Below are 56,621 nucleotides of genomic sequence, written 5' to 3' on the forward strand. Positions count from 1 at the left end.
TGCTGCCTCGGCAACATCCTTTGCACGCTCCTCATAGTCACGCTTGAAGGCCGTGGCGCTGTCCGGCTGCTCCGACGTCAGCGGCTTCAGGGCCGTCACAGTCGCACCCGAGCTGATCGAGCGCACGTTGGAGGCCTGGGCCGAGCCGGCGGGGGCGGTGCGGCCTGCCGTGTTGCCCGCAGGAGCGTTGGTGGCCGGGGTGGTTGTGGCGCCAGAGACGATCTTCAGCGGCGAGGCGCCACGGACGAGACCGCGCGAGTACGGGCTTGCCTTGCCCTCGTTGATCCCCTTGCCGAGTGCCGTGTTGGAGAAGTCCGACAGGTCGACATGGGCGAGGTCGTGGCGGCCGAGATAGGACACCGCCAGCTCGCGGAACACGTAGTCGAGGATCGACGTCGCGTTCTTGATCGCGTCGTTGCCGATGACCATACCGGCCGGCTCGAACTTGGTGAAGGTGAAGGCCTCCACATACTCCTCGAGCGGCACGCCGTACTGCAGGCCAAGCGAGATCGCGATGGCGAAGTTGTTCATCATCGCACGGAAAGCAGCGCCTTCCTTGTGCATGTCGATGAAGATCTCGCCGAGGCGTCCATCGTCGAACTCACCCGTACGCAGGTACACCTTGTGACCGCCGATGACGGCTTTCTGGGTGTAGCCCTTGCGGCGGTTCGGCAGCTTCTCGCGCAGCGACCGCACCTCGCGCTCGACGATCTTCTCGACGATCTTTTCGGTGACCTGGATCGCCTTGGCGGCGGCCGGCGCGGCTGCGATCTGCTCGACCGCCTCTTCCGCTTCCTCCTCGTCGTCGGAGATCAGCGAGGCGTTGAGCGGCTGCGACAGCTTGGAGCCGTCACGGTAGAGCGCGTTCGCCTTGAGACCGAGCTTCCACGACAGCATGTAGGCGTTCTTGCAGTCCTCGACGGTTGCCTCGTTCGGCATGTTGATCGTCTTGGAGATCGCGCCCGAGATGAACGGCTGTGCCGCCGCCATCATGCGGATGTGGCTCTCGACGGAGAGGTAGCGCTTGCCGATCTTGCCGCACGGGTTCGCGCAGTCGAACACCGGCAGGTGTTCTTCCTTCAGGTGTGGGGCGCCCTCGAGCGTCATGGCGCCGCAGACGTGGATGTTGGCGGCCTCGATGTCCTTCTTCGAGAAGCCGAGCGCCGGCAGGATCTCGAACGAGAAGTCGTTGAGCTGCTCGTCGGTGAAGCCGAAGGTCTGCTTCAGCCAGTCAGCGCCGAGCGTCCACTGGTTGAAGACGAACTTGATGTCGAAGGCGGAACCGAGCGCGGCGTTGATCGCCTCGATCTTCTCGCCGGTGAAGCCCTTGGCCTTCAGCGTCGACGGGTTGATGCCGGGCGCCTGGTTGATGTTGCCGTGGCCAACCGCGTAGGCCTCGATCTCGGCGATCTGGCTCTCGGTATAGCCGAGCGTACGCAGGGCTTCCGGAACGGCGCGGTTGATGATCTTGAAGTAGCCGCCGCCAGCCAGCTTCTTGAACTTCACCAGCGCGAAGTCAGGCTCGATGCCGGTGGTGTCGCAGTCCATGACCAGGCCGATCGTGCCGGTCGGCGCAATGACGGTAGCCTGCGCGTTGCGGTAGCCGTACTCGGCGCCGAGGTCGAGCGCGCGATCCCAGGCAGCGCGGGCGCGCTGGACGAGTTCCTTCTGCCAGACATGCTCTTCCTCGAGCGGCACCGGGGTGACCGCCAGGTTCTCGTAGCCTTCCGTTTCGCCATAGGCGGCGCGGCGGTGGTTGCGGATCACGCGCAGCATGTGCGGCGCATTCGCGGTGTACTCGGGGAAGGCGCCGAGTTCGGCGGCCATCTCGGCCGAGGTCGCATAAGCGACGCCGGTCATGATCGCGGTCAGCACGGCGCAGAGCGCGCGGCCCTCGTCGGAGTCATACGGAATGCCGGAGGTCATCAGCAGGCCGCCGATATTGGCGAAGCCGAGGCCGAGCGTGCGGTATTCGTAAGACAGCTTGGCGATCTTCCACGACGGGAACTGTGCCATCATCACCGAGATCTCGAGGACGATGGTCCACAGGCGCACGGTGTGCTCATAGGCGTCGACGTCGATCGAGCCGTCGCTGTTGCGATAGGTCAGCAGGTTGATCGAGGCGAGGTTGCACGCCGTGTCGTCGAGGAACATGTATTCCGAGCACGGGTTCGACGCGCGGATCGGGCCGGCAGCCGGGCAGGTGTGCCAGTCGTTCATCGTCGTGTTGAAGTGCAGGCCCGGATCAGCCGACGCCCAAGCGGCGTAGCCGATCTTCTCCCACAGGTCGCGTGCCTTGAGCGTCTTCAGCACCTTGCCGTCCTTGCGGGCGGTCAGGTTCCAGTCGCCGTCCTGCTCGACTGCGCGCAGGAAGTCGTCCTTGACCGACACGGAGTTGTTCGAGTTCTGGCCGGAGACGGTCAGGTACGCCTCGGAATCCCAGTCGGTGTCGTAGGTCTTGAACTCGATCGAGGTGTAGCCCTGCTTGGCGAACTGGATGACGCGCTTGATGTAGTTTTCCGGCACCGCGTTCTTCTTGGCGGCGCGGATTTCGCGCTTCAGGACCGGGTTCTTGGCCGGGTCGTAGCAGTCGTCGTTGTCGCCTTCGCAGTTGACGCAGGCCTTCATGATGGCCGTCAGGAGCTGCTTGACGATCTTCGAGCCGGTGACGAGCGCAGCAACCTTCTGCTCCTCGGTCACCTTCCAGTCGATGTAGGCCTCGATGTCCGGGTGGTCGATGTCGACCACGACCATCTTGGCGGCGCGGCGGGTGGTGCCGCCCGACTTGATCGCGCCGGCGGCGCGGTCACCGATCTTGAGGAAGCTCATCAGGCCCGACGACTTGCCGCCGCCCGACAGGCGCTCGCCTTCGCCGCGCAGCTGCGAGAAGTTGGAGCCGGTGCCCGAGCCGTACTTGAACAGGCGTGCCTCGCGCACCCACAGGTCCATGATGCCGCCCTCGTTGACGAGGTCGTCGGCAACCGACTGTATGAAGCAGGCGTGCGGCTGCGGATGCTCGTAGGCCGAGGTCGACTTGGTCAGTTTTCCGGTGAACGGGTCGACGTAATAGTGGCCCTGGCCGGGGCCGTCGATGCCGTAGGCCCAGTGCAGGCCGGTGTTGAACCACTGCGGCGAGTTCGGTGCGACACGCTGGGTCGCGAGCATGTACGCGAGCTCGTCACGGAAGGCGAGGGCGTCTTCTTCGGAGTCGAAGTAGCGGCCCTTCCAGCCCCAGTAGGTCCAGGTGCCAGCGAGACGGTCGAAGACCTGCCGCGCATCGGTCTCCGAGCCATAACGCTTGTCCTCGGGAAGCTCGGCGAGCGCCTCCTCATCGGCCACCGAACGCCAGAGGAACGAAGGGACGTCGTTCTCCTCGACCTTCTTCAGCCGTGCCGGGACGCCGGCCTTGCGGAAATACTTCTGCGCGAGAATGTCAGCCGCGACCTGGCTGAACTGCGCGGGAACGTCGATATCGGCCAGGCGGAACACGATGGAACCGTCGGGATTCTTGATTTCGCTGGTCGCCTTGCGGAACTCGATATCCGCGTATGCCGACTGGCCTGCCTTGGTGAAGCGACGTTCGATGCGCATCTTTTTAGTCCCTATGGTCCCTAAATGTAGTGCCCGGAGATCGCTCGCGCATCTGCGCTGAGCGACTCTCCTGACACCGGTCCGCCGTCTGCCGTCGCCTTGTGGCGGCGGCTCTCTCCTGCCGCAGCGGTTCGAAAAAGATCGGGAAGCCCAAACATGCCGGCTCCCAACGATTTTTCCGCCTGCGGCGGGTCCTGAATCTTACTCGTTTCCGCTACTAGCTCACCGCAGCCGGTGACCCATCGAACACATTATCTAGTGTTATCTTGGGGCGCAAATGCTAAATGTACGGTTAACAGCCAATTTACACACCACTTCGTGTACCCCCGGCCGCAGGGCATGGACGCACGAAAGCGCGCCCGGAGATTGAGTCCCCACGACGTTGCCAGCATCTGCAAGACACAGACAGATCGGAAAAATACGGCCAGTGAAAGTACGCGCCGGCCACGTCCGCGAACGGGACGCGCCGACCATAAAAGGCGACTCGAACACCCTCGTCAAGCAGTCGTTTGGAGCACGTTGTGCGCCCCAATATGTTGTGCAGCGGCGTGTGGATAACGGGGAGAAGAGGGGATCTGGCGTTGCCACTTAGGGGGGCCGCTGGGCCGGCCCCGATGGCTCTGAATTCCCGGTGGAAAAGGTACTTTTCGCACCGATTTCCGGAGCTATCTGCCTTTACGGCAGCATATTAAGGGAGACGAACACCAGCGCGGCGAGTGCGGCCGCAGCCGGAACGGTGGTCACCCAGGCGGTTGCGATGGTCGTCACATGCGCTCGGCGGACCAGCTTGCGGCGGGCAATTTCCTCGCGCGACATCGGCGGTCCCTTCTCCTCGAGATCGTAGGCATCCTCGGTGGCGTCATTGCCGTTTTCGCCATTCGCCGCTGCACGCTCGGCGCGGGCACGTGCCACCTTGCGCTCGAGATAGGCGCGGCGGCGGCCGGAATGAGCGGTGTACCACTCCCGGAAGAAGCCGACCCCGAACACGGCGCCGATTGCGATGTGCGTCGAGCTCACCGGCAGGCCAAACCACGACGCCACGATAACCGTGACTGCAGCCGACAGCGCGACGCAGAAGGCGCGGATCGGATTGAGCTTGGTGATTTGCTGGCCGACCATGCGGATCAGCTTCGGGCCGAACAGGACAAGGCCAACCGAGATGCCGAGGGCGCCGATCACCATCACCCACAGCGGAATAACCACTTCACCGCTCGTCGTTCCATCCTGCGTCGCGTGGACGAGCGCGGCCAGCGGGCCGACGGCGTTGGCGACGTCATTGGCGCCGTGGGCGAAGGAAAGCAGGGCAGCCGACAGGATCAGCGGCATGTTGAACAGCTTGCGCAGCGACTGGTTTCGGTTCTCCATGCCCCGCGACTGGCGGTTCACGCTGATGCGCGAAAAATACCAGGCGACGACGAAGCAGGCGACGCCAACCAGCGTGATCTGCAGTGCCGAAAGATCGATGACGCGCTTCAGGCCCTTAGTCACGAGATAGGCGGCAAACGAGCCCGCCATGATCGCGATCAGGACCGGCACCCAGCGGCGCGCGGCCGTGATCTTGTCGTCCTGATAGATGATCGTCGTCTTGATGAAGAACAGGAATAGGGCGGCAATGATACCGCCGAGGAGCGGGGAGACGACCCAGCTGAGGGCAATGTTTCCGATCATCGCCCAGTTGATGGAGTAGAAGCCCGCCGCGACAATGCCAGCACCAACCACGCCGCCGACCACTGCATGGGTGGTGGAGACGGGCGCGCCGATCCAGGTGGCGAGATTGACCCAGAGCGCGGAAGAAAGGAGGGCCGCCAGCATCAGGCGGATGAACGCGTCGCCGGTCGGCAGGCTGGCGGGCGCGACAATGCCACTGGAAATCGTGGTGACGACGTCGCCGCCCGCAATAAGCGCGCCGGCACTCTCGAACACGGCAGCGATGGCCAACGCGCCGCCCATGGTCAGCGCCTTGGCGCCGACGGCCGGGCCGACATTGTTGGCGACGTCGTTGGCGCCGATGTTGAGCGCCATGTAGCCGCCGATTGCGGCCGCGATGATGACGAGCACCGCGCGCGGCTCACCGATGGCGAAGAAGGAGGCGACGATCGCGGCGAGCGCCAGGAACAGCAGGCCGAGGCCAGGTGCCACCAGCCCGCGTGACAGAAACGACGCCGCTTCCTCGACATGGACGAGCTTGTCCAGATCCTTGTCGAGCGTTTCTTTGCGCGCTTCCGTGGCGTTGACAGTCATCGAGCGTCCTATCGGTTAGCCGCCGCCAGCAACTGTGACAGCGGCCCCTCGCTTAAGAAAGCGGCATTCCGATAGCAAGACGACTTTCTTGTGTCAGATGCTCAGGCTGCAGATTGCCGTGGATTGGCGGCGAAATATTCAATGAGCTCGCTAAGGTCCGGCTCGTCGACGAGCCGGGCCGCGTCCCTCGGCGCAAACCAGCGCCGCTTGCGCTTCTTCCGCTCCGGCCACTTGTCGGCAACCTCGTCGACCTCGAGTGGGAAGACTGAAACCTCGCAGCCCCATTCCATGCCGGAGGGCAGCTTCTTCTGGTAGAGGTAGGTGCCGATCGGGCGCCGGGAGATGCCGCCGGAAACGCCCGCTTCCTCTGCCGCCTCGCGCGCGGCGGCCTCGTAGGGCTCCTCGCGCTTTTCCGGCCAGCCCTTGGGCAGCACCCAGCGGCCGGTGCCGCGGCTGGTGACGAGCAGGATCTCGAAGTCACCTTTTTCCGTCAGCCGCCAGGGAAGGGCAGCGACCTGCACGCGGCGCGGCAGCCCGCCGAAGAGACGCCTGACACGCTCCTTCAGCCATTTGCGCCTGCCACGGGTGAACACCATGATCTCCTCAACCAAACAATTTTGCCGACTTACGAATATTGCCGGCACGGTGCCCGGAAGGGAAGCGCAAAATGTGTGAAATTCAATAAGATCGCGAAGCCCTGCATCAGCGTCAGCAAGCTCGCGCAAGATCTGGGCGGTCAGCGAACCGCGCTGTCTGCAATCGGCTTCTGGTAGGTGAACCCCATGTCCCACGGGAAGTAGATCCAGGTGTCCTGCGACACTTCGGTGACGAAGGTGTCGATGATCGGGCGGCCTTTCGGCTTGGCATAAACCGCGGCGAAGTGCGCCTTCGGCATCATCGCGCGAACGATTGCGGCCGTCTTGCCGGTGTCGGTGAGGTCGTCGACGATCAGCACGCCTGCGCCCTCTTCCTTCATAAGCTCGGCGTTGATTTCCTTCAGCACGCGCAGGTCACCCTGGTCGGTGTAGTCGTGATACGAGGCAACGCAGACTGTCTCGATCAGGCGGATGCCGAGCTCGCGTGCAATCACTGCTGCCGGAACGAGCCCGCCGCGCGTGATGCAGACGATCGCCTTCCACTGCATGTTCAGGCCGGACAGGCGCCACGCCAGAGCGCGGGCGTCACGATGAAACTGATCCCAGGAGACGGGGAAAGCCTTTTCGGGAAGGGACATGAGACTGCACTCCGGTTGGCGCATATGCGTAGGCTGGAATGCAGCCGGAATTAGCCGGAATACTGGTCTCTTGGCAAGATGGGCTCGCCGAACCGCGGCATTACATGCAGCGCCGGCAGAATTACTCTGCGGGCAAGACTGCGAAAACTGGCTGCTATCGGGCCATCAGCGTCGGAACCAGCATCGAGCGCATCATGGTGCGCGTGGTGCCGCCGAAGAACAGCTGCTTCAGCCAGGACTGGCTGTAGGCGCCCATCACCAGCAACTCGGCGCCACTCTCGGCAACGCGGTTCTCGATCGCTGCACCCACCCCGATCTCGCCCGAGGTTGAGGGCGAATAGGTGATCTTCGCACCATGACGGGCAAGCGCGGCGGCAATGTCGACGCCGGCAAGCGCACCGTCTTCATGACAGCTGTCAGACGCGTCTAGGGTTAGGATTTCCGTCTCCTCAGCCTCGCGGATGAAGGGCAAGGCGTCGAACACGGCGCGTGCGGCCTGCTGGGTGCCGTTCCAGGCGATCAGCACCTTCCGGAATGAGGTCTTCGCCGGCATCGCATAAGGCACGAACAGCACCGGGCGGCCGCTCTCGAACAGCAACGCCTCGACATCCGCGTAGGAGCCCGCCTCGGCTTCCGGATTGACCTGCTGAACGATGATGAGGTCGCAGGCGCGCGCGACGATCAGGGAGCCGACGGCGCTGTCACCCGAAACGCTTTCAAGCGCATGCCACTCATGCGAGATCCCTTCCCGCTCTGCGCGGCTCTCGAACAGCTTCTTCAGCTCGTCGCTGTGCTTCTGGTTCGCCTCGGAGTCGAGGGTCATGAAATTGGTGTCCGGGAAGCCCATCGGCGAGACGTAGGGCAGGGGGATCGCCTCCGCATGCACGGCAATGACGTGCGCGGAGAAGCGACTGGCGAGGGGCAGTGCGCAATCTAACACGCGCTCGGCATCCGACTTGTCCTGCAGTACGACGAGAATGGTCTTGTAGCTCATACTGGCCTCCGGCTCCTGCGCTGATCGCGCATCCACTGCAACACTCTGCGCACCCCGAAGGTTTCGCTTTGACCGAGGTCAATGACGGATCATAAACCTGCCGTTGGGGCATTCAAGCCGGAGGAAGGGTAGCTCAGGGCTGCTTCGCCTTCAGCGCGTTCACCATCGCCTGCACATCGCCGGCCGCGGCATCCAGTGCCTCCTGCGTGCGGGCGCGCACCACGAGTTCCGTCCAGAAGCTGCCGTCCAGGAATTTTGGGTACGACCCGATGATCGTGTCGGGATGCGCCTTCTGGATCTCGGCGAGCGGTCCGCCGATGACGCCTTCGCCGAACGGGCAATGGATCATCGCCGACAGCATCTTGGCGCCGGTCTTCAGCGTCGGCACGACATTGTCCAGCATCGCCTGGAAGATCGACGGCACGCCCGCCATCACATGAACGTTGCCGATCCGGAAGCCGGGCGCAATGGAGATCGGGTTATCGATGTGCTCGGCGCCCACCGGCATGCGCGCCATACGCTTGCGTGCCTCGGTGAATTCGAGCCCGCGCTGGGCATAGTGGGCTTCGAGCAGCCTGTAAGCCTTCTCGTCGTATTCGCAAGGGACGCCAAAGGCCTTGGCGATCGAGTCGGCAGTGATGTCGTCATGCGTCGGCCCGATGCCGCCGGTGGTGAACACATAGGTGTATCGCGCCCGTAGCGCATTCACCGCCGCGACGATGTCGTCCTCGTCGTCGGACACTATCCGCACTTCCTTGAGGTCGATGCCGATCGCCGTCATCACGTCAGCGAGGTGTCCGATATTCTTGTCCTTGGTCCGGCCGGAGAGAATCTCATCTCCGATGACGATCATGGCGGCGGTAATGATTTCGGACATGGCGTGCCTCTCGGGAAACTGCGTCGAGCAATATCCCCGCGCGCCGGCCGCAGCAATGGGCCTCGTTCTAGAGCCGGAATGTCCAGAACAGGCAGGCCAGGCACGCCGCGAGGAAGACAACGAAGAACAGCGTGCGCAGCAGCACGTTCCGCCTGAGCTCGTTCATGGCGAGATGGGCGCCGATGATGACCACCGCGAAGATGAACTGCCAGTCGATGAGTACGGAAAGCGCGCCGCGGTTGCCGAAGGCAAAGCGCGCCAGCTGAACACCTATGATGGTCGCAAGCAGCACAAGCGTGGTCGAGAAGACCGGCACGGCGCCATTCGCCATCACAAAGCCAGCCGCGCGCAGCGGCAGCAGCATCATCAGCGCGCCGCAGAGGGCATAGACGGCGGCAAGCGGAATGAAGGTCGCGGCACTTGCAACATTGTCGAGGCGAGCGACCCCGAACTTGCCGAAAGGATAGCCCTTGACTTCGACAGCGATGCTGAGGGCGGCAAGCAAGCCGGTCAGCACCAGAACGAGGGCAAAGGCGGAGAAGGTGCGGTTCATGCGTGGTCCCCGAAGCAGAATCGGACTTCACGCATAAGACAGCGCCGATGCTTAACGAAATCGCACCGGCGCAGGAATGAGAGCTACCTGATCAGGTAGTAGGTCGAGACGAGTCCAAGGACGCATGCGCCAGCCAGCAGCCACCGGAAGGCGCTCGGCTTGTTGTAGATCATCGCGTAGCCCGCCACCCATGCGCAGGTGGAACTGCCAAGCGCGAACAGGACGCCAGTCCTGTGCCCATAGACGAGATTTGCCGCCATCAAGCCGCCGAGCGTGAGCGCACCGAAAACGACGATGATGAAAATGGCGGATTTCTCGAAATCGTCTGTCATATGGGTCTCCTGAATTGGCTTGYKYYACGGATACGAAATCGCCGGTACAATACCGGGCATCCGCGGCGCATTCCACCCGTCGCGCACGACTTTTGGGAACGTGCGACGCAAAGGTCACAGGAGATGTTCTGCCTCAGCGGCGCCACGCGTCCTTGTCGTGATGCCCTTTCTCGCGGCCGCCGCCCGGCAGCGGCTGCTGCGAGGCGGGCTCGGCATTCACGCCATCGGAATGCCGCGTCTTCGCGTCGACATCGTCGGCAGGTTCACTGTTGCCAAAGCCCTCCGGCGGCTTGTTGCCGGCGGCATCCTGGGAAAAGTCCTCGTGGCCGGCATACTGCGTGTCCTCCGGAGCCTTTGCCGCCTGCTCGCGGTTGCGCATTGCAACGGCATCGGAAAGCGAGTTGCGGTCCGGATTTGCGTTGGTCTCGCCGGCAGCATCCGGCTCATGGTCGGGATCATCGATTGCCGGCAGGTATCCTGCCGGACGGGTCTCTTCCGGCCCCTCCCAGCGCGGGGACTGGTCGGTGGTGCCGGGTTGGCCGTCTCTTGGGGAATTGGGGGACATCGTTGCCTCCTGTCTTGGTTTTGTTAAGCTCAACAGGAGGCGAGGCGGATGGTTCCGCCTCGGGGCTTCACGTTCTCACGCCGCTTCGAGCCGGCGCCGCTTGCGGCTTGATTGCTTGCGCACGGCATGGCCCATGGCAGCGCCGATCTCGGCACAGGCAGTGATGCCCTGCACGAACGGCCGGTCGTGCATCAGGAAAGGCAGCGCGCCCAGGCTAACCAGCCCCTCGAGCTCGGGCGGATCGAGCAGGCCGTAATCGTCTCCCACTTCCGGCACCTCGCTGGCGGCACCCAGCAAGATTTCCCGCAGCGTGGGGAAGGGGATGTCTTTGGAGCCAAGACGCTGCTGGCCGCGCGCGTCGATGAACACCGTGAACCGGTATGTCCTGTCTTCGGCTCGGATAACCGTCTGGTCCTCCCGCACGTCCATCTCGTAGTCGCTGCCGATCCCCGCGACCTTCAGCAGCCCTGCGTCGCGTAGCGCCAGCAGACGGCGGATCGATTCCGGCGGCACTGCCGCGTAGTTGTCGACGAACACCCGCTTCAGCCCGCGGTCGAACCGCTGGCGGTCCTCCTCGTCGAGTTCCGGGTAGAGATCCTCGAACTCCTCGTGCATGCGCAGGATAGCGTAGCGCCAGGCTACCGTGACCTTTGCCTCTCGATTCCGCTCGACCTCGATCAGGTTCTATCGCGCCCAGCGGAACGGGTCGCTTTGGAGGCGCGCCGCGAAATAAGCGTCGGCGAAGCTGTCAGCGTCGAGCTCATCCAGACCGATCGATTTCGACCAGTCGGGATCGTCGTGCTCCAGTTCCTCGATGAACAGGGCGTAGGCACGATCGAGCAGCCCCCTGGCCCCGAGTTCTCGTTCAGTGGCTAGCGCGTCGGGCGTGCACACCGCAAGCGGTTCGTAGGGGATCGGGCAGTAGAAATCGGCCTCGGGCAGAACGCCGGAGCGGGAAAGCAGCGTGATCCGGAGCTTCGTTCCCGAGTCCTTTGGTCGGAAGGAAAGCTCGCCGTCGCGATCCTGCAGGAACTGCCCGTGCTGGCACGCGACCGCCATCGCTGCGTCGATCGCACTCAGCGACGTGCCCATGACCCCGACCTCCGCCGCCGGAATGTCCGCATCGATGAGGCCGGACCATGGGCTCGGATAATAGTGGTCGGTTGGGTCGTCATCGATCGGGAACATGTGCCCGGTGGCGAGGATCACACGGTCGAATTTTTCGCACATAGGACCGACCGTTGTTTCCAGCCGCACGTGTCCGGCTTCTGGAACGACGTCCGAGATCTCAGTTCCTTCGTGGATCGAGACGAAATGCCCCCGCGCCTCCGCCTTGCCGACCAGCGACACGAACTGCGCGCGGTAATATTCGCCGAGCAGCATGCGCGGCGTGAACGTCCGCACGTCGAAGGTGTCCGGATCGACACCATAGCTGCGCAGGATGGCCTTTGGCTGGCTCGTCAGCCAGTCATGGTAGGACTGGTTGAGCGGCGGGATTTCAATGCTGGCAATGTTTGCCAGCATGCGCCGATCGGCCGTCTCCGAGGTATAGGGCATGCCGATGCCGGCCCGGTCGCCCTTTTCGAAGATGAAGATCGAAAGCGGCTCGGCGGTCTCGATGAGCTTCTGGAAAGTGTAAAGACCCGTGGGGCCGGAGCCCACGATCGCAACGCGCAGTGTCATACGGTCCCTCAATCAACCGAAAATGCGCGGCAGGAACGTTGAGGAAGATGATCCGGTTCCTGAAGAAGCTGGAGAAGGGGAGGAAATGGCAGAAGGGGTGGGATTCGAACCCACGGAGAGCTCACACCCTCGCCGGTTTTCAAGACCGGTGCCTTAAACCGCTCGGCCACCCTTCCAGCATTGATTTCGTTAGCCTTTTTTGGTTTCGCCTCCGGCTCTTGTGGGGCCTTTGCTACCATATTGCTACCGAATGCTTTTACGCGATCGGCTTTAGCGCGCCTCGGATCGCGGCGTCAACCTGTTCTGCAGCGTCTGCCTGCATTCCCGGCATCACGTGGCTGTAGAGATCCAGCGTGATCCCAATGCTGGAATGACCGAGGCGTTCGCTGGCGATCTTGGGGTGCACTCCCGCAGACAGCATCTGGCTCGCATGGGTGTGCCTGAGGTCGTGAAAGCGGATGCGGGGCAGGGTAGTCTTGCTCAGGAGCCTCACCCACTCATGCGTTAGCGAGCGCGGCTGCAAAGGGCTACCGCCAGCCTCACGCATTCAAGCTCGGCATGGTCGATAACCTGATCGATGAAGAGCACGCCGGAAACCTGATCGAGAAGATCGGCGTGGCCGCAACGGCAGCCCACGTTGGCGAGCGGCTTGGTGCTTATCTCAAGAAGCTTATGGAGGCGGCATGAGCACGTCAGTTGGAGCGGTCCACGTTGATCTTGGGCTCAGTGCCGCTCAGTTCAACAAGGGCCTTAGCGATGCGAAGAAGTCCGCCAGACGGTTTGGCACTGAGCTGAAGTCGGTGTTCGCATCTGCTACCGTCAACTTCGCTAAGGGGCTTCTTGCCGGTGTCGGCGGTGTCGGTGGCGCTGTGGCTGCGCTCAGGCAGGTGGCTGGCAGCGTTGCGGAGATCCGCAACGAGGCGGCTCGTGCGGGCGTCACGACACGCGTATTTCAGGAATGGCAGGCCGTCGCGGTCAAGGCTCGCATTCCGATGGACGCGCTCGCTGACGCCTTCAAAGAGCTGAACATTCGCGGCGATGAGTTTGCGCAGACGGCGAAGGGCTCGGCAGCGGAAGCCTTCGCGCGCCTCGGCCTCACCCCTGCCGAAGTCAAGGAGCGCCTCAAAGATCCCGCCGAGCTGATGCTGCTTATCATCGAACGCACGCGCCAGCTAAAGGATACGGCAGCGGCAACGCGCATCTTTGACGAGCTCTTCGGCGGCACAGGTGCGGAGCGGCTTGTCGCGCTCCTCGGCCAGTCCACGGATGAAATTCGCGCCACGATCAAGGAGGCGCACAACCTTGGTAACGTCCTCGATGATGAGGTGATCAATCGCGCTGCTGAGGTTGATCAGAAGTTCAACGAGATTGTCCACACGGTTGGTCAAAATCTGAGCGGTGCCATCGTTACGGCCTATACGGCACTGCAGGACTTCATCAACACCTTCAACGGCTTTGAGGCCCAGCGGACGATCAAGCTTGACGAGAACCTTGCCGCGCTCGGTCGGGAACGGCTGGAGGTCGAAAGGCAGATCGCGGAGCTGCGGGGACGCGAGCGTTCCCGCCTCGGTGCCGGTGACGGCATCTATGGCACGTCAATCGGAGAGTCTACCATTGGCGAGGCGATGCAGGATCATCAGCGCCGCCTCGAAGCCATCGCTGCTGAAGAGACGGCCATCCTCAAGGTGCTGAAAGCACGCGAAGAGGCCGCGAAGGTTCCCGCTCCCACAAGCACTGGCTGGGCTCCTACACCATACACCCCGCCCGCCACTGGCGGCGGGCGCGACAAAGCTGCACTGGCTGCCGAGCGCGAGGCTGAGGCTGTTCGTCGTCTGATCGGTGATCTACAGCACGAGCTGTCCCTTGTCGGTGCCACCAATCTTGAGCGTGACATCGCCAACGCACTGCGGCAGGCTGGGGCGGCAGCAACGGCAGAACAGCAGGCACAGATCGTTTCACTGATCACTGCCCTTCACGCTGAAGAGGAAGCTACGCGCAAGGCCAGCGAAGCGGCTGCGGAGCTGCGCGACATTGGCCGCGATGTGCTTGGCGGCATGATCAACGATCTGATGAATGGCAAGTCTGCAGCTGATGCCCTTGCCGATGCTCTCAAGCGCGTTGGCGACCGTCTGCTGAACATGGCGCTCGACAATCTCTTCGACCCCAAAAGCGGCGGTTCTGGTGGTCTCTTAGGCGGCAAGATCATCCCCGGCATCCTGCATAGCGGCGGTGTTGCTGGCCGCGACGGCTACGGGCATGGGCGCTCGGTGTCGCCTTCGGTCTTCGTCGGTGCCAAGCGTTACCACAAGGGCGGCGTAGCTGGCCTGCAGCCGGGCGAGGTTCCGGCCATCCTTCAGCGCGGCGAGGTTGTGCTGCCGAGGGGAGCAGCGGTTGGCCAGTCCGGGCAAGTCGTCGTGAACTTCAGCCCGCAAATTGATGCAAGCGGCGCAGATCCCGCAGCAATCCAGCGCCTTGAAGGCAGCCTCAACAAGCTGAAGGCCGAGCTGCCCGCGACCGTGGTCGAGACCGTCCGCAGGGCGCAGAAGGGCAATGTGAAGTTGGGTTAGGGGCCAAATGAAGATCGTCCACTCGGGCGCGTCCATGACTTGCTGCCAATACCTTGCGTTACTGGCTGTAGCGGCAGTGGGCGCCGGTGCTCTAGTCGTCTAGCAACCGTGTGCCAACCTACGGTCCTTGGCGATCACCGGTCAACACAGCAACTAGGAAGACGACGATGAACAGCGCAGGCGACCGGGCTCGACGCCCGGTCGACACTAAAGCAGAGCGGTTTAGAACTTGAAGTTCAGACCGACGCGGACGGTGTGGAAGCTGTAGTCGCGGGAGRGGCYCGCATCCAATCCTCCGATATCCCCGGCCACAAGCGTCTCCTTACCGAGATCGGTGTACAGATATTCCGTCTTGAGGCTCAACTGATCGGTAAATGCATATTCGGCACCAGCACCGACAGTCCAGCCCCAGCCGTTCGAGCTGGTCGAAGCTTCAAAGAGAGGCGTGCCGTTCAACGAAGCGTCAATGGAGCTGCTGGTCTTGCCATAAGCTACACCACCCGTCACATAAGCCATCATACGATCGGTGACCGAAGTGCCGAGGCGCGCGCGGATCGTGGCAAACCAATCGAGCTCGGTACCAGCACTCGCATTTAAAGTATTGGTGCCATCCGTGAAGGAGGCGCTGACCCGGTGGTCAATGTTTGCGAGCTGGATATCACCCTCGATGCCCCAGATCAGGCTACCGCTTTGCATGTTGTAGCCGACCTGAACGCCGCCCACAAAGCCGTTTCCTGAAATATCAATTGACCCTTCCGCGATAGTCGTGGGACCAGCCGGATCAACGAGGCTAATCGGATGATCCGCAGTTCCCCCGCCGATGCCGGCGTTCACACCTACGTAGAACCCGGACCAGTCATGTGAACTGGCGACCGGTGCATAGCTGACATCAGCCGCATATGCAGACGATGCGAGAACGAGCGCGAAAGCTGTTGCGCCGAAGAAATTAAGTTTCATGTTCTACCCCCACACGATTAAAAAGGCGCCGAGACTTAACCACAAGACCTGGACAGAGTTAGTAGCAAATTTGCAACACTGTCAGTTGTTAATATGAATGCAAGGTCAATTATACACGTGCACGCGAACGCCAGCTTCTATCGCATGTAAAAAAATAGCGTGCATTTTTCTTCAAAAATAACGCTTAGTATTAACGTGCAACATTACAGATATTTCGCGGTAAATGTATTATGCTGCGAAACTTGGATACGTCGTATATTTGCAGGCAACGACGAAGGGTCTGTGCTGGTGCCGAAAGTCATCCTGTCGGAAGAGCAGCTTAAGCGGGCGCGGCAGCTTCGCTTGCCCCCCCCCGACAACTTCTTTGAAAGACGACCACAGGACGGTCACGAAGCATCGCACAGGGAACCGGCATAAGAGAGCCCCAGCTTTCGCATCGGAGGAGGAAGACCAAGAAGGCGAAGGAGTTGAGAAAGACAAGTTCCCGCTACTTCCGGCACCGGTTCGCAATTTCCTCGACATCTCTTTCGAACTGAGCGGCGTCCGAATTAGCTATTGCCGACCCGCCCCTCTTCTAGTCGCGAAACATGCTTTCCGGCAGGCAGGTGATCGAACCGCCCACGCCAAGATACGCGGCGACAATTTTTGCTTGGTTCTTGCGGGCATCGCACTCGGTTTGAGAGAGCTCGCTTGCATTCACCCGCTCGGTGTTCCCAATGGCGTGAACAAGACGGAACGTTTCTGGCTTCGGGCGTGACGGTTGATGCCCTTTTTGCTGTTGTGGCTGAGGCGGCTTTGGCTGCGCGCCGCCATAGCTGAGCGAATAAATCACCGTGACAACCGCGACGATGCCAAGAGTAGCGCGACCAAATCCTGGTCGATTGTTGCTGTTCCTGCCCAAGTGGTCCTCCGAGGCTCTAATGGCGACTGACCTTGAACAACTAATCGTTGCGGTTGAAGCTCGCGCGATAGCACTTGGGCGCGCGCTACGTCCCAGAGCGAACTCGTTCAGAATTCGTGAGAGCTTCCCCAAGCCGTCCCACCGACTCCTTCAGAGCTCCCTCCGCCGCTTGCACCAACGCCGCTGCACCACCCTCGCAGAAGCCCCCCGCGTCTCCCTGTGCGTTCCCATCGCCTGCAACCGTCGAGCCCAATAGACGACCGTGGCGCCCATCAACCGTGATGGAGGCTACCAGTTCGACGTCCGTCTCCATACCCGCTACCCAGAAGCCAGGGACGACCCGCAAGCGAGCATTGAGTTCCTCTCCGCGCACGATGATCATGCCTCTCGCTCCGCGACCCGCCAGCTCAGCGCGATCAACTGGAGCGTTAACGAGTTCCAATTGCTCCACAAGCGTCTCGAATGTTTTTCGCACAGACCCTGCAAAGCCGGATCTGAGGTCGAGTGGATAGGTGTGGGCAGCACAATTGAAGTCGGACGGCTTCACTGACCGTACCAGTGCGCCGCCATCCACATAGAGTAGATATTTTCCAGGCAATTTATCGCCATAGGAAGAATAGACGTTATACGCTCCTACAGCCATTGGCTGCGCGTTGTATGCACATCCAGCAAGGAATAATGCAAACCCAAGTACAACGGCGTGATGTTTCACGAATTGCCTCCCCAAGTCCCGGTGGCAATTCAAGCCCGTCCATGACTGATCTGTCTACTCCCAAACGGTAGACCGCACACTGCAGAGAAACAGAGTGAGGTATGATCCGCTTGATGGCCGCAAATGAGCGGTGCGACCAACCAGAGAGATAGCCTGCGCCGCTAAGCTATTCCCATCGTCTCTGTCTCCTCATCGATCGCGAGCATCGTGCCCAATAGTTCCGCGCCGATCAGGAACTCGCGAACAGCGACATACGCGGCAAAATCCAAATCCCGACCCAGCATGTTTGCTAAGCGGCTCAAGGCAATCAGTTCCGTGTCGGATAGTGAGACAGTGACATACATGGTGGCTTCCTGGACAAATTCATCGGGTATTCTGCCTCGTGCGTGAGGAAGCGCAATCACCCGGGTGAGTTACGGAAGGTAAGACGCGGCTACTTCTTCTTCCCTTGCAGCCTGGTCCCGCACCAGGGGCAGAAGTGAATTGGGAAGCCACCTTCGTCTATGACTTCGCCATCGTCCGCGAGTGGCAGCATGTAGAATGAATTCTGGTCGCCCACAGTGACGTCAGAAACGAAAACGAACCTGTATCATCGACGGCTGCCACAAACAGATCGCAGCAGGCGGGCTTCTCATCCCAATCGAAGTTTCCTCCGACGTGGTCCTTAGGTGGAATACAATCGCTCATGTTTTTCTCCGCTCTTGTGCAGTGAAGCGGAGAAGGCCAACGGTACCGACGTAGGAACAGCTGCCGCGAGCCCAGAGGGCCTTCCCGCCCAACCGAGCCTTAAGCCCCCACTTCAGGATCGGCATCCCCAAGCGACTCCCTTCAGGCCCGCAGCGAATAATCGTTAGCATCTTCTTCATTAGATGGAAGAGGATCTTTGCTGGGGGGAAGGAATAGTGCCCTGCGCCTACGTTGCCTGAGGGCGCAGGGCTGCCGGTGGGGACTTTAGCTGGGCATACTGTTCACCGACCATATCAGAGTTTACCTAACCAGGTTGACGCTGGGTAAATTTCACAGGTCGCTTAAGAAAAGCATGCCCTGCACCAAGGGGTCGAGGGGGAGGTGCAGGGCAGTCAGAGGATTTTGGGTATCGTTCACTGACGGTCGCGAGAGTTACCGAAAGGTTAACAGGTTAGGAAGTGCCCGTTTGGTAGGCGGGGCCAGCTAATCCGAGATTGACGGATTTGGGAATTTGTTCCTATTCCATTCTCATGCGCCGGGTATGGAAAGACATTGATGAACTGCTGGAAGCGCTGGCGAGGCGGGCCATCGCAGGGCGGCAAGTCACGCTGTCGCCGGAGACAGTGGCGCTGCTGGTCAACACGCTTCGCGATGCTACGGCTCCTGCGAAACCCAAGCACAAGCTGGATGTCGATCTCTACGCGAGCGGAAGCACAATCTATCGCTTAACGGCTGCGGGCGAGGACGAGGAGATCGTGGGCTGGGCGCGGAACGCTCTCGTTGCGCGTGCTGCGCTGGAAGAGCTTATGCGCCGCTATCCGGAGGCCCGGTTTATGCAGCGGCGGCGTTCGTGGGTTGAGTGGAAGAGCTGATGATCAACTCGCTGACTATGGTGCCCTGCCTCCAGGTGGCTGGGCGGAGGCAGGGCGGTCAGGTGATCTTTGGCATCGATCACTGACGGTCGCGTGAGTACCTGAGAGTTAACAGCCAAGGAAGTGCTCGTTTGGTAGGTGTGCCGGCCTTGCACGTTCAAGGGGGCGTTGAAGGGATGCAGAGGTCTGTGAAGTGTGGCCTCAAGTCACAGACGGACGGCGCTCTACAGCATCCTTTCCGCCGCAGGGAAGCGTCGCGCCGGGGAAGCGCCCTGTGTCGAGATTGCCAAATGCTAGGGGTTAGCGTCCGCCAAGGTCGATCAGCTTGTGCGCAATCGCCTCAGCAATAGCGTTCCACATCTCATCAAGCTCCCGGCAACGTCAATCAGCACCTCGTCAATCACCTTCTCGCCGCGTTCGGCGTGGAGTTGAACGGTGCGCTCGTTTTGGCCGGTTACCCTTGCCGTCTCGGCTGCAAACGATGCAGTGGACAAGTTGTCCATTGCATTCCATCGCGCCTCAGCGCCAGCGGCACCGTGCGCCGTCTCCGGATGCAGTTGCAGATAGATCGCCTTGCGCCGCGCGGTCTGCTTGGCCCTATCGGCGGGCGAGAGTTCCGCACGGCACAAGTTCTCATCGATCATCGCCAGTTCGGCGTGGAGATCGGCAAGGGACGGATCATGTTGCATTGCATGTTGCACGGAGTTGCCGGGCATCGAGGAACGAGGAGTGAACGTCCTGCTACCATTTTGCTACCGAACTCGGTAGCACGAGCCGGTTTAGCTCAGGATGAAGGCGGACTGTAGATCGCGGAAAGGCTTACTATCAAAGGATTTGAGCGGATGGGAGGGGATGATGACGGACGTCTATAAGCGAATTTCAAGACCGGTGCCTTAAACCGCTCGGCCACCCTTCCAGCACTGGCTTCGCACGCGACGTTGCAGTCGGCGAATGCCCGTGTGCTCCGGCATTACAGCGCATGCATTCGCCGCGTCAACCTGTTCTGAGAGGGGCGTAGCGATGAGATCGGGCAGAGCCCGAAGGAAACCCCGCAATTTCCCACAACGGCTGACGCGCATCCTGCAGATGAGCCGCAATAACCGTTGACGTCGGCGCGCAAACGCATGAGAAACGGCGACGTTGCGGACGTGGCGAAACTGGTAGACGCAGCGGACTTAAAATCCGCCGCCTTTTGGCTTACGGGTTCGACCCCCGTCGTCCGCACCAGCCGCTGATCAGCGCTCCCCGCCCACTGCAATATTGATCACTTCAAAGGGGGTCGTGATGACGATCTCTGCCGCCGAGCCAAGCGTGCGGCCCACGCCCCGTGTCAGGCGGCCGATGCTCCGGGAGATCTGGTCGCCGCTGCCGCCGAAGTCGTCCCCGGCGTTGAGCCGTTCGCCGAGCAGCTGGATCAGGAGCGGGTTGTCTGCAAAGCGCGCATGGTTGAACGAATCGCCGCTTGAGAGCGACGAGACATCGACCGTGATTATGCCGAGTTCAGCCAGCGCCTTGTCGTCGCCGTAGTCGCCGACGCGGGGCCTGCTGCCGGCGATGATCGATGAGACCAGCAGCGCGCGGTCGTCGCGCGAGACCATGACGATGAACGGCCGCTCCGGCTTGCCGATGCGGCGCAGCTGGCTCTTGAACACGTCGACGTCGATGTCGGGCGAGGCGAGCACCACGTCGCCGAGGCCGAGCGCCGACTGCTTTTCGCCGGAAATGGCAAACTGGCGCAGGGCTTCCATCGTCAGCCAGTTGCCCATCGAGTGCGCGACAACGTCGATGCGCGTTGCGCCCGCGTCCCTCAGCGTGCGCAGCGTCCGCTCCAACCCGTCGCGCGCCATGGTCGCGGAATTGTTGTCGTAGATGTAGTCCACGGTGCGGCCGGTCGAGGCCCAGGAGAACAGGACGGGTGTGCCCTTGTAACCGGAGTCGTGGATGATCTGGGCGGCGCGGTAGACGGAGTCGTCGAACAGCGTGCGGTAGCCGTGGATGAAGATCAGCGCGCGCCCCTGCGTCTGCTTCAGCCGTTTCTTCAGTTCTGCCTTGAACGCGTCGCCGTCGCGATAAACCGCAACTTCGCTTGGCGCGAAGTGCTTGGCCGCGTCGCGCTTTTGGCCCGATCCCGGCTGTTCGACTTTGCCAGCCTGGTGGACCGCTGGGATCGTGACGTTGACGCGGGCGTAGGAAAGGTCGTCGGCGCGCGAGCCGTCGAACACGTCGGCCGGGTTCGCCGCCTTTCCGCGCGAGGTCGCGATCAGGATCGAGTGTTCGGCGGCGATCGCCTTTTCCTCCGCCGGGATCGCATCGTAAAGGCTGTGCGACTGCGCGGCGCAACCGGCCAGCCCCAGCGACAGAACCATGACAAGGACGATACGCGACTTCAGGCCGAACTCGAGAAACATGCAGACGGATCCGGTACGCAAGCTGGTGACAGTTCTACCGCAAGGCGATATTCGAGGTTCATCAATACTGAGCTGCGGCTATTAGACAACCCGTCTCGGCAAGGCCAGAGGCGCAGGATCAACAAGAGGAAGTCATGACCGGCTTTGAATCGAGCGTGGCGCGCGCTGGCGCGGCGATGCGCGAGCTTTTCCCGGAGACGCCGCTGCAGGAGAACGTCTACCTCTCGCGCAAGACCGGCGCCCGCGTCTTCCTCAAGCGTGAGGACCTGTCGCCGGTGCGCTCCTACAAGATCCGCGGCGCCTTCAACTTCTTCCGCAAGCGAGTCAGCGAAGGCGAGGGCGCAGACCTCTTCGTCTGCGCCTCGGCCGGCAACCATGCTCAAGGCTTTGCCTATGTCTGTCGCCACCTGCAGAAGAAGGGTGTCGTCTTCATGCCGGTGACCACACCGCAGCAGAAGATCGACAAGACGAAGATGTTCGGCGGCGGTCAGGTGGAAATCCGGCTGGTCGGCGACTTCTTCGACGACTGCTATGCCGCCGCGCGCGCGTTTGCAGAGGAAGCCAGCGGCGTCATGGTGCCGCCCTTCGACGACAAGGACATTATCGAGGGCCAGGCGACCGCCGCGCAGGAGATTCTGGAGCAACTGCCGGAAGGCGTGAAGCCCGATATCGTCATCCTGCCGGTCGGCGGCGGTGGCCTGTCTGCAGGCATTACCCGATATCTGGAAGCGAAGGGTGTGCAGCCGCGCTTCGTCTTTGCCGAGCCGGCGGGCGCGGGGAGCCTGCATCGTAGCCTGGAGGTCGGGCGTCGCGTAAAACTGCAGACGGTCGACAACTTCGTCGACGGCGCGGCCGTGGCCGAGATCGGCAGCGAGAACTTCAAACACCTGAAGGCCTTCAGTCCCGACGACGTCAAGCTGGTGCCGGAGAACCGGCTCTGCGCAACGATGATCGAGATACTCAACGTCGAGGGCATTGTGCTCGAGCCCGCGGGCGCACTGTCGATCGACGCGATGAAGGACATCCCGCGCAAGGAGCTGCAGGGCAAGGTCGTCGTCGCCGTCGTCACGGGTGGCAATTTCGACTTTGAGCGCCTGCCGGATGTGAAGGAGCGGGCGCTGCGGTTCGAGGGGCTGAAGAAATATTTCATGTTCCGCTTCCCGCAGCGGCCCGGCGCATTGCGCGACTTCCTCAATCTTCTCGGGCCCGAAGACGACATCACGCGCTTCGAGTATCTGAAGAAGTCGGCGCGCAATTTCGGCTCAGTCCTGATCGGCATCGAGACCAAAGATCCCAAGCAATTCAAGGTGCTGTTGAAGCGTTTTGATGAAGCCGGCTGGACATATCGCGACATCACCGACGACCCGATGATGGCGGAATTCATCATCTAGCGACGGTTGTATCTGCTGCGCTGCACAAGAAAGGGTTTGCTATTCTTCGCAAACTCCCCCATATCCGGCCTCACGAGGCGCATGGGCCGGTTGATCCGGCTTTCCTGAGGGACTGGTTGCGCATCTGTCCGAAGCTGGGTCAGCGATGACTCGCAACGGGCGAGCCCCGCGGCAATGACGCTGCGGGCACGACAGCGCAGCCGAGCGAACCGGAACGTGTTCGCCGCCTTGTCGTCCAAAAAAAGTTACGGCCGTGGCAGGTTGCGCCGCGCCGGTGTTGTTTGCAGCGCGAGCCCACGTGGCCGGCTGCATGAAAGAGATGAATTTGAAAAACGAAATGACTACCGCTGTTGCTCAGGCGACCGAAGGCTTTGGCGCGCTCGGCATTGAAGGCGCGCTGCTGAAGGCAACGCACGCTGCCGGCTTTACTGATCCCAAGCCGATCCAGGTCCAGGCCATCCCGGCGCAGCTTGAGGGCCGCGACATCCTTGGCATTGCCCAGACGGGCTCCGGCAAGACGGCGGCGTTCAGCCTGCCGATTCTCGCGAAGATCGTCGGCCTCGGCACCAAGCGCTCGCCGCGCACCGCGCGTGCTCTGGTTCTCGCACCGACCCGCGAGCTCGCCGTCCAGATCGAGGAGACGATCCGTATCCTCTCCAAGGGCCTGCACATTTCTACCGCGCTCGTCCTCGGCGGCGTGTCGCGCCACACCCAGGTCAAGAAGATGCTTCCGGGCGTCGACGTGCTGATCGCGACGCCGGGCCGCCTCACGGACCTCGTCCGCGAGAAGGAAATCAGCCTCGCCGAGACGCGCTGGCTGGTCCTCGATGAGGCCGACCGGATGCTCGACATGGGCTTCATCAACGACGTGCGCCGCATCGCCCGCGCGATCCACAAGGATCGCCAGACGGCCCTGTTTTCCGCGACCATGCCGGCCGAAATCGAGAAGCTCGCCCGCGAGCTGCTGAACGATCCGGTTCGCGTCGAGGTCGCGCCGCAGGGCACCACCGCCGGCGAGATCAAGCAGAGCGTCATCCTCGCGCGCACCAAGCAGAAGCGTGTGATCCTGTCGAAGATGCTCGCCGACGAGGCGATGAAGTCGGTGATCGTTTTTACCCGCACAAAACACGGCGCCGACCGCGTGGCGCGTGACCTCGATCGCGACGGCTTCGAGGCTGCGGTCATCCACGGCAACAAGTCGCAGAACGCCCGCCAGAAGGCGCTGAACTCGTTTCGCGATGGTTCGGTGCGCATTCTGGTTGCGACCGACATCGCCGCGCGTGGCATCGACGTGCCGGGCATCACCCACGTCGTCAACTTCGACCTGCCCGACGAGGCGGAGAGCTACGTCCACCGCATCGGCCGCACTGGCCGCAATGGCGCCGATGGCATCGCCATCACGCTGTGCGATCCGACCGAGAACTCGAAGCTGCGTCAGGTGGAAAAGATCATACGCATGAAGCTCGATGTCGCGGAATCCTATCTCGATCAGCCGGATCCGGCACCGGCACCGCGTCAGCCGCGCACGGAGGTCAAGCATCCGGAGGCCGCCAACGACGACGTCCAGCACAGGCGGACCCGCAACGGCCCCTACCGGAACGGCCCGAAGGCCGGCAACAAGCCAAAGCGCTTTGGCGGCAAGCCGAACAAGAATGGCGGCGCCCCTCAGGAAGGCGAGCGTCCGGTTGCGGCGAAGCCAAATGCGGGCAAGCCGTTCCGCTCGCGTCGTCGTGGCCAGGGTGGTCGTCGGGCTGCAGCCTGATCCGCTTCAGCATTGGGCCAGTATTGCTGGCCCAATTGCGCCGGCCAGTCCCATGCTTTACGCGTTGCCCCTGACTGTGGAGGACATGGAGGGGGAATCGCATGGCAGGACTGGCTGCGCTGGCGATCGGATACGTTCTGTCGCAATTCTATCGCTCGTTTCTGGCCGTCCTGACGCCGTCGCTCTCGGCTGATCTCGGCGCCAGCAACGCCGAGCTTTCGCTCGCGTCCGGCGCCTGGTTCATTTCCTTCGCACTGTCGCAGTTCGTGGTCGGCGTCTGCCTTGACCGCTACGGCCCCAAGCGCACCGCTGCGGCGCTGATGGGCGTGTGCGGCGGTGGCGGTGCGCTGCTGTTCTCCTTTGCGACCTCGCCCTGGATGATCACCGTCGCCATGGTGCTGATCGGCATGGGCTGCTCGCCGGTGCTGATGGCCTCCGTCTACATCTTCGCCCGCACCTGGTCGCCCAAGCACATGGCGGTGCTGATCTCGTCCTTCGTCGGCTTTGGCTCGCTCGGTAACGTGGTCGGTGCGTCGCCGCTGGCGGCCGCTGCGGATGCCTGGGGCTGGCGTGCGGTGATGATGGGGCTCGGCATCCTGACGATCGCCGTGGCGGTCGCCATCATCCTCTTCGTCAGCGATCCCAAGCGCGACGGGCATGCTGCGGAAGACAACGGCTTTGCCGGCTACATTGATCTTTTCCGCATTCGCGCCCTGTGGGCGATCTTCCCGCTGATGGGCCTCAACTACGTGGCGGCCGCCGGCATCCGCGGTCTGTGGGCTGGCCCCTTCCTGTCTGAGGTGCATGGCGCCGACACGATGCTGATCGGTCAGGTGACGCTCTTCATGGCGATCGCGATGGTCGTCGGCAGCTTTGCCTATGGCCCGCTCGACGCGCTATTCGGCACACGCAAGTGGGTTGCCTTCGTTGGCAACACGATCGGACTCGTGGCGCTCGCATTCCTTGCCATGCAGCCGCTGGCGGACCTCACGACCATCACGGTGCTTCTCGTCATCATCGGCTTGACCGGCTCGGGCTTCGGCCTGCTGATGGCGCACGGACGCGCCTTTGTGCCGGCGCATCTCACGGGCCGCGGCGTCACGCTCCTAAACTTTTTTGCGATTGGCGTGGTGGGCGTCGTGCAGTTCGCGTCTGGCGCGGTGGCAACAGCCGCCGCGGTCGAGGGCGAGCCTGCAGCGACCTATTCCGTGCTGTTCTGGTTCTACGTGGCGCTGCTGGCGATCGCGCTCGTCATCTACCTGTTCGCGCGCGATGCGAGGCCAGAGAAGAAGGCTAGCGCCTGACCTTGCGCCGGCTGAGCCGGTGCCGGTCCCATCCGGTGATGCGCCGGATGAGGGCGTGAGCGGCATCGATCGGCAGGAGACGCATTGCCTTCATCAGCCAGACGAGTCGGCGTGGGAACGCCACCTCGAACCCGCCCGACTGCAGCCCGCGCGCGATTCGGCAGGCTGCGTCCTCGACCGTCATCTTCATCGGCATCGGGATGCGGTAGCGCGTCGTCAGCTGCGTTTCGACGAAGCCCGGATTGATGATCTGCAGGCGGATGTTTAGCCGGTCGAAGTCGTGCCGCAGCGACTGTGCCATGTTGTTGAGCGCGGCCTTCGTGGCGCCGTAGGCGGCGGCTGTCGGGAAGCCGAAATAGGCCGTCACCGAGCCGATGATCGCGATTTGCCCGAAGCCGCGGTCGCGCATGCGGTCGGCCAGCGGCACCAGCCCGTTCAGCACGCCGAACACGTTGACGGTGAAGGTCGAGGTGAAGTTGAGCGTCTCGAGTCGTTCACCCAGCGTTGGCGAGTAGATGCCGGCATTGAAGACGGCGAGCACCACCGGCCCGAGTTCCTTCTCGATCCGGCAGAGCGTGCTCTCCATGCCGGCCTCATCGGTGACGTCGCAGAAGTATTCGACGATTTTCCCCCGCGTCGACTTCGACTCATCTACCAGCTGCGCGAGCCCCTCCTGATCACGTGCGGTCGCCGCGACGACGAACCCCTGGTCTGCGAGGTGAAGCGCAAGCTGGCGCCCAATTCCGGTACTAGCCCCTGTGATCCAGGCTACGCCGTCTCCTGGTGCCGCCCTGTATAATGCCATAAGCCTGGAAAGCCGTTGAAGCGTTGCTGAGAAGATGCTGGTAGAAACTGTTCTACGGAATAAGCTGCCTGCGGGCAAAAACCAACCTTGAAAGCGCGCACGCACATTTCTAGTTTCGCGCCAACGCATGCAGCAGGAAGGACGCGCAAATGACCGCTTCAGTGATTGACGTTATCGGCAACACGCCCCTGATCCGGCTCAACCGCGCGTCCGAGGAAACCGGCTGCGAAATTCTTGGCAAGGCCGAGTTCATGAACCCCGGCCAGTCGGTCAAGGACCGCGCCGGCCTGTTCATCATCCGTGACGCCGAGAAGAAGGGCCTCCTGCGGCCCGGTGGCGTCATTGTCGAGGGCACGGCCGGCAACACTGGCATCGGCCTCACCCTGGTTGCCAAGGCACTCGGCTACCGCACCGTGATCGTGATCCCGGAGACTCAGAGCCAGGAAAAGAAGGATGCGCTTCGCCTGCTCGGCGCCGAGCTGATCGAGGTTCCGGCGGTGCCGTACCGCAACCCGAACAACTACGTGAAGCTGTCCGGCCGTCTTGCCGAGCAGCTCGCACGCACCGAGCCGAACGGCGCCATCTGGGCGAACCAGTTCGACAACGTCGCCAACCGCGACGGCCACATCGTCACCACGGCTCAGGAAATCTGGCAGCAGACCGATGGCAAGATCGACGGCTTTGTCGCTTCGGTCGGCTCCGGCGGGACGCTTGCCGGCATCGCTGCCGGTCTGCGCGAGAAGAGCAAGTCGGTGAAGATCGGTCTCGCCGATCCGCGTGGTGCGGCGCTCCACAGCTTCTACACCAATGGCGAGCTCAAGGCCGAGGGCGACTCGATCACCGAAGGCATTGGCCAGGGCCGCATCACAGCCAACCTTGAAGGCTTCCGGCCGGACTTCTCGTACCAGATCCCGGATGACGAGGCGCTGCCGATCATTTTCCGCCTGATCCAGGAAGAGGGCCTCTGCCTCGGCGGCTCCTCGGGCATCAACATCGCCGGTGCGATCCGTCTTGCCCGCGACCTCGGACCCGGCCATCGCATCGTGACGATCCTTGCCGACTACGGCACCCGCTATCAGTCGAAGATGTTCAACCCGGCCTTCCTGCGCAGCAAGAACCTGCCGATTCCGACCTGGCTCGAGAAGAAGGTCGAAATCGACGTCCCGTACGAGCAGGTGGCCTGATGGCTGCGACGACTGAGCCGCTATTCCGCGACGATGCTTATCTGAAGTCGATGTCGGCGAAGGTCGCCGACATCACGCCCACGGGCGGCATCGTGCTTGACCGCACGGTGTTCTACGCGACGTCCGGCGGCCAGCCGGGCGACACCGGCTTCCTGCTCCGTGCCGACGGGACCGAGATCCGCATTGCCGGCACGGTGACGGGCGAAACCAAGGACGACATCATCCACCTGCCGGTGGACGGCGCGCCGCAGCTTGCGGTCGGCGACGAGGTCACCGGCGAGATTGACTGGGAGCGCCGCCACAGGCTGATGCGCATGCACACCGCCTGCCACCTTCTGACGGTCGTCTGCCCCTTTCCGATTACCGGCGCTTCGGTTGCCGAGGACGACTCGCGCGTCGACTTCGACATTCCAGATGCCAGCTTCACCAAAGAGGACATCAGCGAGCGGCTGATGGAGCTCGTGCGTGCCGATCATCCGGTCTTCGTGAACTGGATCACCGATGACGAACTGATCGCCAACCCGTCGCTGGTGAAGTCGAAGAACGTGCGGCCGCCCGTCGGCTCGGGCCGCATCCGGCTCGTCGGCATCGGCGAAAACGGCAAGGTAGACACCCAGCCCTGTGGCGGCACGCACGTGCGCTCGACGGCCGAGGTGGGCGAGATCCACATCGGTAAGATCGAAAAGAAGGGGCGCGAGAACCGTCGCTTCCGTATCCGTTTTGGCCCAATGCCGGCGGCCTGATCCGCACATTGCCGGATCAGTCACCGGCGCATAATCTGCCCGCGTCGAAGCGGGATGTGCCGGGCTTTTCCGGCGGACAGGCAACGGAGCGTATGATGAGTGAGACCAGCCCCTTCTTGGTGTCGGCAGACTGGCTGCAGGAACGGCTCGGCACGCCGGGACTGACGATCATCGATGCCTCCTGGTACCTGCCGCAGCACAACCGCGACGGCCGCCAGGAATACGATGCAGCCCACATTCCGGGCGCGGTCTTCTTCGACCAGGACAAGGTGGTGGAGCCGGGCAGCAACCTGCCGCACACCCTGCCGCGCCCGGGCGTCTTCGGCCAGTACGCTTCCGCGATGGGCATCGACGAGAAGGATACGATCGTCGTCTATGACGGCCCCGGCCTGTTTTCGGCTGCGCGCGTGTGGTGGATGCTGCGCATCATGGGCGCGAGGGAAGTCTACATCCTCGCCGGCGGCTTCGATCGCTGGAAAGCCGACGGCCGTCCTGTCACGAGCGAACCGACGAAGATTGCTCCGAGCTTCTTCGAGGTCGACTTTGACGCCGAGCGCGTCGTCTCGCTCGACGAGATGCGTAAGATCGTCGAAAGCGGTTCAAAACAGATCGCCGATGCGCGTTCGGCAGGCCGCTTTACCGGCGAAGAGCCCGAGCCGCGTCCCGGTATGCGTTCCGGGCACATGCCGGGCGCGAGGAACGTACCGGTGACGTCGCTGACGCGCGACGGCACGCTGCTGCCGCTGCCTGAGCTCAAGGAGCGCCTGGTGGCTGCCGGCCTCGACCTGTCGCGCCCGGTCGTCACGTCGTGCGGGTCTGGCGTCACCGCCGCGATCATCACGCTGGCGCTGACCTCGCTCGGCCATACGGATAACGCGCTCTATGACGGCTCATGGAGCGAATGGGGCGGGCGTCAGGATACGCCCGTCGTGACTGGAAACGAGTGAATGACCAACGAGTCCGGACCGGGCGGCGGCACGCTGCTCGCCCGCATCACCCATCTCGAAATGCTGGCGCCGCCGCCGCACCGGGTGCAGATGCCGATGGGGCCGCGCCTTGCCGTGTTCCGCGTCAGGAACATGCCGGCTTCCTTCTACCGCTATCTCTACCGCGAGATCGGCAAGCCGCATCACTGGATGATGCGACGCAACGAGCCGGACGCGGAGTTGTCGGCCCTCATCAATGCCGACACCACCGAAATCCACGTGCTCTACGTGGACGGATGTCCGGCCGGCTTCGTAGAGCTGGACTTCTCGCGCATGCCGTCGGAGGCCGAGATTCTCTATTTCGGCCTCATGCCGGAATATCAGGGCAGGGGGCTGTCCAAGTTCTTCCTTTCCGATGGGATCTTCGCTGCCTGGGAGAAGTCGCCCGAACGCGTCGTGATCCATACCAACACGCTCGACAGCCCGCGCGCCCTGCAGCTCTACCAGCGGATGGGTTTCACGCCCTTTGCCTGGTCGCAGGAAGAGGTTGAGCCCTGGCTGTGATTACTCACCTGCGCTGTTAACGAAGCTGAATGCCAGACAACAACGCATTCAGGGTCGCTTCAGTCGCCACCGCAGATAGTCTCACCACAATCCAGCTTTTTCGGAAGGAGACATCCATGAACCGTCGTTTCGTCATTGCCGGTCTTGTCGCTGCCCTGGTCGCTCCTACCGCGGCCATGGCACAGCCTCGTGAAATGCCGTCCGCAGATCGCATCTTCCGCGAGCTCGAGCGGCAACCGCGCATGCAGGTGCCGCCGCAGCGCCGCGTGACCATCAACGAGTTCAAGCGCCGGCCGGAACTGCGCCGCGCTGCCCCGTCGATCGACATTCAGTCGATCAATTTCGCGACCGGCTCGGCGACCATTCCGGCCTCGCAGTATCCGAAGGTCGAGCAAATTGGCATCGCGCTCCGCCGCATCATTGATCGCAACCCGCGTGCCCGCTTCCTCATCGAGGGCCACACCGATGCGGTCGGATCGTGGGAGTCGAACCTCGATCTTTCGGAACGCCGCGCCGCTTCGCTGCGCCAGATTCTGGTCCGCGAGTTCGGCATTTCGCCGCGCGCCCTGGAGACCGTCGGCTATGGCGAGGAATACCTGCTGGTGAACACGCAGGGCGACAGCTGGCAGAACCGCCGCGTCACCATCCGCCGTATCGACCAGTTCCTCCGCTAATTTTCCCTCCTGCTTCCCTGTCTCTGAGCTTGCCCGCCGGACCCTCCCGGCGGGCTTTTTGCTTGAGTACTTTCGCTGCGGAAGGATTCAATTCTGTGTCATGCGAAAGTGCTGGACTGGATTTCAAGGCAGCGCGACAGTCAAGCGCCTGACAGGGCCAGATGAAGCGTTCAAGAGGAGAGGAAAATGCCAGTTGCAGTGTCCCGACGTACTTTTCTGACCGGTTCCGCCGCTGCAGGCGCGCTTGTCGTCATGCATCCTTTCTCGGCGAGGGCGCAGGCCAACCAAGCCCATCTCCGGATCATGGAGACGACGGACCTCCACGTTCACGTCTTTCCATACGATTACTACGCCGACCGCGAGAACCCCACGATGGGGCTCGCGCGCACGGCATCGATCATGGACGCGATCCGCGCCGAAGCGACCAACTCGCTGCTGATCGACAATGGTGACTTCCTGCAGGGCAACCCGATGGGCGATTACATCGCCTATGAGCGGGGCATGAAGGACGGCGACATCCATCCGATCATCGCCGCAATGAACGTGCTCGGTTATGAGGCCTCGACCCTCGGCAACCACGAATTCAACTATGGCTTGGGCTTCCTCGAAAAGACGATCGCCGGCGCAAACTTCCCGGTTGTTTGCGCCAACATCGCCAAGGGCAAGCTCGCCGCCAATGCGCGCGACGACGACCTGCTGCTCAAGCCCTACATCATCCTCGACCGCAAGCTGAAGGACGGCGCAGGCAACGAGCACCCGATCCGCATCGGCCTGATCGGCTTCGTGCCGCCGCAGGTGATGAACTGGGATTCCCGCCATCTCGCCGGCAATGTCGAGGCGCGCGACATCGTCAAGGCGGCTGAAGCCTGGGTGCCGCAGATGAAGGAGGAGGGCGCCGAGATCATCATCGCCATGTCCCACTCCGGCATGGGGCCCGCCAAATATGAAGAGTATCTCGAAAACGCCTCGATCCACGTCGCCGGCGTCGAGGGCATAGACGCGATCGTCACCGGCCACAGCCACCTGGTCTTCCCCGGCCCGCAGTTCGAGGGCGTAGAGGGAGTGGACATCGCGGCCGGTACCGTCAACGGCAAGCCCGGCGTGATGGGCGGCTTCTGGGGCTCGCATCTCGGCTTGCTTGACCTCCTGCTCGAGCGGGATGGCAATACGTGGAAGGTCGTCTCCTCGACCAGCGAGGCGCGGCCAATCTCCGAGCGCGTCGACGGCAAGAACCAGCCGCTGGTCGAGAGCAAGAAGGAGGTCGAGGACGCAGCGCGGCCGTTCCATGAGGCGACGCTGGCCTACGTCCGTGCGCCGGTCGGCAAGACCTCGGCGCCACTGCATTCCTACTTCGCGCTGGTGGCGGACGACCCGTCAGTGCAGATCGTCTCCAAGGCGCAGACCTGGTACATCTCCGACATGCTGAAGGACACGCAGTACAAGAACCTGCCGGTCCTCTCGGCTGCGGCTCCGTTCAAGGCCGGCGGCCGCGGCGGTCCGGACTACTACACCGACGTTCCGGCGGGCGACATCGCGATCCGCAACGTCGCCGACCTCTACCTCTATCCCAACACCGTCCAAGCAGTGGTCATCACCGGCGCGCAGGTAAAGGAATGGCTGGAAATGTCTGCCGGCATCTTCAACCAGGTCGAACCCGGCAAACAGGACCAGCCGCTGATCAACCCGGATTTCCCGTCCTACAACTACGACGTCATCGACGGCGTGACCTACAAGATCGACCTGTCGCAGCCGCCCAAGTACACGCCGAAGGGCGAAGTCGCGAACCCGGAGGCAAGCCGCATCGTCGACCTGCAGTTTGACGGTAAGCCGATCGACCCCGAAGCTCGCTTCGTCGTCGCGACGAACAATTATCGCGCTGGCGGCGGCGGCAGCTTCCCGGAGATCGGCCCGGACAAGGTGGTGTTCGAAGCGCCCGACACCAACCGCGACGTCATCGTCCGCTACATCGTCGAGCAGGGCACCATCAATCCGTCGGCAGACGCGAACTGGTCGTTCGGGCCGCTTGAAGGAACCACAGTGCTTTTCGAGACGGGGCCGAAGGCGGCCGCCTTCATCGGCAAGGTCGAGGGCGTGAGGATCGAGGCTGCCGGTGACGGCGAGGGCGGTTTCGCGAAGTACCGCATCACGCTCTGAGAAACGGACGGGCCGGGGCGCGCTGTCGTCCCGGCCGCTGCCCGTTACGCCTTGTAGATCACCTGCCGAACGTCGATGTACTCGGCGCGGAAGCCTGCCTCACAGTAGTGCAGGTAGAACTCCCACAGCCGCTTGAAGCGGTCGTCGAAGCCTAGCGGTACGATCTTCTCCCATGCCGTCCAGAAGCGCTCGCGCCATTCGGCGAGCGTGCGGGCATAGTCCTGCGGGAAGATGCGCTCGCGCGCGAGCGTGAGGCCGTGCTGCGAGCCGAGCTGCTTGAGGATGGCCGGGGTGGGCAGCATCCCGCCCGGAAATACATAGCGCTGGATGAAGTCAGGCCGCACGCGGTAGCTGTCGAACACCGACTCCTTGATGGTGATGATCTGCATGCCGGCCGAGCCGCCCGCCTTCAGGCACTCGCGCACCTTGCCGAAGAACACCGGCCAGTACTTTTCACCGACCGCCTCGAACATCTCGATCGACGCGATACGGTCGTACTTGCCGGTCTCGTCGCGGTAGTCCTGAAGCTTGATGTCGACCTTGTCGGCGAGCCCGGCATCGAACATGCGCTGGCGCGCGAAATCGTACTGCTCGCGGCTGATGGTGAGGCCGGTCACCTTGCAGCCGATCTCGCGAGCGGCGAACTCGGCGAAGCCGCCCCAGCCGCAGCCGATTTCGAGCACATGGTCGTTCGGACCGATGCCGGTGTCGCGAGCCAGTGCGCGGTACTTGGCCAGCTGCGCGCTTTCGAGATCATTGGCTCCTTCGGCATAAAGCGCCGAGGAATAGGTCATCGAGTTGTCGAGCCACTGCCGGTAGAAGCCGTTGCCGAGGTCGTAGTGCGCGGCGATGTTGCGCCGGGAGCCTGACTTCGTGTTCTCGTTCAGCCAGTGGCGCACGCGCTGAATCATGGTGAGCAGCCAGTTTGACCCGCCTGCCAGCGTCTCGCCAGCCTCTTCGTTGATGACGAAGAGTTCGAGCAGCGTGGTGACGTCCGGGCTGTCCCAGTCACGGTCGATGTAGGACTCGGCCACGCCGATGGTCGCGGCGGTGAAGGCGCGCGAAGGCAGCTTCCAGTTGTGCAGGATGAGCTCGGCATGCGGGCCGGGACCGTTGCCGCCAAGCTCGAGCACGAGCCCCTCAGGCGTGGTCACCGTCAGCGTTCCGCGCGGAAGTTGCATGACGACGCCAAGCACGAAGCGCGCGCGCCGCGGCAACGGTTGCACGACCTCCTCGAAATTTTCCCTGGTCAGCTTGAGCCCCTTCCTGGGCTCCGGTGTCGGCGTCCCTTCCGGCATCGCATTCCCCTCTCTCTGCAAGCCGTAGACCGGCTCTTTTTTCTGGCGAGTTTTCCACGGCATGGGCGCTAACATCAAGAGAGCAGGCGCCAGTGCCATTGTGCCAGCGGCTTTGAGGGGGTATTCCCTCGCCAACCCCTCACTACCGGAGCCGACATGACCACCGGTCTGCCTTTTGACGATTACCGTAACCTGTTGAAATCAATGCCGGGACCCGACGAGCGGGCGCGGGAGCGTGCTGCAGGCCGCAACCAGCAGCTGTCGGCGCAGGGCCCGGCACTCGGCCGCCTCGGCCGCGTTGCCGAGTGGCTTGCCGCCTGGACGGGCCGCGATCCGCAGGTACTGCGCCCGCTGGTCGCGCTGTTTGCGGGCACGCACGGCCTTGCGAAGCCGGGCGTCCAGCAGACCCAGGCAATGGTCGAGCACGCCGCGGCTGGAGGTGCTGCCGTCAACCAGATCTGCGCGGCGCACGACCTTGGCCTGAAGATTTTTGACCTCGCCCTGCACCTGCCGGTCGGCAACATCGCCGTTGAGCCGGCGCTGGACGAGCGCGGCTGCGCGGCCACCATGGCCTTCGGCATGGAAGCAATCGCGGGCGGCATCGACCTCGCCTGCGTCGCGGGTGTCGGCATCGGCAGCAATGTTTCGGCTGCGGCGATCATGGCTGCCATCTTCGGTGGCGAGCCATCGCAGTGGGCCTCGAACGAGGAAGGCGCGCAGGTTGTCGCCGCAGCGCTGGCGCTTCACGGCGCGAACCTCAAGGATCCGCTTGAGGCGCTGCGCCGTCTTGGTGGCCGCGAGATCGCGGCGATGGCTGGCGCCATCCTCGCCGCGCGCATGGAAAAGATCCCGGTCGTTCTCGACGGCTACGCGGCCCTCGCTGCAGCCGCCATCCTGAAGGCGGCAGAGCCGACCGCGATCGACCACTGCATCCTTTCGCACATCTCGACCGAACCGGGCATGGCGCTGGCCGCCAAGAAGATGGGCCTTGCGCCGCTTCTGTACCTGCATCTCGGCGACGGCGAGGGTATGGCAGCCGCCCTGGCAGCCGACCTCATCAAGAACGCGGCACTGATCCACTCGGGAATGGTGATCCGGGGCTGATCGCCCGAAAGACTAGGCGACGCGGCGGCGCGGAGCTGCCGCGGGCTCGTCGACGGGAAGGGCAGGCAGTTCTTCCATCACGCGGTGGGGCGGGAAGATCGCAATGGCTTCCGTCCCCTCGCGCAGCTTCGAGCGTAGCTGGAACTCGCCCCCGTGCAGCTTCATCAGGCCTTGCACGATCGGCAGGCCGAGGCCGGTACCCTGTTCCGCGCTCTTGATCGCGATGGTGCCCTGGCCGAAGGCCGACAGCACGATCGGGATTTCCTCATCCGGAATGCCCGGACCATTGTCCTTCACCGCCACATACTGGCCGCCGCCGGCGGTCCAGCCSRCGCGCACCAGAACTTCGCTGCCGCTTGGCGCGAACTTGATGGCGTTGGAAAGCAGGTTCAGCGTGATCTGGCGCAGCGAGCGTTCGTCCGCGAACAGGCGCGGCAGGGTCGGCTCGTACTGCTGGACGATGCGGATGTCCTTGTTGCGCGCCCTCAACTCCATCAGGTGGCAGCACTCCTCCACCGCCGCCGGCAGCGAGACGGGCTCTTCGGTCAGCTGGTAGCGCTCGGCCTCGATGCGGGAGAGGTCGAGGATCTCGTTGATCAGGTGCAAGAGGTGCCGGCCCGAGCTGTTGATGTCGTTCGCGTATTCCTTGTAGGTGTCGTTCTGCAGCGGACCGAGCACCTCGTTTGCCATCACCTCGGAGAAGCCGAGGATGGCGTTGAGCGGCGTACGCAGCTCGTGGCTCATGGTGGCGAGGAAGCGCGACTTGGCAAGGTTTGCTTCCTCGGCGCGGCGGCGTGCCTCGTCGCTCATGGCATTCGCCGTCTCAAGCTCCGCGATCAGCGCATCCTTCTCCGACCGGAACGACAGCAGCATCAGCGTCGACTGGTGCAGGTGACCGGCGACGTAGGAGAAGAACGGCAGCGAGATGATGAGAACCGCTGCCATGATCGCTTCAACCGGCTCCCATGGGTGGTTGAGTGCAAGCGTCACCGCAAACACGCCGATTGGGATGACGAAGGTTGTGACCAGCGCGCCCGAGAGCGCGGAAGAGATGATCGCCGTCGCGGCAACAGCCATCAGCAGGATCACCGCCTGCAGCACCGGAAACTGGTCGATCTGGCTCTCGGCGCACTCCAGCCACGCGAAATAGGTCCAGCCGATGCTGCTGACGAGGTGGCCGAGCAGGAAGCCGCGACGCACCTGTTCAGGTTTAAGGTCAGCAATGTCCGCCTGGTCGACCTGTCGCGCGATGAGCGCAAGGCCCGCGTAGCTGCAGATGGTGATCAGCGCCCAGATGATGATGTTGCTGCCGAGGCCGGCGAGTAGCCCGCCCGACAGGATGCCGAGCACCAGGATCGGGATGGCGATGGTGCTGTTGGAGATCGACCGTGCATGGAGCTTGAGCAGTTCACGGTCATAGGCCGGATTGCCGGCCTGCTGCGAGAGCTTGTCGCGTGTCTTCTTGATGGCGCGTACGACATCGCCGTTGCGGTGCACCTTGGTGCGATCCACAATGTTCTTGTCAGCGATGGTCGAGCTTTGCAGCGCCATTGCCTGCGGACAGCCTGCCTGAGTTGTACCGCTCTCACGCTAGCCGGCAATGATTAAGAAACTTCATCTTCGACCGGCACAATCCTTGGCAAACCCCGCAATGACCTGCGGAATTCCGCCGTTCTGGGCGCATGTGACCCTTCTCTCCGTGAATGAGGTTGATTGCGCGCGTTGTTCATGCTCGCTTCAGGAAGAGAGGTTCATGGCTAGCTCGCCGCGTCGCGGGAGAGGGCCTGTAGCGGGAGGAAAAGATGAAGCTGTACGACGGAGGCAAGGCGCCCAATCCGCGCCGGGTGCGCGTGTTCCTGGCGGAGAAGGGCATCGAGGTGCCGCTGGTACCCGTCGACATGGGCGCGATGGCGCACCGTGGACCGGACATCGCGCAGAAGAACCCGATGCAGCGCCTGCCCGTGCTGGAGCTTGATGACGGCACGGTGCTCACCGAGTCCGTCGCCATCTGCCGCTACTTCGAGGAACTGCATCCCGAACCTGCCCTGTTCGGCCGCAGCGCGCTGGAGCGTGCACGGGTCGAGGAATGGCAGCGGCGGATGGAGCTCGACCTGTTCCTTCGCGTCGCTCATGCCTTCCGCCACACCCATCCGGCCATGAAGGACTGGGAGGTCCCGCAGGTCGCCGAATGGGGCGAGGCGAACCGGCCGAAGGTGCTCGACTTCCTCGCCTTTCTCGACGGCGAACTGGCCAATCGTGAATTTGCGGCCGGTGACGGCTTCTCCATTGCCGACATTACCGGCATGATTGCGGTAGACTTCATGAAACCGGCAAAGATTCAGATGCCGGAGGAATTTACCTATGTGCGTCGCTGGCACGCGCAGCTTGCCGCGCGGCCCAGCGCCAAGGCGTGATGACACCTGAACTCGAGGACCTAGTAGCGCAAATACGCGCCTGCCGGATCTGCCGCGACGTCCCTTTCGCCGGCCCGCCGCTGCCGCACGAGCCGCGCCCAGTGGTGATGGCCTCGTCGGAGGCGAAGATCATGATTGCCGGGCAGGCTCCCGGTACAAAGGTGCACGCCAGCGGGGTGCCGTTCACCGACCGCTCCGGCGACCGCCTGCGGGAATGGCTCGGTGTGACGTCGGACGAGTTCTACGACACGCGCAACTTCGCGATCGCGCCGATGGGATTCTGCTTCCCGGGGCAGGATGCGAGGGGAGGCGATCTGCCGCCGCGGCGCGAATGCGCCGTCACCTGGCGGGCGCGGCTGATGCAGCTAATGCCGCAAGTGGGTCTCGTGCTTGTCATCGGCCAGTACGCGCAGGCCTGGCACATGCCAGACGAGCGCAAGGCAAACCTGACCGATACGGTTGCCAACTGGCGCGCTGTTTTCATGCGCAATGTAACGCCCCGGGTGCTGCCGCTGCCGCACCCGTCCTGGCGCAATACAGCCTGGCTCAAGCGCAACCCGTGGTTCACCGAAGAATTGCTGCCGGTGCTGCGAACCGAAATAGCGATGCGCCTGCAGCGTCGCGAGTAACGCACACGTGCTGAAATGAGGTCTCGTTATGAGAAAATTTTTCTTGTCGAGGTATAGTTTCGCGACCAGAATAGGGTAATTATTCTAGCGGAGCCCCCTCATGGATCGTCTCGACAGAAAAATTCTGCGCCTTCTGCAGGAAGACTCCACGCTTGCCGTGGCCGACGTCGCCAAGAAAGTCGGCCTGTCGACGACGCCGTGCTGGCGGCGCATCCAGAAGCTGGAAGAGGAAGGCGTCATTCAGCGCCGCGTTGCGATCCTCGACCCGGCCAAGGTGAACACGCGTGTAAACGTGTTCGTCTCCATCCGCACAAACAGCCACAGCATCGAGTGGCTAAAGCGCTTCTCGGAGGTGATCCAGGAATTTCCGGAGGTGGTCGAGTTCTACCGTATGAGCGGTGACGTCGATTATCTGCTGCGCGTCGTGGTGCCGGACATCGCGGCATACGACGCCTTCTACAAGCGCCTGATCGCGAAGATCGAGATCCGCGACGTCTCGTCCTCCTTCGCGATGGAGCAGATCAAGTACACGACGCAGCTGCCGCTCGACTATCTCGTCCTGGACAAGGAGACGGGCGCGAATGCAGCCTGAGCCGCAGCTTGAGCTTGCGGGCATAGCGGGGCGGCTGACAAAACGTCAGTCCGCCTTCTTCATTTCTTCCTTGAGAGCTTCGTCGTGGTACCAGCATTCGCTGTCTGCCACGGCGCGCGAAACCTCGGTCGGCATCTTAGGCTGCAGTAGCTGACGGCGGCCGAGCAGTGCCTTCCGAAAGTCGATGATCTGGGCAGTCTTGCCGCTGCTCGGGGTCTGGGTTCCGTACTTCATTACGACGGTCCTTCCAGTTGCAGGCATTCCGCTAGGGCACAGAATACGCCTTGCCCCGCCCCGATCAACAAGATTGCACATAAATTGTTCCACGATACTGCTGTCGGTCGATGCTCGCGGAAGCGTCGTTGCACATTTTATAAGCAGACTGATTTTCTTCTATGCATGAGGGGGCGGTCCAGCGCCCGGACAAACCAAAACCCTCGGCCCGCCGGATTCCTAGTGAATCCACGGGCTTAGCGGGCTTTTAGGCCTCGATTTGAAACTGGCACGCCCCTTGCATTTCTCTTAGCGAACGCCCGGACGGCCGGTGGGGCCCGCCGGGCAGGAACAAAAGACTAAGAGCGGCATGAGAGGCTCAAATGACGAAGTATAAGCTCGAATACATCTGGCTCGACGGCTACACGCCGGTTCCGAACCTGCGCGGCAAGACGCAGATCAAGGAATTCGCCGAGTTCCCGACGCTGGAGCAGCTGCCGCTTTGGGGATTTGATGGCTCCTCCACCCAGCAGGCGGAAGGCCACTCCTCGGACTGCGTGCTGAAGCCGGTTGCACACTACCCGGACCCGGCTCGCACCAACGGCGTGCTCGTCCTCTGCGAGGTCATGATGCCGGACGGCGTCACCCCGCATCCGTCGAACAAGCGTGCGACCATCCTCGACGACGAGGACGCATGGTTCGGCTTCGAGCAGGAGTATTTCTTCTACAAGGACGGCCGTCCGCTTGGCTTCCCGGAGCACGGCTACCCGGCACCGCAGGGTGAGTACTACACCGGCGTCGGCTTCAAGAACGTCGGCAGCGTCGCGCGCCAGATCGTTGAGGAGCACCTCGACCAGTGTCTTGCCGCTGGCCTGAACCACGAGGGTATCAACGCCGAAGTCGCCAAGGGCCAGTGGGAATTCCAGATCTTCGGTAAGGGCTCGCGCACCGCTGCTGATCAGATGTGGGTCGCTCGCTACCTGCTGATGAGGCTCACCGAGAAGTACGGCATCGATATCGAGTGGCACTGCAAGCCGCTTGGCGACACCGACTGGAACGGCTCGGGCATGCACTGCAACTTCTCCACGAAGTACATGCGCGAAGTCGGCGGTAAGGAGTACTTCGAGGCTCTGATGGCGCAGTTCGGCAAGAACCTGATGGAGCACATCGCCGTCTACGGTCCGGACAACGACAAGCGCCTGACCGGCAAGCACGAGACCGCTCCATGGAACAAGTTCAGCTACGGCGTTGCTGACCGCGGCGCTTCGATCCGCGTCCCGCACTCCTTTGTCAACAACGGCTACAAGGGCTACCTGGAAGACCGTCGTCCGAACTCGCAGGGCGACCCGTACCAGATCGCTTCGCGCATCCTGAAGACGATCTCGGAAGTCGCGCTTCCGGCAGTCAAGGCAGCGTAAGTCCTCCCAAGACAACGCACCGAAAAAGAGCAGGGGAACGCTCAACAGGCCCGGCGGCAACGCCGGGCCTGAACTGTTTTGGGGCGGGATGATCGGGCCGGAGAAGCGGGACGGGCAGATGGTCTTCGTCGGGCTGAGGGGGCATTGTTGGGCATCGCGGTCAGCACGGCGCGTGCGGCCTGCGGCTCCGTGTTCAGGTAACGGACCTCGCTGGAGAGGCGGGATCAATTGGCATGGGGGGGCGCAGTAGCGGGAAGGGGCGCGGAGTTGAAGCGCTGTGCCCCTCGTGACGGTTCAGGCATGGATCCTCGGCTCAAGGCCGAGGATGACGAAGCTTCAGATGTGTCCGGGACGATGTCGCTGTCGTTCCTGCTTCAACGCTGCTGATAATGGGCCCGGCCGAGATGCTCACCGAGATCATGCGCTTTAGCAATGTAATCGTAATCGGCGGCACGCTCGGCTAGAGGCCTCCGCCAAGTCTTCTTCCGCTTCCCTTTTTGGCGCTTGCGCAAACTTTCTCCACTCGCTGAATTATCCAGCGTGGCGGCGATGGTCCGTCCGACTTGCTGGAGAGAGCATCTCCACCTTCGTCATCCTCGGGCTAGACCCGAGGATCCATTCCGGAACCTATCCGTCGAACCAGCGTGCAGAATGGCATGTCGAGAGACTTGCCGCCGCCGCGAGGTACGGGCGCCCCACAATCGGCCCCTGTACCGCGTTTCATCATTCGAGCCCGGTTGGAGGTGTCCAATCCCAAAACAAAAAAACCGGCGGAGTTGCCTCCGCCGGCTCATTAATCTGAAATCCGGTCCGGATCAGACCGAGTAGTACATGTCGAACTCGACCGGGTGCGGGGTCATCTCGAAGCGCATGACCTCGGCCATCTTCAGCTCGATGTAGGAGTCGATCTGGTCGTCGTCGAACACGCCGCCGGCCTTGAGGAAGCCGCGGTCCTTGTCGAGGCTCTGGAGAGCTTCACGCAGCGAGCCGCAGACGGTCGGGATCTTCTTGAGCTCCTTCGGCGGCAGGTCGTACAGATCCTTGTCCATCGCCTGGCCCGGGTGGATCTTGTTCTTGATGCCGTCGAGGCCGGCCATCAGCATCGCAGCGAAGGCGAGGTACGGGTTCGCCGTGGGGTCCGGGAAGCGGACTTCGAGGCGCTTCGACTTCGGGCTGGAGCCGAACGGGATGCGGCAGGAAGCCGAGCGGTTGCGTGCCGAATAGGCCAGCAGCACCGGAGCCTCATAGCCCGGGACCAGACGCTTGTAGGAGTTGGTCGACGGGTTGGTGAAGGCATTCAGCGCCTTCGCGTGCTTGATGATGCCGCCGATGAAGTACAGGCAGTTTTCGGAAAGGCCAGCATACTCGTTGCCTGCGAAGGTCGGCTTGCCTTCCTTCCAGATCGAGATGTGGACGTGCATGCCCGAGCCGTTGTCGCCAAAGATCGGCTTCGGCATGAAGGTCGCGGTCTTGCCGTAGGCATTGGCGACCTGGTGCACGGCGTACTTGTAGATCTGCATCTTGTCGGCGTTGCGCACCAGCGTGTCGAACTTGATGCCGAGCTCGTGCTGTGCGGCAGCAACTTCGTGGTGGTGCTTTTCGACCACGACGCCCATCTCGGACAGGACGCTCAGCATCTCGGAGCGCATGTCCTGCAGGCTGTCGATCGGCGGAACCGGGAAGTAGCCGCCCTTGACGCGCGGACGGTGGCCGAGGTTGCCGGTCTCGTAGTCGGTGTCGTCGTTGGACGGCAGCTCGCTGGAGTCGAGCTTGAAGCCGGTGTTGTACGGGTCGGCCTTGTACTTGACGTCGTCGAAGACGAAGAATTCAGCTTCCGGACCGACGAAGACGGTGTCGCCGATGCCCTCGGCCCTCAGATAGGCCTCAGCCTTCTTGGCCGTGCCGCGCGGGTCGCGGTTGTAGGCCTCGCCCGAGACCGGGTCGAGGATGTCGCACATGATGACCATGGTCGACTGTGCGAAGAACGGGTCCATGTGAGCCGTTTCCGGATCCGGCATCAGGACCATGTCGGACTCGTTGATTGCCTTCCAGCCTGCGATCGAGGAGCCGTCGAACATTACGCCATCAGCGAACATGTCCTCATCGACTGCGATCACGTCCATCGTGACGTGCTGCAGCTTGCCCTTGGGGTCGGTGAAGCGGAGATCGACGAACTTTACTTCGTTGTCGGCAATCTGCTTCATGATATCAGCGGCTGTCGTCATTTCCTGTTTCCCTGTGAAAAATTCGTTCTTGTTGCGGCAGACGTCAGATGGCGTCGACGCCGGTCTCGCCGGTGCGGATGCGGACAACTTCCTCGACGTTGGAGACGAAGATCTTGCCGTCACCGATGCGGCCCGTCTGGGCGGCCTTGCGGATTGCGTCGATCGCCGTTTCCACGTTCTCATCGGCCAGCACGACTTCGATCTTCACCTTCGGGAGGAAGTCGACGACGTACTCGGCACCGCGGTACAGCTCGGTGTGGCCCTTCTGGCGGCCAAAGCCCTTGGCCTCGGTGACGGTGATACCCTGAAGCCCGACTTCCTGAAGGGCTTCCTTCACCTCGTCGAGTTTGAAGGGCTTGATGATCGCCTCGATCTTTTTCATGCGCTGGTAGCCTCCGGTGGGATAAAGAGGATGTCAGGTCCCGCTTCGCCGACATGAATGCAGGAAGCATGCCAATCCGGCGAAGCGACATGCTAGCGTGGCACGGCTGCGTAACCGCAGGAAATGCAACGATTAGCCGGCCTGCCGCATCGCGTCAGGCATCGTAGCTGCCTGGGGTGCATATGCGGTGGGCTTGGGGAGTGATGAAATAGTATGCAAAGTGCTCATGCAATAGGCAATTCTGTCATGCTGCTGACGCCTACAGAAATGGCAGAAGCTGATCGCCTGACGATCGAGCGCGGACCATTCGACGGCTACGGCCTGATGCGCAACGCTGGAAGCGCGATCGCCGCCGAGTTGCTGCGCCGCTATCCCGACGCGCCTTCCTTCGACGTGCTGTCCGGTCCCGGCAACAATGGCGGCGACGGCTATGTGGTCGCGCAGTTGCTGGCCGAGGCGGGTGTTGGCGTCCGCCTCTTTGCCTATGGTACGCCACGAAGCGGCAGCGATGCGGGGCTTGCGGCTCGCGATTGTCCGCTCCGGGCGGAACTGCTCGAAAGCTTTGCGCCGGAGAAGGGGCATGTGGTTGTCGACGCGCTCTATGGCGCCGGCCTGTCGCGCGGGCTGGATGGAGTAGTCGCGAAAGTGGCAGCGGCCTGTAGCGATGCCGGTGCCCGCGTGGTGGCCGTCGACCTTCCCTCCGGCCTGTCGGGCGAGACCGGCATGCCCCTTGGAACCTCCTTTGAGGCCGAACTGACGGTCACTTTCTTCCGCCTGAAGCCGGGGCACCTGCTGGAGCCGGGCCGCAGCCTGTGCGGCGAGACGCTGGTGGTCGACATCGGCATTCGTGACGAGGTGCTGGAGGCGATCCGGCCGAAAACCTTCGTCAACCGCCCGGAGCTCTGGAGCCATGCCTTCCCGCGCCCCAACCGCGACCAGCACAAATACTCGCGCGGCCATGCCGCGGTCTTCTCGGGAGGCACATCCTCGACGGGTGCCGCCCGCCTGTCGGCGATGGCTGCCGCTCGTGCCGGGGCAGGGGCCACGACGGTTTATTCGCCAGCCAGCGCGATATCGACCAACGCCGCGCACCTGACCTCGATCATGCTGCGCAAGGTCGATGATGCCGATGACCTGCGCGAAACCTTCTCCGACCGGGAGCCGGAGGCGATCGTGCTCGGTCCCGGCTATGGCCTGCGCCGGCCCGTCCGCGAGATGGTGCTGGCGGTGCTGGAGCAATCAGGCAAAGGCCTACTCGTGCTTGACGCAGATGGCATCACCGCATTTCGCGAGGAGCCTCAGGCGTTGTTTTCCGCAATCGGGCAGTCGGCGCGCGAGGTGGTGCTGACGCCGCATGAGGGCGAGTTCGCCCGCCTGTTCCCTGAAATCCCGGGCACCTCCAAGCTGGAGCGGGCACGAGAGGCCGCGGCGCTTTCAGGCGCGGTGGTCGTCCTGAAAGGGCCGGACACGGTCATTGCGGCGCCGGACGGTCGCGCCGCCATCAACGCCAACGGCACGCCGTGGCTGGCGACAGCCGGGTCCGGCGACGTGCTGGCCGGAATCATTGCAGGCCTTGCCGCTCAGCGAATGCCAGCGTGGGCGGCTGCATGCGCTGCCGTCTGGCTTCACGCGGAGGCCGCCTCGCGCTTCGGTCCCGGCCTCATCGCCGAAGACTTGCCGGGGCTGCTGCCGCCGCTGCTTGGCGAGTTGCTATAGGTTAACGGCTTTTTGCAGTGCCATCGCGCCGTGCGGGGCGCGGACCTTGCCCTCGTGGATGAAGTAGACGAACACGTCGCGCGGCTTCTTCTCCGCCTTCGTCGACGGATCCGCATAGGGCAGCTCGTCCGGCTGGCCGCCCGCCGCCCATTCCTTCACCCGTTCGGCCCAGCGTTTTAGCTCCGCGTCGGCATAGCAATGCTCGTTGTCGTCCTTGCCGCGCTGCAGGCGGGCATAGACGAAGCCGCCGGTGACGTCGGCGATTTCTGGATAGGTGTCGTGATGGGCGTAGACGATCGCCGCGCCATAGTTGCGCGCCAGCGCGACGAAGTCCGGCGAGATGAAGCTGTCATGCCGCACCTCCAGCGCGTGGCGCAGCGGAACGCCGTCCTGCTTGTCGGGCAGCAGCTTGAGAAACCCCTCGAAATCGTCGGGGTCGAACTTTTTCGTATGCGCGAATTGCCAGAGGATCGGCCCAAGCTTGTCGCCCAGCTCGCTGATCCCCGAGCTGAGGAACTTTGCGACGGACTCTCCCGCTTCGGCCAGCACTCTGCGGTTTGTCGAATAGCGGATCGCCTTGATTGAGAAGACGAAGCCGTCGGGCGTCTCGGCGGCCCACTTCGCGTAGGTCGCCGGCTTGAAGGTCGAGTAGTAGGTGCCGTTGACTTCGATGGTCCGCACCTGCTGGGCGGCATATTCCAGCTGCCGGGATTTCGGAAGCTTGTCAGGATAGAAGGATTCGTCCCAGGGCTCGAAGGTCCAGCCGCCCATGCCGGCACGAATCTCTCCCGACTTCGCCATTCCGTTCTCCCTATTCGGCCGCTTCCGGCCGCTTGATGCCCGGTCGCCGCTCCAGCAGCTCCTTCAGGAACTGGCCGGTGTAGCTGCGCGGCTCGGCGACGACGTCCTCCGGCGTGCCGGCTGCTACCAGCTCGCCGCCGCCGTCGCCACCGTCAGGACCAAGGTCGAGCAGCCAGTCGGCGGTCTTGATGACCTCAAGGTTGTGCTCGATGACGACCACGGTGTTGCCCTGGTCGACCAGCTCCTGCAGCAGCTCGAGCAGCTTCGCGACGTCGTGGAAGTGAAGGCCCGTCGTCGGTTCGTCGAGGATGTAGAGCGTCTTGCCGGTCGCCTTGCGGGACAGTTCCTTGGCGAGCTTGATGCGCTGCGCCTCGCCGCCTGACAGCGTCGTCGCCTGCTGGCCGATGCGGATGTAGCCGAGGCCCACCTTGTGCAGCGTCGCCAGCTTGTCGCGCACCGCCGGAACTGCCGAGAAGAACTCAACGCCTTCCTCCACGGTCATGTCGAGCACGTCGGCGATCGACTTGCCCTTGAACTGCACCTCGAGCGTCTCGCGGTTGTAGCGCTTGCCGTGGCAGACGTCGCAGGTCACGTACACGTCCGGCAGGAAGTGCATCTCGATCTTGATGACGCCGTCGCCCTGGCAGGCTTCACAGCGGCCGCCTTTGACGTTGAACGAGAAGCGGCCCGCCTGGTAGCCACGCGCCTTGGCCTCCGGCAGTCCCGCGAACCAGTCGCGGATGTGGGTAAAGGCGCCGGTATAGGTTGCCGGGTTCGAGCGCGGCGTACGACCGATCGGCGACTGGTCGATGTCGATGACCTTGTCGATGAATTCGAGACCCTCGATCCGGTCGTGGTCGGCGGGGTGCTCGCGCGATCCCATGATGCGGCGCGATGCCGCCTTGAACAGCGTCTCGATCAGGAAGGTCGACTTGCCGCCGCCGGACACGCCGGTCACGGCCGTGAATGTACCGAGCGGAATTTCCGCCGTCACGTTCTTCAGGTTGTTGCCACGGGCGCCGACGACGCGGATGTACTTGCCCTTCTTGGGCTTGCGGCGTTCGCCCGGCACGGCAATTCCCATTTCGCCCGACAGGTACTTGCCGGTGAGCGAGTTCGGGTTGGCCATGATCTCGGAGGGGGTGCCCTGCGCCACCACCTGGCCGCCATGGACGCCGGCAGCCGGACCGATGTCGACCACGTAGTCGGCGTGCAGGATCGCGTCCTCGTCGTGTTCGACGACGATGACGGTGTTGCCAAGGTCGCGCAGGTGCTTCAGCGTGTCGAGCAGCCGCGCGTTGTCGCGCTGGTGCAGGCCGATCGACGGCTCGTCCAGCACGTAGAGCACGCCGGTGAGGCCCGAACCGATCTGCGAGGCGAGGCGGATGCGCTGGCTCTCGCCGCCCGACAGTGTGCCCGAGTTGCGCGACAGCGTGAGGTAGTCGAGGCCTACGTCGTTCAGGAAGCGCAGGCGCTCGCGGATCTCCTTGAGAACGCGCACCGCGATCTCATTCTGCTTGTCGGACAAGAGGCCGGGCAGCCCACGGAACCACTCGTCCGCCTTGCGGATCGACATTTCAGTGACCTGGCCGATGTGCAGCCCACCAATCTTGACCGCCAGCGCCTCCGGCTTCAGGCGATAGCCGTTGCAGGCAGGGCAGGGCGTCGCCGACATGTAGCGCTCGATCTCCTCGCGCATCCAGGCGGAGTCGGTCTCCTTCCAGCGGCGGTCGAGATTGGTGACGACGCCCTCGAAGGTCTTCGTCGTCTTGTAGGCGCGGGTGCCGTCGTCGTACGAGAACTCGATCTTGCGGTCGCCGGTGCCATGCAGGATGGCGTGCTTGGCTTCCTCGCTCAGATCGCGCCAGCGGTCGCCGACCTTGAAGCCGTAGGCCTTGCCGAGCGCTTCCAGCGTCTGCAGGTAATAGGGCGAAGAGGACTTCGCCCACGGGGCGATCGCGCCCTCGCGCAGCGAGACGTGCTCTTCGGGAACGACGAGGTTCGGGTCGATGGCGCGCTGCGAACCGAGGCCGTCACAGGCAGGGCAGGCGCCAAACGGGTTATTAAACGAGAACAGGCGCGGCTCGATCTCCGGGATCGTGAAACCCGAAACCGGGCAGGCGAACTTTTCGGAGAACAGGATGCGCTCGTGCGTGTCGTTCTTCGACTTGTTCACGCCGTCGGCGCTGGTCTGGTCAGCCGGCAGCGGCTTGTCCGCGAACTCGGCGATGGCGAGGCCATCCGCGAGCCGCAGCGCGGTTTCCAGCGAGTCCGCAAGGCGCGAAGCGATGTCGCTGCGCACCACAAGGCGGTCGACCACCACGTCGATGTCATGCTTGTACTTCTTGTCGAGCGCGGGAACATCAGCGATCTCGTAATAGGTGCCGTCGACCTTGACGCGCTGAAAGCCCTTCTTCTGCAGCTCGGCGAATTCCTTGCGGTATTCGCCCTTGCGGCCGCGCACGATCGGCGCGCTGATATAGAGGCGCGTGCCTTCCTCGAGCTCAAGGATGCGGTCGACCATCTGGCTGACCGTCTGGCTCTCGATCGGCAGGCCGGTGACCGGCGAGTAGGGCACGCCCGCACGCGCAAACAACAGGCGCATGTAGTCGTAGATCTCGGTGACGGTGCCGACCGTCGAACGCGGGTTCTTCGACGTCGTCTTCTGCTCGATGGAGATTGCCGGCGACAGGCCGTCGATCTGGTCGACGTCCGGCTTCTGCATCATCTCGAGGAACTGGCGCGCATAGGCCGAGAGGCTCTCGACATAGCGGCGCTGGCCTTCCGCGTAGATCGTGTCGAAGGCGAGCGACGACTTGCCGGAGCCCGATAGTCCCGTCATCACGATCAGGCTGTCACGCGGCAGGTCCAGATCGATGTTCTTGAGGTTGTGCTCGCGCGCGCCGTGGATGGAAATGAATTTATGGTCAGCCATGAGCCGTCCGTCGCCCTGCCAGGTGGTTGAGGCCGGCATCGGACCGGCCGAACCTATATGGTACTTGTGATGCTCCCCGTCGAGCCTGACCGAGGTAGGCGGATAGAGCTTCTCGCGCGTTCCAGCCCGAAGCGCAAGAAAAAAGAACAGAGAGCGAACGACTTCCTGACAGTGTTATGGCAGGAGCCCGCCCGGAGGAACAGTCGGGGATCACGAATTGTTTCGCTCGACCCTTTGCGGGTTGACCTTGCGACACGGCATCTTAGACTCACACCTGTTGGATGAGCTCGCGGAGCTACCGCTCGCAGAAACCTCGGAGGCGCGAGGTATGCGGCTCAGCTTGAAGCCACCAACACAGGATGAAACCTAGCACGGAGGGAGGCATGACCCCGCCTGACCAACGTTATAGGCTTCGCCCCGTAGCGAAGCCACAGTAGTCCAAACCCTGGATTTGTGGCGCTGGCCCGCTTGAACCAGCGGAGTTGGCTACTGCTTCACCCACAATTTGGCTCATAGTCGGATCTTCGGGCAGCGGCCCGAGACGCATCCGAATTAATTCCGGCAGTTCCGTGCCGGTACAGGGAACAGAGGTTCCTATGGCCCCGTCTGGATCTTGAGTGATCGGCGGGGCCCTATCTTTTGCTGGCGAGTGTGGGAGTTCGCAGCACCATGGTTGCTGCCAGGTCAATGATCTGGTAAAGAACAAAGAGCGAACAATATAACTGTGGACGAGATGCGCCGGCCCCGAAGCGGGCGGCGCACCGCCGGCCCACTTGTTCTAAGGTGCAGAACATTTCTTTGGTTTCGGACGAGCGCAGGAGAGAGTCATGGCCGGCAGTGTGAATAAGGTCATTCTGGTAGGAAATCTGGGCGCCGATCCCGAAATCCGGCGCCTGAATTCGGGTGATCCGGTCGTCAATCTCCGCATCGCAACCTCGGAGACCTGGCGCGACAAGATGTCGGGCGAGCGCCGCGAAAAGACCGAGTGGCACAATGTCGTGATCTTCAACGACAACCTTGCCAAGGTCGCGGAGCAGTATCTTAAGAAGGGCATGAAGGTTTACGTGGAGGGCTCGCTGCAGACCCGCAAGTGGACCGACCAGCAGGGCCAAGACCGGTACACGACCGAGGTTGTGCTGCAGAAATTCCGCGGCGAGCTGCAGATGCTCGACAGCCGCGGCGAGGGCGGCGGCCAGGTCGGCTATGACCGTGGCGGCCAGGGCAGCAGCCGTGGTGGTGACTTCGGCTACTCCGGCGCCGGCGATGATCGCGGCGGCTCGGGCGGCGGCGGCGGTGGCGGCTACTCGCGCGACCTCGACGACGAGATTCCGTTCTAAGAACGTCTCAGGCTTCTGAAAGAGGGCTGCGCCTGCAGCCACGAAAGCCCTGCCGATCATCCGGCGGGGCTTTTTGCATTGGAATGGCATTTTCGCGGCAGTCGAAGTCAGCGTTACCGGTGCGTAGGCCAGAGGTAACGGTCCCGGCTTACGCCACCACAGCTCCACCGCTGCGATAGACGGCGATGTCAGCCATGACCCCCAGCTCCTTTATGAAGGCCTGCGGGTCGAAGCCTTCGGCAGTCTGGCGGGCGAGGGCGGCCTGACGCGCCGCTTTATAGGCGGCCTCGTCACGCCACTGTACGAAGGTGACGACGTTGAACTGCCCCGGTCCATCGAACTGTTCGAGGATCAGGTTCCGCTCGCAGCCATCGGCTTGGTCCAGCGCGTCATGGGTCTTCTTCACCCGCTCGAGAAAGCGGTCGAGCGACTGCGGCGGGACGATGAACTTGTCGACGCGATAAAGGGGGGAGGCAGACATGGCGTTCTCCTTCAACCGACCGCTTGATTAAATCAGATTGACAACATATTGTCAAAAAGGAAGCGGGAGAACACGTCGTGTCAGCTACCTCCGAAGACCTTGGCCAGCTGGTGCTGGAAGTCTTTCGCCTCAACGGCAGCCTGCTCGCCGCCGGCGACGAGGTGGTTGGTGCGTTTGGGCTGACGAGTGCGCGCTGGCAGATCCTCGGCGCAGTGATGCGAAAGTCGGAGGGCCAGACCGTCGCCCAGATCGCCCGCGAGGCTGGCGTCACGCGTCAGGCAGTCCAGCGCATCGCGAACGCGCTAGCCGGCGAGGGGCTGCTGGTCACGGTTGATAACCCGCGCGACAGGCGCGCACCGCTGCTTGAGGTCACCGATAGGGGGCGTGATATCTACCGTCAGGCAGATGGCGCGCGCCGCAAGTGGCTGGGGGCAATCGCCGGAGACGTTGCAGCAGAGGATCTCGCTGCTGCAGTTAGTCTGCTGCGGCGATTGAGAGGTTCTCTCGAAGCCGCGGGCTGAGGAACTACCGGTCGGCGACGACCGCTGCCGGTCTTATCCGGTCGAGCACCTTCTGCAGCAGGCGCTTTCCCTCGGTCAAGGCGGCCGGGAACAGGAAGTAAACACTCGCCAGCCAGCACAGGCTGATCGCGCAGCCCGCAATCACGAGCCTGACCAGCGGCGCATGATCGGCAGCCGCGTCGAAGGCGATGTACCCCGCGACTCCGGTTGCTCCCGCGAGCAGGATGACCCGCGAAAACTGTCCGGCCAGTTGGCCGAGCGTGACGTCGATCTGCGACGTCACCAGCGGCCAGCGCATCATCGTCGCCACCAGAGCCACGAAGATAAATCCGATCGCCACGGCCTCGAGACCGTGCGCCACCGTGACGAAGGTGACGGCGACGGTGAGCCCATCGATGATGACGGCGTAGATGAACCAGGTTCCCGGCTTGCCGAGGCCGTAGAGCAGGCCGTGATCGAGGGCAGCGCCGATGGTCATGATGCCGGCAATCGCAAAGCCCTGTGCCGCGCCGATGCTCGGCTGCCACTGCGGGCCGAAGATGACCGGCACGAGAAGCGGCGCGCAAACCGCGATGAACACCATGATCGGCGTCACCAGCGCATAGGCCACCGCCTGCGCCATGTCGTAAGCCGACGCGATCCTCTTACGGTCCACCCGAAGCTGCGAGAACACCACCGTCGAGACCGGCGTGATGGCCGTGACGGTAAGGTCCTGCGCAACCTGGATCAGCCGCTGCGCGACGTTGAGATAACCAAGTCCGTTGAGGCCAAGCGTTGCGGCGACGATCGTGTTCTCGGCCGAGGCCCGCGCCATGGCCGTGAATTCAACCGCGACGACATTGAAGCCGAACACCGCCATGCGGCGGAATTCGCCGAAGTGGAAGGCGCTTGACGGCACCCATCGCGCGGCGATCCAGATCATCACCGTGCCGGTAAGCTGGGCAATCAGCGTCTGCGCGACCAGCGCCCAGACCCCAAAACCGCTCAGCGCGAGGGTTATTGCGACAATCTGGCCAATCACGCCGGACAGCATCGCCTGACGAGCGATCAGATCGAACCGCATCCGGCGGCGCAGCATGGCATTGGGCACCGAGCCCACGGCAGCGAACAGGACGACCGGCGCGAGCCCCCACAGGATCGGCACGACGTCCTTCACCTCCAGGAACATCTGCAGCGGATAGCCCAGCAGGCCAAGCCCGAAGGAGAGAATCGTTCCTGCGATGCAGGAGTACCAGAACGCGGTGCTGAAATGCTCCGGCGTCGGGTTCTGCGCCTGGACCAGATAGGTGGAAAAGCCGAGGTCGGAGAGCAGCGTAAGGAAAGGGATGATCGACAGCGCGATCGCGACGAGTCCGAAATCCGCAGGCGCGAGCAACCGCGCGAGGATCACGACGGTCAGCAGCCCGCTCAGCCTGCTGAACCATTTTTGCGCGGTCATCCAGAGGACGCTGCCCGCTGGCGTACTGGAGAATTTCTGCTGGGGTTCGGATGTCACGTCTCGCAGCCTTCGGGACGGCAGCTCAGTTGCCCGCCAGCATATTCATGCCCCGACAGCTGCGTCCATTTAGCCGAAAGGCTAACGGCGTTGGCTCGTCGCCAATCCAAGGCGCGATAGGTGAGGACGGACAGGAAAAAGGCGCCGCGGTGACCCGCGGCGCCCTGATTTTCGCAGTGGGACGAGCGGCTAGTCCTCGTCGCGGCCCATCCGCGCCAGCCCCTTGAACACGTAAGGAGCGAGCAACGCGATGATGGCGATGCCGATCATCGTCGCCGAGCTCCAGTGCTGGAACAGGATCATTGGGTCGCCCTGACTGATCTGCAGCGAGCGGCGCAGCGCCAGCTCCGCCATCGGTCCGAGGATCAGGCCGACGATCGCCGGCGCGATCGGATAGTCGTACCGTCGCATCAGGAAGCCGAGCACGCCGAAGGCGACGAGCAGCAGCAGTTCCACCACCGACGGATTCGCGGCAATCGTGCCCATCGTCGCGAAGACAAGGATGCCGGCATAGAGCCATGGCAGCGGGATCTTCAGGAGCTTCACCCACAGACCGACGAGCGGCAGGTTGAGGATCAGCAACATCACGTTAGCGATGAACAGCGAGGCAATCAGCGCCCAGACGAGGCCGGCATGCTGCGCGAAAAGCAGCGGGCCGGGCTGGATGTTGTACTGCTGGAAGGGAAAAATCCCATGCAGGGCCTTTCAGTTCGGAGCCATTCCGGCCGATTACTTCAGTGATAATGGGGTACGATATGACGTTTGTTGCCCCGCTGCGTGCCAGATGCGCGTTCGCATGTTGACGCGGCTGCGCGCGAGGGCCATTTCCAAGCAAGTTTTGAAGGAACGTTCAGCCGATCATGTGCCAGCTTTGCGGAGAGTCCAGCTTTGGGGCGCATGCCATCTCGATCTCCGAGCGTCCGCGCCAGCTTCTTGGCGGCTTGCGCTGGAGCGGCACGCATGAGCAGGCGGCGTCCGGCGAGACAGAAGCCTTGCTCCGTCGCGTGCAGGCTTTTTCTGAAAGGCGCAGTGCTGCCTGGAAAAGCCCGATCGTCGCGCTCTCTCGTGCGCTGGGCGAGGGGAGCTTTGAGTATTTCGCCGGCATCGCGGTGGAGCCGGGTGAGGCACTTCCCGCAGGCTTCGACCTGCTGGATCTCGTCGAGATGACGGTCGCGAGCTCCTGGCATGGGCCGCAGGACGGCGATGTCGTCACCCACTATGGCCACATCCTCGACTGGATCCGCACCAGCGATTACCGCCGCGACCGCACCCACTACGACCACCGCGAGGAATATCCGCACGACGCGGATCTCGATGCACCGCCTGCGCTGCGGCTGATGCTGCCGGTGCAGACGGTTAGCGTGGCGACGCCGAGAACGACCGGCGGCTTCAGCGCGACCTCAGTCTGACTTACTCCTCACAGCCACCGCCTGACTTTCTTCGCATAGTCGCGCCAGCGCTTGCCGAACTTCGCCTCGAGGTGCTTTTCCTCCCGCTCGATCGCGAGTTTTTGCGTGAGGAACGCCGCGATGACCGCCAGCGGCAGGAACCACGCGATGCCACTGATCAGGCCTAGGGCGATCATGATCATCGTGTTGCCCACGTAAAGCGGGTTGCGGGTAAGCGCGAAGGGACCGGTCGTGACGAGATGGTCGGCGCCCCGGTGCGGCCTCAACGTCGTGTCCGCGCGACGCATCGCCCGGATAGCCATCGCGATTATGGCGATGCCGCCGGCGGCGATCAGCCACCCGAACGCGAACAGGATTTCCGATAGCGGCCGGGTGATCCATGGAAGCGGGAACAGCCAGTTCAGGATGAATCCGAGCGCCACGCCCGGAAGGTAGATCAGTGGCGGCCAGGGAATGGTATTTGGCTGGTGGCTGATGTCATTGGTCATGTTCCTCCCCCTTCGTCACGAACTCCGCATCAACTGTGCATGCGGAGATGATCTCCTGCAATCTCTGCGATGTCTCGGTGCTCGGCGTGCCCTCATAGATCTCGTTGAAGCGGCTTTCGTTTTCGAGAGTGCCCATCACGCAGACGCAATAGTACTCGCAGAAAGGCGTCTCTTTCACGTCCTCGCACTGCGCCTGGCAGGCGCGCATGAACTGCCCGTCCCGCGCCGGCTCGGCTGCCGGCATCACCTGCGAGAACAGCCACACGAGGCCGATCAGCACCGGCTGGTGGATGAGGTAGACGGCGAGGCTATGCCGCCCCGCGAACTGCAGCGGGCGCGTCCAGTTCGGCATGCGCCAGTGCGCCATCCGGTCGAACAGGCCGATGGCTTTTGCTGTCCGCGCGCCCGCGATGCCGAACAGCACTGCCGCGAACCACGGGAACAGCGGCACATAGTCGTTGGATCGCGGATTGATGCTCGACAGCCCCACCCACCACAGCGCCGGGTGGTCGAAGAAGGTCGAGCGAAGGAAATTCGGCGCGGCCAGGACAGCAATTGCGACGAGGATGGTGACAAAGCTCGGCAGGCGCAGGAAGGCGAGGCCAAGCACGCTGGCGAGCGCGATTTGGTGCAAGATGCCGAAGAAGATGAAGCCGCCTGGCACCGCCAGCCACGTCACCAGCGAGATCGCCGCCGCGGCGCCCGCGACCATTGCCAGGCGCCGCAGGAACGGCCGCCAGCGAATGCCCCTGGCGTGGCCGAGAAACAGGCTGACACCAACCAGAAACAGGAACGACGAGGCGATGCAGCGGGCAAACAGCTTCCAGCCGCCTTGCGCCGTCATTGCATGAGGAACATAGCCGAAGAACTCGAGATCCCACGCAAAATGGTAGATCGCCATGGCCACGAGAGCGAGGCCTCGCGCGACGTCGATGGCCTCCAGCCGGGATTTGTCGATCGCGGAACGCTGCACTAGTCTCTCTTCCCGAGTCAGCCCCTTACGCCGTTGCCAGCGATAGCACGAAACGGCGGCAGCGGGCCAAGCAGAAGGGAGAATGCATGCATAACGTTGAAGCCAACGGCGCCTCGATACCAGCTCTCGGCATGGGCACCTGGACCCTCGAGGGAGAGGCGTGTGCCTCGCTGGTCGCGGACGCGCTGGCGCTCGGCTACCGCCATATCGACACGGCGGCGGCATACAAGAACGAGCAAGCGATGGGCGAGGGGCTGCGCGCTTCGGGCGTCTCTCGCGACGACATCTTTGTCACCACCAAGGCCTGGTGGACGGATCTGGCGGCGGGTGACCTGCGCCGCTCCGCGGAGGACAGCCTGCGCCGCCTCGGCCTCGACTACGTGAACCTGCTGTTGATCCACTGGCCGAACCCGGAAATTCCGCTGAAGGAGTCGATCGCGGCGCTGAACAAGGTGAAGGCCGACGGCCTCGCACGCCACATTGGCGTCTCGAACTTTCCGACCGCGCTGGTCGCCGAGGCGCTTGCGCTGACCGATGAGCCGCTGGTCGCCAATCAGGTCGAGAACCATCCGTATCTCGACCAGCGCAAAGTCTACGAGGCCTGCCGCGCGGCCGGCATGGCGATGACTTCCTACTGCCCGATCTATCGCGGTGGTGGGCTCCTCAGCGAGCCGGTGGTGCAGGCAGSCGCCAGCGCCCATGGCAAGACGCCGGGCCAGATCGTGTTGCGCTGGCATGTGCAACAGGACGGCATCGTCGCCATCCCGCGCACGTCGAAGAAGGAGCGCCTCGCCGAAAACATCGACGTGTTCGACTTCGCGCTGAGCGATGCGGAGATGGCAGGCATCACCGCGCTGCGGGGCAAGGCGCCACGCATCTGCGACTACGCGTTTTCCCCGAAGTGGGACGCAGCCTGATTGACTGCTTGCAGCCGGTCTAGACGAGGACCGGCTGCCTCGTCCGCGCTTCCTCGCCGAAGACACGCAGGTAGCGCTCGATTTCCTTCGGATCGCCGGTGGTTTTTTCCGGATTGTCGGAGAGTTTGACTGCCGGACGTCCGTTCGCCTGCGTCACCTTGCAGACGAGCGAGATCGCCTTGAGGCGATCGTTATGCGCCGGCGCGCAATCCTTGAAGTCGTTGGTGAGGTTTGTGCCCCAGCCGAACGACATCCGCACGCGGCCCTTGAAGTGCTGGTAGGTCTTCTCGATGGTGGCGACGTCGAGACCGTCGGAGAAGATCAGCAGCTTTTCGTGCGGATCGCGGCCACGTTCCTTCCACCACTGGATGATGCGCTCGCCGCCCTCGATCGGCGGGGCGCTGTCGGGACGGAAGCCGGTCCAGTCAGCCACCCAGTCCGGTGCATCGCGGAGGAACGAGGCGGTACCGAAGGTATCCGGCAGCACGATCAGCAGGTTGCCGCCGTAGTAGCGCTGCCAGGCTTCCAGAACTTTGTAGGGAGAGGCGCGCAGCTCCTTATCGGATTTTGTCAGCGCGGCCAGTACCATCGG

53 protein-coding genes, 2 tRNA genes and 1 pseudogene (1 of these 56 running past the window's edge) are annotated in these 56,621 nt (G+C 63.0%); 23 read left to right on the forward strand and 33 right to left on the reverse strand.

Translation table 11 applies throughout. The features are described 5' to 3' along the window. From L610_RS14810 to L610_RS14865, 13 genes are all read right to left on the reverse strand, one after another. Positions 1 to 3,591 (reverse strand): vitamin B12-dependent ribonucleotide reductase (locus L610_RS14810; protein ID WP_144705998.1); only part of this gene is annotated, 3,591 nt, incomplete at its 3' end. A 675-nt stretch (positions 3,592 to 4,266) separates the two neighbouring features. Next, positions 4,267 to 5,832 carry an inorganic phosphate transporter gene (locus L610_RS14815; protein ID WP_024847532.1) on the reverse strand — a complete coding sequence of 522 codons (1,566 nt, stop codon included), beginning with the start codon at positions 5,830 to 5,832 and terminating at the stop codon, positions 4,267 to 4,269. Between the two features lie 101 nt (positions 5,833 to 5,933). Continuing rightward, entirely contained in the window at positions 5,934 to 6,428 is a 495-nt protein-coding gene (locus L610_RS14820) for an NUDIX hydrolase (RefSeq protein WP_024847533.1), read from the reverse strand. A gap of 140 nt (positions 6,429 to 6,568) precedes the next feature. Beyond that, entirely contained in the window at positions 6,569 to 7,066 is a 498-nt protein-coding gene (gpt, locus tag L610_RS14825) for a xanthine phosphoribosyltransferase (RefSeq protein WP_024847534.1), read from the reverse strand. A 154-nt stretch (positions 7,067 to 7,220) separates the two neighbouring features. Further along, positions 7,221 to 8,060, reverse strand: coding sequence for a universal stress protein (locus tag L610_RS14830; protein ID WP_144706000.1), 840 nt, complete (start codon positions 8,058 to 8,060; stop codon positions 7,221 to 7,223). 133 nt (positions 8,061 to 8,193) lie between these two features. Continuing rightward, positions 8,194 to 8,937: a competence/damage-inducible protein A gene (locus L610_RS14835; protein ID WP_144706003.1), complete on the reverse strand. Its 744-nt coding sequence runs from the start codon at positions 8,935 to 8,937 to the stop codon at positions 8,194 to 8,196. 67 nt (positions 8,938 to 9,004) lie between these two features. Next, on the reverse strand, positions 9,005 to 9,490 hold the full coding sequence (locus L610_RS14840; protein WP_144706005.1) for a hypothetical protein: 486 nt from the start codon (positions 9,488 to 9,490) through the stop codon (positions 9,005 to 9,007). Between the two features lie 83 nt (positions 9,491 to 9,573). Next, positions 9,574 to 9,822: a hypothetical protein gene (locus tag L610_RS14845; RefSeq protein ID WP_024847538.1), complete on the reverse strand. Its 249-nt coding sequence runs from the start codon at positions 9,820 to 9,822 to the stop codon at positions 9,574 to 9,576. Positions 9,823 to 9,955: 133 nt separating this feature from the next. Then, on the reverse strand, positions 9,956 to 10,387 hold the full coding sequence (locus L610_RS20895) for a hypothetical protein (protein ID WP_371713062.1): 432 nt from the start codon (positions 10,385 to 10,387) through the stop codon (positions 9,956 to 9,958). Between the two features lie 75 nt (positions 10,388 to 10,462). Next, the gene (locus tag L610_RS20560) at positions 10,463 to 11,002 is read right to left on the reverse strand and encodes a hypothetical protein (protein WP_246659027.1); all 540 of its coding nucleotides are present in this window, start codon (positions 11,000 to 11,002) and stop codon (positions 10,463 to 10,465) included. Positions 11,003 to 11,071: 69 nt separating this feature from the next. Continuing rightward, positions 11,072 to 12,070 carry an FAD/NAD(P)-binding protein gene (locus tag L610_RS20565; protein WP_246659028.1) on the reverse strand — a complete coding sequence of 333 codons (999 nt, stop codon included), beginning with the start codon at positions 12,068 to 12,070 and terminating at the stop codon, positions 11,072 to 11,074. 86 nt (positions 12,071 to 12,156) lie between these two features. Further along, positions 12,157 to 12,246 (reverse strand) — tRNA-Ser (locus L610_RS14860). A gap of 80 nt (positions 12,247 to 12,326) precedes the next feature. Beyond that, positions 12,327 to 12,617 carry a tyrosine-type recombinase/integrase gene (locus L610_RS14865; protein ID WP_144706007.1) on the reverse strand — a complete coding sequence of 97 codons (291 nt, stop codon included), beginning with the start codon at positions 12,615 to 12,617 and terminating at the stop codon, positions 12,327 to 12,329. Positions 12,618 to 12,628: 11 nt separating this feature from the next. Between L610_RS14865 and L610_RS20745 the strand changes: the two genes are divergently transcribed. Beyond that, the gene (locus L610_RS20745) at positions 12,629 to 12,757 is read left to right on the forward strand and encodes a hypothetical protein (protein WP_256366556.1); all 129 of its coding nucleotides are present in this window, start codon (positions 12,629 to 12,631) and stop codon (positions 12,755 to 12,757) included. Beyond that, a complete protein-coding gene (locus L610_RS14870) occupies positions 12,754 to 14,637 on the forward strand; it encodes a hypothetical protein (RefSeq protein ID WP_144706009.1) in 1,884 nt (627 codons plus the stop codon). The genes L610_RS20745 and L610_RS14870 overlap by 4 nt, the downstream gene beginning before the upstream one ends. A 222-nt stretch (positions 14,638 to 14,859) precedes the next feature. Here L610_RS14870 and L610_RS14875 read toward each other — a convergent pair whose 3' ends face one another. The 4 genes from L610_RS14875 to L610_RS14890 form a co-directional block, all read right to left on the reverse strand. Beyond that, positions 14,860 to 15,594: an outer membrane protein gene (locus L610_RS14875; protein ID WP_144706011.1), complete on the reverse strand. Its 735-nt coding sequence runs from the start codon at positions 15,592 to 15,594 to the stop codon at positions 14,860 to 14,862. A 574-nt stretch (positions 15,595 to 16,168) separates the two neighbouring features. Further along, a complete protein-coding gene (locus L610_RS14880; protein ID WP_144706013.1) occupies positions 16,169 to 16,495 on the reverse strand; it encodes a hypothetical protein in 327 nt (108 codons plus the stop codon). A gap of 85 nt (positions 16,496 to 16,580) precedes the next feature. Next, positions 16,581 to 17,207 (reverse strand): hypothetical protein, encoded by a 627-nt coding sequence (locus L610_RS14885; protein WP_246659030.1) that lies wholly within the window; start codon positions 17,205 to 17,207, stop codon positions 16,581 to 16,583. Between the two features lie 161 nt (positions 17,208 to 17,368). Next, positions 17,369 to 17,551, reverse strand: a complete 183-nt coding sequence (locus L610_RS14890) for a hypothetical protein (protein ID WP_144706015.1) — start codon at positions 17,549 to 17,551, stop codon at positions 17,369 to 17,371. Positions 17,552 to 18,388: 837 nt separating this feature from the next. On the opposite strand from L610_RS14890, the gene L610_RS14895 reads away from it, so the two are divergent. Then, positions 18,389 to 18,766, forward strand: coding sequence for a hypothetical protein (locus tag L610_RS14895; RefSeq protein ID WP_144706017.1), 378 nt, complete (start codon positions 18,389 to 18,391; stop codon positions 18,764 to 18,766). Positions 18,767 to 19,086: 320 nt separating this feature from the next. Here L610_RS14895 and L610_RS14900 read toward each other — a convergent pair whose 3' ends face one another. Continuing rightward, positions 19,087 to 19,455: a hypothetical protein gene (locus L610_RS14900; RefSeq protein ID WP_144706019.1), complete on the reverse strand. Its 369-nt coding sequence runs from the start codon at positions 19,453 to 19,455 to the stop codon at positions 19,087 to 19,089. Positions 19,456 to 19,908: 453 nt separating this feature from the next. Between L610_RS14900 and L610_RS14905 the strand changes: the two genes are divergently transcribed. Then, positions 19,909 to 19,993: transfer RNA gene (locus tag L610_RS14905), tRNA-Leu, on the forward strand. Between the two features lie 8 nt (positions 19,994 to 20,001). On the opposite strand, the gene L610_RS14910 is transcribed toward L610_RS14905, so the two are convergent. Continuing rightward, on the reverse strand, positions 20,002 to 21,174 hold the full coding sequence (locus L610_RS14910; RefSeq protein WP_144706021.1) for an alpha/beta hydrolase: 1,173 nt from the start codon (positions 21,172 to 21,174) through the stop codon (positions 20,002 to 20,004). 134 nt (positions 21,175 to 21,308) lie between these two features. Here L610_RS14910 and ilvA point away from each other — a divergent pair, with 134 nt between their 5' ends. The 3 genes from ilvA to L610_RS14925 all read left to right on the forward strand — a co-directional run bounded on the left by ilvA (position 21,309) and on the right by L610_RS14925 (position 25,631). Then, on the forward strand, positions 21,309 to 22,565 hold the full coding sequence (gene ilvA / locus L610_RS14915) for a threonine ammonia-lyase IlvA (RefSeq protein WP_144706023.1): 1,257 nt from the start codon (positions 21,309 to 21,311) through the stop codon (positions 22,563 to 22,565). A 310-nt stretch (positions 22,566 to 22,875) separates the two neighbouring features. Then, a complete protein-coding gene (locus L610_RS14920; protein WP_144706025.1) occupies positions 22,876 to 24,327 on the forward strand; it encodes a DEAD/DEAH box helicase in 1,452 nt (483 codons plus the stop codon). A gap of 101 nt (positions 24,328 to 24,428) precedes the next feature. Next, positions 24,429 to 25,631: an MFS transporter gene (locus L610_RS14925; RefSeq protein WP_144706027.1), complete on the forward strand. Its 1,203-nt coding sequence runs from the start codon at positions 24,429 to 24,431 to the stop codon at positions 25,629 to 25,631. Here L610_RS14925 and L610_RS14930 read toward each other — a convergent pair. Beyond that, positions 25,621 to 26,436, reverse strand: coding sequence for an SDR family NAD(P)-dependent oxidoreductase (locus L610_RS14930; protein WP_144706029.1), 816 nt, complete (start codon positions 26,434 to 26,436; stop codon positions 25,621 to 25,623). The two genes, L610_RS14925 and L610_RS14930, sit on opposite strands and share 11 nt — an antisense overlap. A gap of 149 nt (positions 26,437 to 26,585) precedes the next feature. Between L610_RS14930 and L610_RS14935 the strand changes: the two genes are divergently transcribed. The 6 genes from L610_RS14935 to L610_RS14960 all read left to right on the forward strand — a co-directional run bounded on the left by L610_RS14935 (position 26,586) and on the right by L610_RS14960 (position 32,681). Then, positions 26,586 to 27,620 carry a cysteine synthase A gene (locus L610_RS14935; RefSeq protein WP_144706031.1) on the forward strand — a complete coding sequence of 345 codons (1,035 nt, stop codon included), beginning with the start codon at positions 26,586 to 26,588 and terminating at the stop codon, positions 27,618 to 27,620. Continuing rightward, positions 27,620 to 28,363, forward strand: a complete 744-nt coding sequence (locus L610_RS14940) for an alanyl-tRNA editing protein (RefSeq protein WP_024847546.1) — start codon at positions 27,620 to 27,622, stop codon at positions 28,361 to 28,363. Before L610_RS14935 ends, L610_RS14940 begins: the two co-directional genes overlap by 1 nt. A gap of 95 nt (positions 28,364 to 28,458) precedes the next feature. After that, the gene (sseA, locus tag L610_RS14945) at positions 28,459 to 29,310 is read left to right on the forward strand and encodes a 3-mercaptopyruvate sulfurtransferase (RefSeq protein ID WP_024847547.1); all 852 of its coding nucleotides are present in this window, start codon (positions 28,459 to 28,461) and stop codon (positions 29,308 to 29,310) included. Continuing rightward, the gene (locus L610_RS14950; protein ID WP_144706033.1) at positions 29,311 to 29,853 is read left to right on the forward strand and encodes an N-acetyltransferase; all 543 of its coding nucleotides are present in this window, start codon (positions 29,311 to 29,313) and stop codon (positions 29,851 to 29,853) included. 116 nt (positions 29,854 to 29,969) lie between these two features. Further along, a complete protein-coding gene (locus L610_RS14955) occupies positions 29,970 to 30,527 on the forward strand; it encodes an OmpA family protein (protein ID WP_024847549.1) in 558 nt (185 codons plus the stop codon). Between the two features lie 186 nt (positions 30,528 to 30,713). Continuing rightward, complete coding sequence (locus L610_RS14960; RefSeq protein WP_144706035.1) at positions 30,714 to 32,681, forward strand: bifunctional 2',3'-cyclic-nucleotide 2'-phosphodiesterase/3'-nucleotidase; 1,968 nt, start codon at positions 30,714 to 30,716, stop codon at positions 32,679 to 32,681. 44 nt (positions 32,682 to 32,725) lie between these two features. On the opposite strand, the gene L610_RS14965 is transcribed toward L610_RS14960, so the two are convergent. Continuing rightward, entirely contained in the window at positions 32,726 to 33,979 is a 1,254-nt protein-coding gene (locus L610_RS14965) for a cyclopropane-fatty-acyl-phospholipid synthase family protein (RefSeq protein WP_144706037.1), read from the reverse strand. A 156-nt stretch (positions 33,980 to 34,135) separates the two neighbouring features. Between L610_RS14965 and L610_RS14970 the strand changes: the two genes are divergently transcribed. Then, positions 34,136 to 35,083, forward strand: coding sequence for a nicotinate-nucleotide--dimethylbenzimidazole phosphoribosyltransferase (locus tag L610_RS14970; protein WP_144706039.1), 948 nt, complete (start codon positions 34,136 to 34,138; stop codon positions 35,081 to 35,083). 12 nt (positions 35,084 to 35,095) lie between these two features. On the opposite strand, the gene L610_RS14975 is transcribed toward L610_RS14970, so the two are convergent. Next, entirely contained in the window at positions 35,096 to 36,634 is a 1,539-nt protein-coding gene (locus L610_RS14975) for a HAMP domain-containing sensor histidine kinase (protein ID WP_144706041.1), read from the reverse strand. Positions 36,635 to 36,885: 251 nt separating this feature from the next. Here L610_RS14975 and L610_RS14980 point away from each other — a divergent pair, with 251 nt between their 5' ends. The 3 genes from L610_RS14980 (at position 36,886) to L610_RS14990 (ending at position 38,718) form a co-directional block, all read left to right on the forward strand. After that, positions 36,886 to 37,497, forward strand: coding sequence for a glutathione S-transferase family protein (locus L610_RS14980; protein WP_144706043.1), 612 nt, complete (start codon positions 36,886 to 36,888; stop codon positions 37,495 to 37,497). Continuing rightward, positions 37,497 to 38,126, forward strand: a complete 630-nt coding sequence (locus L610_RS14985) for a uracil-DNA glycosylase family protein (RefSeq protein WP_144706045.1) — start codon at positions 37,497 to 37,499, stop codon at positions 38,124 to 38,126. The genes L610_RS14980 and L610_RS14985 overlap by 1 nt, the downstream gene beginning before the upstream one ends. Before the next feature lie 100 nt (positions 38,127 to 38,226). After that, positions 38,227 to 38,718 carry an Lrp/AsnC family transcriptional regulator gene (locus L610_RS14990; RefSeq protein ID WP_024847556.1) on the forward strand — a complete coding sequence of 164 codons (492 nt, stop codon included), beginning with the start codon at positions 38,227 to 38,229 and terminating at the stop codon, positions 38,716 to 38,718. Positions 38,719 to 38,763: 45 nt separating this feature from the next. Here L610_RS14990 and L610_RS14995 read toward each other — a convergent pair whose 3' ends face one another. Beyond that, positions 38,764 to 38,952 (reverse strand): DUF2735 domain-containing protein, encoded by a 189-nt coding sequence (locus L610_RS14995; protein ID WP_186441511.1) that lies wholly within the window; start codon positions 38,950 to 38,952, stop codon positions 38,764 to 38,766. Positions 38,953 to 39,314: 362 nt separating this feature from the next. Between L610_RS14995 and L610_RS15000 the strand changes: the two genes are divergently transcribed. After that, positions 39,315 to 40,349, forward strand: coding sequence for a glutamine synthetase beta-grasp domain-containing protein (locus L610_RS15000; protein WP_144706049.1), 1,035 nt, complete (start codon positions 39,315 to 39,317; stop codon positions 40,347 to 40,349). Between the two features lie 815 nt (positions 40,350 to 41,164). Here L610_RS15000 and glnA read toward each other — a convergent pair. Both glnA and L610_RS15010 read right to left on the reverse strand, forming a co-directional pair. Beyond that, positions 41,165 to 42,574 carry a type I glutamate--ammonia ligase gene (gene glnA / locus L610_RS15005; RefSeq protein WP_024847559.1) on the reverse strand — a complete coding sequence of 470 codons (1,410 nt, stop codon included), beginning with the start codon at positions 42,572 to 42,574 and terminating at the stop codon, positions 41,165 to 41,167. A gap of 43 nt (positions 42,575 to 42,617) precedes the next feature. Further along, positions 42,618 to 42,956 (reverse strand): P-II family nitrogen regulator, encoded by a 339-nt coding sequence (locus L610_RS15010; protein ID WP_024847560.1) that lies wholly within the window; start codon positions 42,954 to 42,956, stop codon positions 42,618 to 42,620. A gap of 246 nt (positions 42,957 to 43,202) precedes the next feature. Here L610_RS15010 and L610_RS15015 point away from each other — a divergent pair, with 246 nt between their 5' ends. Then, on the forward strand, positions 43,203 to 44,672 hold the full coding sequence (locus tag L610_RS15015; RefSeq protein ID WP_144706051.1) for an NAD(P)H-hydrate dehydratase: 1,470 nt from the start codon (positions 43,203 to 43,205) through the stop codon (positions 44,670 to 44,672). Here the strand turns inward: L610_RS15015 and L610_RS15020 are convergent. Beyond that, the gene (locus L610_RS15020) at positions 44,667 to 45,473 is read right to left on the reverse strand and encodes a DUF72 domain-containing protein (protein WP_144706053.1); all 807 of its coding nucleotides are present in this window, start codon (positions 45,471 to 45,473) and stop codon (positions 44,667 to 44,669) included. The two genes, L610_RS15015 and L610_RS15020, sit on opposite strands and share 6 nt — an antisense overlap. A gap of 10 nt (positions 45,474 to 45,483) precedes the next feature. Further along, positions 45,484 to 48,408 carry an excinuclease ABC subunit UvrA gene (gene uvrA, locus L610_RS15025; protein WP_144706055.1) on the reverse strand — a complete coding sequence of 975 codons (2,925 nt, stop codon included), beginning with the start codon at positions 48,406 to 48,408 and terminating at the stop codon, positions 45,484 to 45,486. Between the two features lie 827 nt (positions 48,409 to 49,235). Here uvrA and L610_RS15030 point away from each other — a divergent pair. Next, entirely contained in the window at positions 49,236 to 49,745 is a 510-nt protein-coding gene (locus tag L610_RS15030; RefSeq protein ID WP_144706057.1) for a single-stranded DNA-binding protein, read from the forward strand. A 148-nt stretch (positions 49,746 to 49,893) separates the two neighbouring features. Here L610_RS15030 and L610_RS15035 read toward each other — a convergent pair whose 3' ends face one another. After that, positions 49,894 to 50,226: an antibiotic biosynthesis monooxygenase gene (locus L610_RS15035; protein WP_144706059.1), complete on the reverse strand. Its 333-nt coding sequence runs from the start codon at positions 50,224 to 50,226 to the stop codon at positions 49,894 to 49,896. 77 nt (positions 50,227 to 50,303) lie between these two features. Here L610_RS15035 and L610_RS15040 point away from each other — a divergent pair, with 77 nt between their 5' ends. Then, positions 50,304 to 50,747: a MarR family winged helix-turn-helix transcriptional regulator gene (locus L610_RS15040; protein WP_144706061.1), complete on the forward strand. Its 444-nt coding sequence runs from the start codon at positions 50,304 to 50,306 to the stop codon at positions 50,745 to 50,747. A 4-nt stretch (positions 50,748 to 50,751) separates the two neighbouring features. Here L610_RS15040 and L610_RS15045 read toward each other — a convergent pair whose 3' ends face one another. Both L610_RS15045 and L610_RS15050 read right to left on the reverse strand, forming a co-directional pair. Next, the gene (locus L610_RS15045) at positions 50,752 to 52,242 is read right to left on the reverse strand and encodes a lipopolysaccharide biosynthesis protein (RefSeq protein ID WP_144706063.1); all 1,491 of its coding nucleotides are present in this window, start codon (positions 52,240 to 52,242) and stop codon (positions 50,752 to 50,754) included. A gap of 189 nt (positions 52,243 to 52,431) precedes the next feature. Further along, positions 52,432 to 52,923 (reverse strand): annotated as a pseudogene (locus L610_RS15050) (tripartite tricarboxylate transporter permease); the annotation flags it as partial. A gap of 179 nt (positions 52,924 to 53,102) precedes the next feature. On the opposite strand from L610_RS15050, the gene L610_RS15055 reads away from it, so the two are divergent. Beyond that, positions 53,103 to 53,651, forward strand: a complete 549-nt coding sequence (locus tag L610_RS15055) for a GyrI-like domain-containing protein (protein ID WP_144706065.1) — start codon at positions 53,103 to 53,105, stop codon at positions 53,649 to 53,651. An 8-nt stretch (positions 53,652 to 53,659) separates the two neighbouring features. Here the strand turns inward: L610_RS15055 and L610_RS15060 are convergent, their stop codons facing one another. Further along, positions 53,660 to 54,139: an isoprenylcysteine carboxylmethyltransferase family protein gene (locus L610_RS15060; RefSeq protein WP_144706067.1), complete on the reverse strand. Its 480-nt coding sequence runs from the start codon at positions 54,137 to 54,139 to the stop codon at positions 53,660 to 53,662. Then, positions 54,129 to 55,112, reverse strand: a complete 984-nt coding sequence (locus L610_RS15065) for a heparan-alpha-glucosaminide N-acetyltransferase (protein ID WP_144706069.1) — start codon at positions 55,110 to 55,112, stop codon at positions 54,129 to 54,131. The genes L610_RS15060 and L610_RS15065 overlap by 11 nt, the downstream gene beginning before the upstream one ends. An 86-nt stretch (positions 55,113 to 55,198) precedes the next feature. On the opposite strand from L610_RS15065, the gene L610_RS15070 reads away from it, so the two are divergent. After that, positions 55,199 to 56,029 carry an aldo/keto reductase gene (locus tag L610_RS15070; protein ID WP_144706071.1) on the forward strand — a complete coding sequence of 277 codons (831 nt, stop codon included), beginning with the start codon at positions 55,199 to 55,201 and terminating at the stop codon, positions 56,027 to 56,029. A gap of 19 nt (positions 56,030 to 56,048) precedes the next feature. Here L610_RS15070 and pncB read toward each other — a convergent pair whose 3' ends face one another. Further along, positions 56,049 to 56,621, reverse strand: the 3' end of a protein-coding gene (pncB, locus tag L610_RS15075) for a nicotinate phosphoribosyltransferase (protein WP_144706073.1). The gene runs 732 nt beyond the window's last position; only the last 573 of its 1,305 coding nucleotides appear in the window; the start codon falls outside the window, past its right edge — the gene reads right to left on this strand; the stop codon is at positions 56,049 to 56,051.

Source organism: Aminobacter sp. J44 (assembly GCF_007829415.1).
In the GTDB taxonomy this organism is placed as follows: Bacteria; Pseudomonadota; Alphaproteobacteria; order Rhizobiales; family Rhizobiaceae; genus Aerobium.

Coding starts and splice junctions, on each gene's coding strand:
- L610_RS15060 (WP_144706067.1), bottom strand. CDS start 54,139: ATGACCAATGACATCAGCCACCAGCCAAATACCATTCCCTGGCCGCCA.
- ilvA (WP_144706023.1), top strand. CDS start 21,309: ATGACCGGCTTTGAATCGAGCGTGGCGCGCGCTGGCGCGGCGATGCGC.
- L610_RS14845 (WP_024847538.1), bottom strand. CDS start 9,822: ATGACAGACGATTTCGAGAAATCCGCCATTTTCATCATCGTCGTTTTC.
- L610_RS14950 (WP_144706033.1), top strand. CDS start 29,311: ATGACCAACGAGTCCGGACCGGGCGGCGGCACGCTGCTCGCCCGCATC.
- L610_RS14995 (WP_186441511.1), bottom strand. CDS start 38,952: ATGAAGTACGGAACCCAGACCCCGAGCAGCGGCAAGACTGCCCAGATC.
- L610_RS14815 (WP_024847532.1), bottom strand. CDS start 5,832: ATGACTGTCAACGCCACGGAAGCGCGCAAAGAAACGCTCGACAAGGAT.
- L610_RS15015 (WP_144706051.1), top strand. CDS start 43,203: ATGCTGCTGACGCCTACAGAAATGGCAGAAGCTGATCGCCTGACGATC.
- L610_RS14960 (WP_144706035.1), top strand. CDS start 30,714: ATGCCAGTTGCAGTGTCCCGACGTACTTTTCTGACCGGTTCCGCCGCT.
- L610_RS15030 (WP_144706057.1), top strand. CDS start 49,236: ATGGCCGGCAGTGTGAATAAGGTCATTCTGGTAGGAAATCTGGGCGCC.
- L610_RS14930 (WP_144706029.1), bottom strand. CDS start 26,436: ATGGCATTATACAGGGCGGCACCAGGAGACGGCGTAGCCTGGATCACA.
- L610_RS14955 (WP_024847549.1), top strand. CDS start 29,970: ATGAACCGTCGTTTCGTCATTGCCGGTCTTGTCGCTGCCCTGGTCGCT.
- L610_RS14835 (WP_144706003.1), bottom strand. CDS start 8,937: ATGTCCGAAATCATTACCGCCGCCATGATCGTCATCGGAGATGAGATT.
- L610_RS14890 (WP_144706015.1), bottom strand. CDS start 17,551: ATGTATGTCACTGTCTCACTATCCGACACGGAACTGATTGCCTTGAGC.
- L610_RS14980 (WP_144706043.1), top strand. CDS start 36,886: ATGAAGCTGTACGACGGAGGCAAGGCGCCCAATCCGCGCCGGGTGCGC.
- L610_RS15000 (WP_144706049.1), top strand. CDS start 39,315: ATGACGAAGTATAAGCTCGAATACATCTGGCTCGACGGCTACACGCCG.
- L610_RS14990 (WP_024847556.1), top strand. CDS start 38,227: ATGGATCGTCTCGACAGAAAAATTCTGCGCCTTCTGCAGGAAGACTCC.
- L610_RS15035 (WP_144706059.1), bottom strand. CDS start 50,226: ATGTCTGCCTCCCCCCTTTATCGCGTCGACAAGTTCATCGTCCCGCCG.
- L610_RS20745 (WP_256366556.1), top strand. CDS start 12,629: ATGGTCGATAACCTGATCGATGAAGAGCACGCCGGAAACCTGATCGAG.
- L610_RS14840 (WP_144706005.1), bottom strand. CDS start 9,490: ATGAACCGCACCTTCTCCGCCTTTGCCCTCGTTCTGGTGCTGACCGGC.
- L610_RS15020 (WP_144706053.1), bottom strand. CDS start 45,473: ATGGCGAAGTCGGGAGAGATTCGTGCCGGCATGGGCGGCTGGACCTTC.
- L610_RS14935 (WP_144706031.1), top strand. CDS start 26,586: ATGACCGCTTCAGTGATTGACGTTATCGGCAACACGCCCCTGATCCGG.
- L610_RS14965 (WP_144706037.1), bottom strand. CDS start 33,979: ATGCCGGAAGGGACGCCGACACCGGAGCCCAGGAAGGGGCTCAAGCTG.
- L610_RS14910 (WP_144706021.1), bottom strand. CDS start 21,174: ATGTTTCTCGAGTTCGGCCTGAAGTCGCGTATCGTCCTTGTCATGGTT.
- L610_RS14985 (WP_144706045.1), top strand. CDS start 37,497: ATGACACCTGAACTCGAGGACCTAGTAGCGCAAATACGCGCCTGCCGG.
- L610_RS14820 (WP_024847533.1), bottom strand. CDS start 6,428: ATGGTGTTCACCCGTGGCAGGCGCAAATGGCTGAAGGAGCGTGTCAGG.
- L610_RS20565 (WP_246659028.1), bottom strand. CDS start 12,070: ATGACACTGCGCGTTGCGATCGTGGGCTCCGGCCCCACGGGTCTTTAC.
- L610_RS15055 (WP_144706065.1), top strand. CDS start 53,103: ATGTGCCAGCTTTGCGGAGAGTCCAGCTTTGGGGCGCATGCCATCTCG.
- L610_RS14830 (WP_144706000.1), bottom strand. CDS start 8,060: ATGAGCTACAAGACCATTCTCGTCGTACTGCAGGACAAGTCGGATGCC.
- glnA (WP_024847559.1), bottom strand. CDS start 42,574: ATGACGACAGCCGCTGATATCATGAAGCAGATTGCCGACAACGAAGTA.
- sseA (WP_024847547.1), top strand. CDS start 28,459: ATGAGTGAGACCAGCCCCTTCTTGGTGTCGGCAGACTGGCTGCAGGAA.
- L610_RS14900 (WP_144706019.1), bottom strand. CDS start 19,455: ATGCAACATGATCCGTCCCTTGCCGATCTCCACGCCGAACTGGCGATG.
- L610_RS14870 (WP_144706009.1), top strand. CDS start 12,754: ATGAGCACGTCAGTTGGAGCGGTCCACGTTGATCTTGGGCTCAGTGCC.
- gpt (WP_024847534.1), bottom strand. CDS start 7,066: ATGTCCCTTCCCGAAAAGGCTTTCCCCGTCTCCTGGGATCAGTTTCAT.
- L610_RS14940 (WP_024847546.1), top strand. CDS start 27,620: ATGGCTGCGACGACTGAGCCGCTATTCCGCGACGATGCTTATCTGAAG.
- L610_RS14925 (WP_144706027.1), top strand. CDS start 24,429: ATGGCAGGACTGGCTGCGCTGGCGATCGGATACGTTCTGTCGCAATTC.
- L610_RS20560 (WP_246659027.1), bottom strand. CDS start 11,002: ATGCACGAGGAGTTCGAGGATCTCTACCCGGAACTCGACGAGGAGGAC.
- L610_RS14865 (WP_144706007.1), bottom strand. CDS start 12,617: ATGCGTGAGGCTGGCGGTAGCCCTTTGCAGCCGCGCTCGCTAACGCAT.
- uvrA (WP_144706055.1), bottom strand. CDS start 48,408: ATGGCTGACCATAAATTCATTTCCATCCACGGCGCGCGCGAGCACAAC.
- L610_RS14920 (WP_144706025.1), top strand. CDS start 22,876: ATGAAAGAGATGAATTTGAAAAACGAAATGACTACCGCTGTTGCTCAG.
- L610_RS14970 (WP_144706039.1), top strand. CDS start 34,136: ATGACCACCGGTCTGCCTTTTGACGATTACCGTAACCTGTTGAAATCA.
- L610_RS15010 (WP_024847560.1), bottom strand. CDS start 42,956: ATGAAAAAGATCGAGGCGATCATCAAGCCCTTCAAACTCGACGAGGTG.
- L610_RS20895 (WP_371713062.1), bottom strand. CDS start 10,387: ATGTCCCCCAATTCCCCAAGAGACGGCCAACCCGGCACCACCGACCAG.